This window comes from Rhizobium sp. BK619 (assembly GCF_014195245.1).
Lineage (GTDB): Bacteria > Pseudomonadota > Alphaproteobacteria > Rhizobiales > Rhizobiaceae > Rhizobium > Rhizobium acidisoli.
Genome location: NZ_JACIBH010000003.1, coordinates 397852 through 452283, shown reverse-complemented (window position 1 = coordinate 452283; position 54432 = coordinate 397852). Strand labels below are relative to the sequence as shown.

Below are 54432 nucleotides of genomic sequence, written 5' to 3'. Positions count from 1 at the left end.
CCAGAACGTACTCTTCAAGGAGGTAGACCATGCTGAAAGGACTTGATCCGCTGTTGAGCCCGGAGCTGCTTTTTACGCTTCGGGCCATGGGCCACGGCGACGAGATCGCCATCGTCGACGGCAATTATCCGGGCGTCGAACATGCGCGCCGGCTGATCCGGCTCGACGGCCACCACCTCGTGCCGGTGCTCAACGCCGTGCTCAGCGTGATGCCGATCGACGATTTCGTGCCCGAGGCGATCTTCCGCTCGACCGTCAAGGCCGAGCGCGACAAACTCGACCCGGTGCATGAGGAGATGATCGACTGCTGCGCCCGCCACGAGCCGCACCGGCAGGTGGTGCCGCTGCTCGGCCCGGATTTCTACGGTCGGGTGAAGGCCGCCCATGCGGTGATCCAGACCGCAGAGCCGAGGCTCTACGCCAATATCATCCTACGCAAGGGGGTGATCTATCCGAAAGAACCAGGCGCGCAGTCGGCGGCCGGGGTAGATCCGTTCGTTTACTAGCGATCGTCTGGTCGTCATCTCGTCTGTGTGGCGATCAGGTCAACCATTTTTCGGGCCGAGCCCAATGCCAGGGTCCAGCCGAGCATTCCGTGGCCGGTGTTGATGTAAACACCTTTCAGATGCTCGGAGGGGCCGATGATCGGGCGGGATGACGGGGTCATCGGCCGCTCGCCCGACCAACGCATCAGAGCGACGCTGCTATCGAAGAGATGCGGCAGGACACCGGCGGCTGCGCTGCGCAGCGCTTCGAATCGTGCTGGGTCGAAGCCCGCGCCCGGGCGGTCGATATCGGCAAGACCGGCGACGCGGAAACGATCCCCGATCGATGCAAAAGCCAGCTTGCGTTTGACGTCGGTGAGACTGATGGCGGGTGCGGCAGCGGTCCGCGGCACGGTCAGCGAATAGCCTCTCACCGGACGCACCGGGCGAACCTCCGGCAGCTCCGCAGCAAGCAGACGGACCTGTGCGCCCGCAGCGACGACGGCAGCATCGACCGCGAGTTCCTCCCGGTCGTTGAACCTCACGGCTGCAAGCCTGTCCGCCTCTCGCGAGAAGCCCGCCACTTTCCGGCCGAAGAGCAGCGACACCCGGTAGTGCTGTGCAATATGGTGTGTCAACTGACGGCAAAAACCGGCTGCATCGCCGAGCGCATCACCCGGCGTGTAGACCGCACCGGCGATTTCGCCTTGGTAACCGGCAAGAGCAGGCTCGATTTCCTGGGCTTCTGCGCGCGACAGCATGTGCTGCTCGAATCCGAGTGCATTTTTCCGCGAGACGGCCGACTGGGCCGCGGCAAAGCTGCGCTGATCCGGGTAGAGATGCAGCTTTCCCGCAAGCCGGTAGTCGAAGGAAAGACCGGTTTCCGCCAGCAGCAATGCGAGTTCGCGGCGCGACTCTCCGGCGAGTTCCAGAATGGCCCGGGTATTGCTCCACCATCGCGAAAATGGTGCGTTGGCGAGGAAGCGCAGCCCCCAGAGAAAAAAATCCGGGTCGAGCTGCCAGCGAATCCGGAACGCCGGATCGCGGCCCAGCGCAATGGCCGGCAAATGCCGGAGCAGTCCGGGAGATGCCATCGCATCGCCATAGGCCCAGGAGAGCTGTGCGGCGTTGCCGGCGCTGGCGCCGCTGCCGGGTTCGGCTGCTGCATCGATAAGCGTCACATCGTGCCCTGCCTTGGCCAGAAGATAGGCCGAGGAAACGCCGATCACGCCGGCGCCGATGACCGCGATGCGCGCCATGTCACACCTCGTTTCCCACAAGCGCGGTCAGCTCGATTTCGACCGGAACGCCCCGCGGAAGGGATGACACGCCGATCGCAATGCGGGCATGCTCCCACCGATCCGGAAAGAGATCGCGCAGCAGTTCGGACGCGCCGTCGGCGACCGCCCCGTGGCGGGTAAAATCATCCGTTGCGGCAACATAGCCGGCAAGCCGCACGAAGCCGTGCACCTTGTCGAACCCACCGCTGGCGCGCTCGAGCTGAGCAAGCACGTTGAGAAGGCAGATCCGCGCGCATTCGCGGCCCTCCTCGATCGAGATATCCGCCCCGAGCCGACCGGTGCGCCAAACGGCTCCACCGGCCACCGGCACCTGACCGGACACGGTGACGATATTGCCGGTTCGCACAGCGCCGGCGAAAGCCCCAGGCGGCATTGCGGCTTCCGGCAAAGTGAGGCCGAGGGCGGCAAGGCGCCGGTGCACGGCATCGCTTCCGCTCATGCCGGGCTCAGCCCTTCTGCTTTCCCCGGCTTCGGCGCTGCGCGCGACAAAAGCCTTGAGAATTTCGAGATCGAGGGCCGTCAGACGGTATTCCGGATGCCACTGGACGCCCAGGCAAAATGCCTCGGTCTCGCCCTCGAATGCCTCGATGATCCCATCGGGTGCCCGCGCGATGACACGAAAGCGCCCGTGACCGGACAGCGCATGGCGGTGCAGGCTGTTGACCCGGGTCGGCCCTGTCCCGACCCAGCCGGCAAGCAGGCTGCCCGGCTCGACGATGATCTCGTGCGCCAGTTCATCGGGCAGGTCCTGCGGGATGTGCGAAATGCCGGTCGCCGGAAGCTCGCTGAGGAACTCGCCGCCAAGGCACTCGCCGATCAGCTGCATGCCATGGCAGATACCGAGGAGCGGCTTGCCTCTCGTCAGCGCCTTGGCCACCAGCTGACGCTCGAAGTCGCGGCGCCGATCGGCCACTTCGGCACCCGGCCGGGAGCCGGTCAGAACGATACCATCGGCAAACGCCAGCGCCGCCTCGATGTTTTCGGCGTCATAGGGCAGGATCAGCGGGACCCCGCCGGCGCTGGTGATTGCTTCGGCATAGTTCGAGCGCACCACATATTCGCACTCGGTCGGCTGTTGCGGCGTCTCGCCGAGATCGGGCGTTATGAGAATGAGGGGGCGGGCCTTGCGTGCGGATGCGGCGGGAAACGCAGTGACCGCGGCAACGGTCATATCGGTGGTCATGATCTGAACCTTGTGATGAATTAGCGGGCGGGCATGGCAAGCCGGCGGGAGACGACCGAAAACGGCCAGGCGATCGCGAAGTAGCAGAGGCCGACCGCCACATAGATCTGCAGCGGCAGGAAATACTCTGTCGCCATCGCCCGGCCGGTTAGAACCAGTTCGTTGACGGTGATCAGCGATGCGAGCGAGGAATCTTTGAGAAGCGCGACAAAGGTGACGATCATCGGGGCCAGGATGACGCGGACGACCTGCGGAAAGATGATCAGCCGGAAGCTCTGAACCGGCGTGAGACCGACGGCCAGGGCCGCCTCGCCCTGCCCCGCCGGGATCGCCTTCAGTCCGGCCCGGAAGAGTTCGGCGATCTGAGCCGCAAAACACAGCGCCAAACCTGCGATCGCCGCGCCGAAAGCATCGAAGACGATCCCAATGCCCGGCAGGCCGAAGTAAAGCAGAAACAGCACCGCGAGCAGCGGCACGCCGCGCACGACCGTTACATAAAGGGCCGCGAAATGGCGTAGCGCCGCTAAGCCTGATCTCTGGCAGAGCGAAAGCAACAGACCGAGCACGAGCGCCAGAGCAAAGGCGCACACGGAAAGCACTGCCGTATTTACCATTGCTCGCAACAACAAGGGCAGCCATTCGCCACCATAGTCGCGGTAGGGTGCGAAAAACCCGCTCATCCTTTCAGTCTCCCGTAACGCCTTTCGAGGAATTTCGTCGCCTGCATCAATGGCAGGCTCAGCAGCAGATAGAGTGCCGCCGCCGTCGCGTAGATCATCGTAGTCTGGAAGGACGAGGTGACCATGGAGCGGGCGAAGAACATGATTTCAGGCGCTGCGATGGCCGAGACGACGGAGGTGTCCTTGAGGAGCTGCACCGCGTAATTCCCGAGCGCCGGTAGCGCGATCCGCATGGCCTGCGGCGTCAAGATTTCGAAAATCGTCTGGAGCGGCGTCAGACCTGCAGCAAGCGACGCCTCCGCCTGGCCTTTTGGCAAAGAGGCGAAACCGGCGCGGAAGATCGATGAGGTAATGGCTGCGCCGATCAACCCGAGACCCAAAATGGCGGCGGTGATTGACGTCAGCCTGACGCCAATGCTGGCAAGCCCGAAATAGAGGATGAACAGATGCGTCAGGGCCGGCACGTTGCAGAGGATTTCGCAATAGGCATCGATCGCCAGATTGACGACCCTGATCGCTGTGAATTGCCTGACGAGAGCAAGAAGAAAGCCGATGCCGGTTGCAAAAGCCAGCGAGGCCAGCGTCACCAGGACGGTTACCCCAAGCCCGGCGGCAAGCCCCTGGACGACAGAGAAGAATAGCGAAAATCCGCTCATGGCGCCTAGTGCCGGATCTTGTTGAGAAAGGCTTGCGTGCGTGCCTCGCGCGGCGCGGTAATAACCTGGCGCGCCGGTCCGGCCTCGACGATCTTTCCGCCGTCGAGGAACAGCACCCGATCCGCGATGTCGCGGGCAAAGGCAATCTCGTGCGTGACGATCAGCATCGTGCGTCCTTCGGCGGCGAGCTCTTCCATCACTTTCAGAACTTCGTGGACCAATTCGGGATCAAGAGCGGAGGTCGGTTCGTCGAAAAGCATGAGTTTCGGCTTCTGGGCGAGCGCCCGGGCGATCGCCACACGCTGCTGCTGGCCGCCGGACAGCTCCAGCGGTGAGGCATCGGCGCGATGCGTCATGTGCACTTTCGCCAGCATCTCCAGGGCCAATTCGCGTGCCTCGGCGGCAGACAGGCCGCGGACCTTGCGTGCGGCGATCGCAACGTTTTCCGTCACCGAGAGATGCGGCCAGAGATTGAAGAGCTGGAAGACCATGCCCATCTCGGCGCGCTGTGGCGCAAGCTGCCGGTCTCTCATCACCTGGCCGTTGCGAACGCCGATCCGCTCGCCATCGAGGCTAATCTCACCGGCACTCGGTTTCTCCAAAAAATTCATGCAGCGCAGACAGGTAGATTTCCCGGAGCCCGAGGGGCCGATCAGGGCAATCTTCTCGCCGGGTGCGACGGTAAAATCGATCCCCTTCAGGACTTCGACCGGGCCATAACTCTTGCGCAGGCCCGCCACGCTCAAAAGCGCATTCATCGCCGTTTCCTTGTGCTGTTGTGTCTTGGCGAAGAGGTCGGATGAAAGCCGCTTGCCGCAGCCTTCATCCGTCAGCCCGGTCAGCCGCCGGCTGCGCAGGAGGGAAGCTTGTAATCGCCGGGGCGGTCGACGCCGGCACGGAAGTTTGCACCCACCGGCTTGAACCAGACATCGGCGGACAATCCGTAGCGGGCGCCGATCTCTTTCATCTCACAGCTCTTCCACATATCGGCGATGATCGCGTCCATCTTCTGGCGCAGATCGTCGTTCTTCTGGTTGAGACCGTAGACGACCTGACCGAGCCCGGTGAGCAGCGGGAAATCCGGGCTGTTATCCGTGAAGGCCAGGAAGTGCATGTTCCAATCCGAGTTCTGCTTGATGGCGTAGGAAACCACCGGCGGGTCGCCGATGACGGCATCGATACGCCCGGCGATGAGATCGCGCACGGCAGCGTCGGAGGTGTCGTAGAGCGAGAGGTCAATGCCCTTGATCGTCTTCAGTTCCGGGACGAAGGAGAAGCCGGTGATCGTGCCGACCTTCTTGCCTTCCAGGTCGGAAAGCTTGTCCCAGTTGGTCTTGTTCGACTGCATGATGCCGTTCTTGAAATAATGGATCGGCTCGGACAACGTCATGATCTTCGTACGTTTCTCGGTCCAGCCCATCGTGCCCAGCATCACGTCGACGCGACCGGATTGCACGGAGGCGATCGTGCCCGACCATTCCATCAGCGCCGGTTGTATCTTGAGGCCGAGCTTGTCGGCGATGCGCTGCATGATCTCGCCATCGTAACCGATCAGCTTGCCGTCCTGCCAGCCGGAGCCCGGCATGTCTCCCGTAAAGGCGACCGTCAGCTTGCCCTGCTCGGCAAGTTCGAATGCGTTTGCGAGCGGTGCCGATGCCATGAAGCTGCCTGCCAGCAGCGCGCACATCACCACCCTTCTCGAAAGAGAAAGTGCCATTGTTCTGATCCTTGATTTGTTTTTGGTTCCCCGGTCCGGTGGGTCTTGTCGCCGGATGTCGAGTTCGACGAGGGAGAGCTTGCCACCGAAAGGCGGCGCTGAATTTTAGAAATCGGACATTTTCTTTGAAATAGCGACATGGCTGACGTAAGGTCGGCCGCCATGAACGCAGACGCCAACCTTTCAGATGCACCTGCCATCGAGCCGGACTATGTCCGCTGGCTCGATGGTTTGTGGGCCGAACGGCTTTTGGCCGCCCGAGACCGCAAAGCCGATCTCTCCATCGGCATTCTGCTCTGGCCGAGCTTCCCGATGATGTCGCTGACCGGGATCGTCGAGCCCTTGCGGCATGCGGCCGATTTCGCCGACAACTCCCGGCCTCTGCATTGCCGCTGGTCGATCATGGGAGCGCCGGGCCACGCCGCGGTGGCGAGCTGCGGCATCCGCGTGCAGGCAGATGCGCCCTATATCAACCCGACGGACTTCGACTATATCGCCGTCATCGGCGGCCTCCTGCCGCATCTGCGCGCGGCACCCAGCAAGCATCGCGACTACCTGCGGGTCGCCGCATCCGCTGGAGTCCCGGTGATCGGTGTCTGCACCGGCGTCTTCGTACTCGCCCAAGAAGGTCTGCTGACCGGGCGCAAAGCCTCCGTTCATCCCTTCCATGCCGAGGATTTCAAGATCGCCTTTCCGCGCCAGGCATTCTCGACGCGCGACGACTTCCTGATCGAGAACGGCCGCATCACCGTTCCCGGCGGCGTCTCGATCCTGTCGCTGATGACTGAACTCATCGGCACCCATTGCGGTCCCGACCGGGCGGCCAAGGCAGTTCACCAGCTGTCTCTGACCGAGCACAAGGGCCTGAGCGCTTTCGACCAAGGCCGGGTTTCCAGCTTTCGACATGTCGAGGATTCCCGCATTCAGCGCGCGGTCGTTTTGATCGAGAGCCGCAAGGGCCGTGACGTATCACCCGAGCAGGCGGCCAGCATGATCGGGCTGTCGCCGCGTCAGTTCGGGCGCCTGTTCCAGCAAGGCATCGGCATGACTCCGAAGCGGTTCATCATCGAGACCCGCCTGCGTTACGCCCGCTTTCTGGTAGAAAACAGCACGCTCTCGATGACGCAGATCGCCTTCGAGACCGGCTTTTCGGATGCGGCACATTTCGCAACCGCTTTCCGCCAAAAATTCAACCAGTCGCCGCGACAATTGAGATAAGGGATTTCGGTTTCGCCTCAAAGAACACGGCGCGCCCTCCCCGAAGCAATCTTCCGCTCGACCGTCAAGGCCGAGTGCGACAAGCTCGACCCGGTGCATGGGGAAATGATCGACTGCTGTGCCCCACCGGCAGGTGGTGCCGGTGCTCGGCCCGGATTTCTACGGCCGGGTGAAGGCCGCCCATGCGGTGATCAGACCGCAGAGCCCAGGCTCTACGCCAACATAATCCAGCTGCTGCGGCCCTGAGCGCCCGACTGCGCGTCGGGGGAGTCATCCATGAGCAAAAAGATGACGACTGAAAAACGCAGCCAGGTGTTTTGAAACCTCGACCGGCGCGGAGTCTGGGAAAAAATGCCCGCCTGGCACAGCTCGGGCATTGATGGTCGTGCAGCGATCCGCCCAAGTGGCTGGGAGATCATAGAGTTTGGCCATTGCGCCAGAGGCGCCGTACAGAATCAAAGCGGGCGTAGATATGCGTCTCCCCTGCTCCGCCAGATCGTCGGCGAGATCGACGGCCAGCGCCGCTCGGTAATCGTTGCAGCCACCGGCAATCGCTTCGGCATCATGCCATGAGGCCCGATAAGCAGCGAGCTGTTCAGCATCGAAATCCTGCGGACCCGCCGCGCCCCATCCGAAGAGGCAGGCTTCATAAAAGAAATCGGGATTCGCTTCGATCATTCGCTCCGGGAATGGTGCAGGTTGCGCGAGGAAGAACCAATGCCAGTAGCTTTGAGCGACGTCTCTGCGCAGGTCGGTTAACATGATGGCAGTCGGCACGATATCCATCAGAGTGACGCTGGCCACAGCCGCAGGATGATCAAGGGCCAGCCTATACGCGACCCGAGCTCCACGGTCGTGACCGACGAGATGAAATCGCGCGTGTCCAAGCGCTTTCATCAAACCAAGCTGATCGGCTGCCATTGCGCGGAAACTGTAGTTGGCCAGATCAGCTCGAGCCAGTGGCTTGCTGGAGGCGCCATAGCCGCGCAGATCAGCACAGATCACCCGATATCCGAGCGCGACCAGCTCCGGTGCGATCCGTGCCCAAAGTGCCCTGGTCTGCGGAAAGCCATGCAGCATCAGCACCGGCTCTCCCTCACCCGCAGCGACATAAGCGATCTCGGTCTCGCCGACGGTGACGCGTCCGCTTTCAAAGCCGTCAAACATCAATCCCTCCCTTTTACCCCGAATACAATACCTCAAAAGCCAGGGCGCCTGCCTGCGAGAGGGCTACCCTCAATCTCGACGAGAGGCTCGGCGCGATGAGATCGAGCGCCTGCGACAAGACGCGAGCCTATGACGGTCGCAATTATTAATGATATACATCATCAATAAGTCAAGCTATAATGATAGCTGACATCATAGTTGGGGCATGGCGGTCGAAAGGGCTGTAAAGTGCGGATCACCAAGGAAAAGAAACAGGAAAACTACGATCGGATTATCTCCACGGCGTCGGAGCTGTTTCGCGAGCGCGGGTTCGATGGCGTCGGGGTAGCGGAGTTGATGGAGCGCGCGGGGCTCACCCATGGCGGCTTCTACAATCACTTCCGCTCCAAGGAGGATTTGATCGCGGAGTCGACCGAGAATGGCTTGAACGAGACCTTGCAGCGCTATGCCGGTTATGACGTGCTCGCCGTCATGGAACTTTATCTCGCGCGCGGACACCGGGATGGACGCGGCCAGGGGTGCACCGCTGCAGCGCTGAGCTGCGACGCAGCTCGGCAGCCTGAGGAAACCAAGGCCGTTTTTGCTGCGGGAATAGATAGACTGGTGCGCGCAATCGAGGACGGCATTGCACGACACCACGTTTCCGACACCGGAGACCGCGCGCAGGCCATCACCATCCTTGCTCAGGCTGTCGGAGCGATCGTGCTGTCGAGGGCCTGCCCGGATGATTCCCCGCTGGCGGACGAACTGCTCGACGCCTGCCGGGCGGATTGCCGCGACGCCATCGAAAATCGGGCCCGAGATAATAGGGCCGCCGTATAGGCGGCCCTATGCCGTCAAGCGCTAACCGGTTCGGCCATTTCGGGATAGTCCGTATAGCCCGCCGCGCCGCCGCCATAGAGCGTCGCCATATCGAGATTGGCCAGTGATGCACCGATTTTCAGACGCTCGACAAAATCTGGGTTGGCGATGAACGGCCTGCCGAAGGCAAACAGGTCCGCCAGCCCCTGCTCCAGCCTGGCCGTCGCGAGTTCCCGATCGTAGCCGTTATTGGCGATGTAAGTGTTCCTGAACCTGCGGCGAAGCGCCTCGTAATCGAAGGGCGCAACATCGCGCGGCCCGCCCGTCGCACCTTCGACGACATGGAGGTAGGCAATGCCCATCTCGTCGAGCTTCTCGACGATGTAGTTGAACTGCGCCTGCGGATCGGTTGCTGATATTCCGTTGGCCGGCGACACCGGTGAAATCCGAACTCCGGTACGCTTCGCCCCCACTTCCTTAATGACTGCCGCCGTCACCTCGAGCATCAGCCGGGCCCGGTTTTCGATCGAGCCGCCATAGGCGTCGGTGCGGGTGTTGGCTCCGTCCCTGGCGAACTGGTCGAGCAGGTAGCCGTTGGCGCCGTGAATTTCGACACCATCGAACCCGGCGGCAATGGCATTGGCGGCGGCCCGGCGGAAATCCTCGACGATGCCGGAGATCTCATGCAATTCGAGCGCCCGAGGTGCCGACACGTCGACGAAGCTGTTGTTAACAAAGGTCTTGGTTTCGGCCTTGATCGCGGAAGGCGCCACCGGGGGCTGCCCATTCGGCTGTAGGTCGACATGCGATACCCGACCGACATGCCAGAGCTGCAGAAAGATGTGGCCGCCCTTGGCATGCACCGCATCGGTCACCTTGCGCCAGCCGTCGATCTGCGCCTGCGTGTATATGCCGGGCGTGTCCTGGTAGCCTTGACCCTGCTGCGAAATCTGGGTCGCCTCCGAGATGATCAGGCCTGCCGAGGCCCGTTGAGCATAATATTCGGCAATCAGATCGCCCGGCACAAACCCGGCACCCGCTCTGTTGCGCGTCAATGGCGCCATGACGATGCGGTTGGAGAGTGTGAGAGAGCCGAGTACGAAGGGTTCAAAGAGTGTCTTGCTGGTCATTTTTCGCTTTCAGAGTTGGAATTATTTCTCGCGTTCGTCTCGCAACGCACGCCGCGTCGGTCAGGTCGACCTCAGTCTGCGACCGTGATGACCACCTTGCCCTTTGCACGCCCAGTCTCGACATAAGCCAGCGCATCGCCGGTTTTTTCAAACGGGAAGACCTTGTCGACGACCGGCCGGATCACACCTTGTTCGATCAGGCGCGTGATCTCATTCAACTGCCGCCCCTCGGCGCGCATGAACAGGAATGAATAGCCTATGCCGAGACGCTTGGCCTTTTTCCGAACCCCTCGGCTCAGCAAGCGCAGCACCAGTTTCAGAAACAGGTTCAGGCCGAGTTCCCTGGCGAAAGCAGGATCGGGCGGACCGGAAATGGAGATGAGCCGGCCACCCGGCTTCAGCACAGCCAGCGATTTTTCAAGCGTCTTCGGATCCTGACTGTTCAGCACCAGATCATAGCCCGACAAGACCTTCTCAAAATCCTGGCTCTTGTAGTCGACAATCACATCCGCCCCGAGACTTTTGGCGAGCTCGGCATTTCCAGCGCTGGTCGTCGTCGCCACCATCGCGCCAAGATGTTTGGCGAGCTGAATGGCGAAAGTCCCGACACCGCCGGAACCGGCCTGAATGAAGACCTTCTGGCCGGGCTTCACCTTGCCCACCTCGACCAGCGCCTGCCACGCGGTTAGCCCCACCAGGGGGATGGACGCCGCTTCGGCCATGCTGAGGTTGTTTGGTTTCAGCGCCACATCGGCTTCATCGATGGCGATGAATTCGGCGAATGTGCCGACCCGATGATCGCGCGGCCGTGCATAGACCTCGTCACCCACCTTGAGCCGCCTGACCCTCGGTCCCGCCCTAACAACTGTTCCGGCAACGTCGTGGCCGAGGACGAAGGGCGGACGATAGGGAAGAATGAGCTTGAACTCTCCGTCCCGCAGCTTGGAGTCCAGCAGATTTACGGCCGTAGCCTGAACCCGGACAAGGACATCATTGTCCTGCAATTCCGGTTCCGGCAGGCTGGCCAGGCGCAAAGCGCCCTTCTTTTTGTACTTATCAACGACGAATGCCTTCATGAGGCTTTCTCCAATTCGAAGTCTGGTGGGATGTCAGGCTGCAAGGAAGGACAAAGCCTTCGGCACGAAATCGGCGTGGTTCTGGAAGATCCCGCCATGTCCGGCGTCGTTATAGGTAACCAGTTGCGCGCCCGGAATGCGCCTGGCCATATCGGCGCTGTTGACCGTGGGGACCATGATATCACTGTCGCCATTGGCGATCAGGACCGGGATAGTGATACGGCCGAGATTCTGAGGCGCCTGCCGCCCCCAGGCCTTGATCGCCTTGAGTTGCCGCAGAAACGCCCTTGGCGTCGGGCTCTTGTCCCTTCCCGCCTTGCGCTCTTTCAGGCGATCGAGAAAGGCTTTCGCGGCTCGGCGACCATTGGCGGTGGAGGTGAAAAACAAATAGGTTTTCGGGTCGCGCAGCGTCAGCAGACCCTTGATCATCAGCGGCCAGGACACGGCTCCGACCTTCTCTATCCCTTTTCCGCCGGCCGGGCCCGTTCCAGTCAAAATGAGTTTCCGCACAAGGTCCGGCGCCTTCAGCACGATGTCCTGCGCGACAAATCCCCCAAGGGAAAAACCGAGCAGATCGACTTGTTTGAACCCAAGCGCTCGGATCAACGCGATCGCGTCGCGCGCCATCTCGTCGATGGTCACAGGGGCCGTGCCGCCTGAGGCGCCGATCCCCCGGTAATCGATCGCGATTACGTGATGCTTGCTGGCCAGACCGTCGACAATCCGAGGATCGAAATTGTCCAACACCGCGCCCCAATGGTTGAGAAGAATGACCGGCACGCCGCCTTGGGGACCGAGGTCGCGATAGACGAAAGGCGTCTCCCCAACATTGACCCAGAGATTTGGCGCCTCGGCGTAGCAGGTGGCAGACCGAAGGTATCTTATCGTCGCGTTCATGGTTTACTCCACACCCCGGCTCGTACCGGCACGCTCATCATCGCCATTATCCTTGCCCTTCCGCATCGACCACCGACTTTCGCGCAAAAGGAAACCAACTGCGGTCACGCAAATTTTTAATGACAACCGTCATCATAGATCTTTAATGATACTCATCATCAAAATTGTCAAGTGGAATTTTTCCGCAGATTGTCACGGAAGAGTCTTGCATCTGCATTCTTGATCAGTCATTCTAGAACAAGCGATAAAGAATCGGAGCGAGTGTGGGCAGAACGCGGGAATTTGATGAGGAGGCGGTGCTGAAGGGGGCGATGCAGGCCTTTCGCAAGCACGGCTATCAAGGTGCGTCGATCCGAGACCTGGAAGAGGCGACGGGCCTCAAGGGCGGGAGCATCTATCACGCCTTCGGCGACAAGGCCGGCCTCTTCGACGCGGCGTTCCGGCATTATAATCGGACGGTTCTGGAGGGGCGGATCGAGCGATTTGCGCCGCCGGGGGGCGGAGTTAAAGGCTTGCGCGAACTGTTCCTTTCACTGCTGCATGAGCCCAACAATGGCTCCCTGGGCTGCCTGATCACCAACACGGCCGTGGAGTTCGGAGGTGACGTCAACACGCATCCCCGTGTCGAGGCAGCCCTCGGTCTTCTTCGCAGCACGTTCCGCTCGAGGCTCTGCGAGTCGTCGACCTTGGCTCGAGATACCGACGAAGCCAAGGCGGACAGGACAGCTGTCCGTCTCCTTGCCCTCTATCAAGGCTTGCTCGTGCTCATTCGCGGCGGCGAAGACAAAGCCAGCCTACGGCAGGCGATCGAAGATGAATTCAATCAACTGGAGACACTGTTATGACGCCTGAGGCGCTATGGAATCGATATGCGGCCATCTGGTCGCTGGACGCTGACGCGCGCGAGCCGGAAATGTCGGCTTGCCTCGCCGACGATGTGACCTATTGCGATCCGAATGGAGCGATCGCTGGGCGAGCCGGTCTCGCGGCTTACATGGCCGGCTTCAAGGAGAGCGTACCGGCAGGCCGGTTCATAATTTTGGGCGTCCTCCATCACAATGAACGGTCGCTGGCACGCTGGGAACTGCGCCACGAGGACGAGACCGTCCTGCAAACGGGGACGAGTTTCGCTGCCATGTCCGATGGCCGGCTCAGCGCTATCACCGGCTTCTTCGATCCTCTGGCGGGGCGGCACCATGGGTAACGAGGCGGCACGCAGCCTGGCGCTCGAATTTGCGAGCCAGATCGCCCCACCGGGCGCCATCGATATAAGGCGGTTCTTCGGTGGATCCGCCCTCGTTCGAAACGGCGCGCAGTTCGGGTTCGTCATGAAGGGCACGTTATATCTGCGCGTCGACGCCACAATGCGCGCGGAGTTCGAGGCAGATGGCTCCGAACCGTTCAGCTACCGCGCTGCCGGCAGGGAGGTGACGGTTCGCCGCTATTACGCGGTGCCGGCGCATGTGATCGAAGATCCCTCGCTGCTGCGCAGGTGCTCGGAGCGCGCATTTGACGCGACCACGCGGCCCGCCCGCAAACGCTCAAAAGCCACCCTCGCCGTCAGCCTGCCTGGCTGATGCCGATGTCCACCCGGCCCACCACAGCCTAACGCTCAGATCTCCCCAGCCGACGGTCCCCAGACATCCGTGAGCGCAAAGCCGCCGGGATGCGGATCGAAGGGGTCGAGGGCCACCTGGGTCAGGCCGAAGGTGAAGCCGCGGCCGGTGATGGTGGGAATGACGGCCGGGCGGCCGGCGACCTCGGTCACCGCCTGCAGCCCGACCTCGAATTCGGAGCCGATGATCGATTTCGAGGTGAAGACGTCGCCGATTTTCGCCTTGCCGCGGGCATGAAGCGCGGCCAGGTTGGCGGAATTGCCGGTGCCGCAGGGCGAGCGGTCGGCCCGGCCCGGCCACATGGTGGTGCAGGTGCGCACCGTGCCATCGGCTTCGCTATCGCGGAACATCACATAGGCGACGCCTGATATCGCCGGGATCTCGGGGTGGACAACCTTGATATCGCGGTTGATCAGTTCTTTCAGGATCATGCCGGCCTGGACGAGGCCGGCGGCATTGGCCTTCTCGATCGTCAAACCGATCTGGCCGACATCGACCAGCGAATAGAAGATGCCGCCGTAGCAGAGATCGGCCTTGATCCTTCCCCAATGCGGCGTGTCGATCTCGACGTCGAGTTCGTGCACGAAGGAGGGCACCATGGTGAGCTTGACCTTTTCGCAGCGCCCGTCGCGGCAGGTTGCCGTCGCCTTGACGAGGCCAGCCGCGGTTTCGAGCGTCACGATCGTCTCCGGCTCCTGCATCTCGACGATGCCGGATTCGAGCAAAGCCGTCGTCACGCAGATCGAGTTCGAGCCGGAGCTCGCATGCGCCTGGTCGGGTTGCAGGATGATGAAGGCGGCGTCTGCTTCCGGATGCCTTGCCGGCAGCAGCAGGTTGACCGAGCCGATCGGGGCGCCGCGCGGCTCCAGGCAGAGGAAGCGGCGCAGCTCGTCACCCTTCGGATCGGTGTTCAGCCAATGCAGCTGGGCGGCGATGGTCTCGCCGGGGATCTTCGGCACGCCGCCGATCGCGACGCGGCCGATCTCGCCTTCGGCATGAACGTCCAGCAGCTGGATCGTGCGCTTCCACCTCATGTCGTAAACTCCAGTTCGGATGTGACGGCCGACGCCGCCATCGACAGTAAATCCTAATATCGGTCTATGCGGAACGGGGTGATGTCGAGAGGTGGTTTGAGCCCGGTCACCATATCGCCGATCAGCTGCGCTGTCGTTGCCGCATAGGTCAGGCCGAGATGGCCGTGGCCGGTCGCATAGAAAACCCCCGGCATTTTCGAGGACGGCGAAATGATCGGGATTGTATCGGGCAGCGCCGGGCGATGGCCCATCCAGTCCGTCGCCTCCTCGAGTTTGAGACCCGGCAGCGCGCGCTGGGCATGGCGCACCAGCACCCGCGGGCGGCGGAAATCCGGTGCGGCATCAAGCCCGGCGAGTTCGACATTGCCGCCGACGCGGATGCCGCCCGCCGTCGGCGTCACCATGAAGGCGCGCGCCGGCCAGATCATCGAATAGCGCATGGAGATGCCCGGTTTCATGATCTGCGTGTGATAGCCGCGCTCGGTTTCGAGCGGGATCGGCTCACCGAGCTTTTCGGCGAGGAAGCGGGTGTGGACGCCAGCGGCAAGCACGACGGAATCCGCCTCGATGCGGCTGCCGTCTTCAAGCAGGACGACGGCGGTGCCGTCGCCCCTGCGCTCGATATTCCGCACCGCACCGGAGACGAAGGCCGCGCCCGCAGCTTTGGCCGCCTCGGCGAGTTTCACCACCAGCTGATAGGGATCGCGGATCGACTTGTTGTCGGGCAGCAGCACGGCCTTGGCGATCGAAGGCGAAAGCGCCGGTTCGTAATATTGGATGGCGCCGTTGCTCAACACTTCGAATTCAAGGCCGTAGCGCTGCATCATGGCGAGATGGCCGCGATCGGCGGCAAATTCCGCCTCGGTCTCGTAGATCGCCAGACACCCCTCCTCGGTCATCAGCTCGGGCGCGCCGATCGCCTCGAGCATCTGCCTGAAGTCGCCGAGCGCTCGCTGCGACAGGCTCATGCCGGCATCTTCGATCGCGCGGAGGCGCGACGGGTGGCCGGCCGCAAGGAAACGCAGGAACCAGGGCAGCATCTTTGCCGCATAGGAGGGCCGCAGCCAGACCGGGCCTTCGGGATCGAGCAGCCAGCCCGGCATTTTCCTCCAGGTCGAGGGGCCGGAACCGGCGACGAAATCGAGCGCGATGCTCGCCATATTGCCGTAAGAGGTGCCCCGTCCGGGATCAGCCTTGTCGATCAGCGTCACCGCACGGCCACGCCGCTGCAATTCGAAGGCGATCGAGGCGCCGATCACGCCTGCGCCAACGACAACAACCCTCTTCTTCGTCTCTTCAGCCATGCCGTCAACCCACCCATACGGCAGTCAGAATTGCCGTTCGTCACTCTGATATATCAGATCGGCGATGATGCCTAGAGAATTTCCGTTTTCTCCGAAGCACGGAAATTCTCTATCTCTTTGTGTTCGCAATTCGCTGGGAAAGTCGCTTTGCGCTTTTCCCGGCAAAACCGCCATGCGCTTTTGCTGGAATTGCTTTGTGGAATTTTTACTGGCTTTCCGGCAGGCCGGCGCCGACACTGTCGCCGACCGAGCCGACGGTATTGTCGACCGACCGGCCGAGGCGCTTCAGCTGGGCGTCGTAGTTGCGGCGGGTGCGCGGATCGAAGATCGCGATCGGCGTGCTGACGGCGACGCTGACGGCACTTCCGGCCGTCTGGGCAGCGCCCATCGCCACCGCGCCGACGGCTTCGCCGAGGCCGACATTGGAATCGGTGATCGTCTGGCCGGCAATCAGCCGGTCGCCGATCAGCTTCACCACCTCGGGGCTTTCGGCGAATTTTCCGTGGTTCAGCCGGTCGCCGCCCTTGAGCTTGGTCAAATCGAGCACGGTGATGCCGGCCGCCTCCAGCTTGCTGCGATAGGGCTCGACCGAAGGATCGATCTGGCCGAGGCGGTCGACATTGCCGGAAATGCGCCGCGACAGCGCCAGAGCCCGGTCATCCCTGGAGACGAAGATGGTGAAGTGCGGGCGGTCCTTGCCGAGGCTTGCGAACTGGCGGCCGAAGACATCGACATCGAGATCCGGCGAGGCGAGGATGACGTTGTTGATCTTCGACGCGACATGACCATTGCGGATCGCCATCTGCCTGAGCGCTTCGACGGTCAGCCATGTGCCCATCGAATGGGCCATGATGGTGACGTCGCTGACGGCGGGATTGGCGGCGGTGCGGGTCAGCAGCTCCTCCAGCGCATCGCGGGAATAGTTGGTGCTTTCCTTGTCGTAATTGTAATCGAAGATGCTGGCACGCGATGGCCAGGTGAAGACGACGGGGGCGACGTCGGCATGCGAATCATGGACGATCTGGGCGAAGCGATAGACGGCGTCCTCATAACGATTGTTGAAGCCGTGCACGAAGACCAGCACCCGGCGACTCCTAGGCATATGACCCTTCAGCCAGGTCTCGCCCGCCCGCTCGCCTTCGAGCGGATCGACCGACACGGTGACGAAATCGCGTAAGGGATCGGCCGGCAGCCGCTTTGGCCATTGTACCTGGCCGACCTTGCGATTGGTCTCCGGCGGGATCGAGACATCGACGGCGTTGACGGTAAGGCCAGTGCCGCGTTCACCAGAGAAAAGCACGGCGGGATTGTCATCGGCAGCGCGCGTCGTCGCGACGAGAAGATCGACCTTCGACGTGCCGGGCGGCACGCTGCCGGCCGCCTGCATGACGCCGACCGGCCTACCGCCGCAGCCGGTAAGCGCGAACGCCGCCAGCAGAAGACCTGTCAGAGCCGCCCGCGGGCCGCGCCATCTGCCGATCATGATCAAACTCCAACCGGTTCGCGCACCGACAGGCGGCGCCCGTTCAAATAGGCTGACGGTGCTTGCCGAGTCAAATTTGCGCGTGGTGGAATGCCTGGGGGGACAAAAGAAAAGAGCCTGGCGCGGGAGGAGGTGCGCCAGGCTCTTGATCCTGACTGACAACTGGGAGGAGGAGTGTTGTCAGTCCGATGTAAGAGCGCTGGGAGGAGGAGTGCGCTGCTTACGGAGATATATGTACCGCTTTCATGCGAGCGGGAACAGCGAAAATACCGCAATGCAGCAATGCAGCAAGCGCATGGCCTGCCCTGAAATTAACAGGCCACCGCCTCATTTTGCAGCATGTTTAACCAGATGGTCAAAATTGTGCGGAAAATTTAAGCCTGACGGGAGGTGCCGCCTGCCCCTCATCCGCCTGCCGGCACCACCGGGGTCGAGCCACGGGTCTCGACCCGTCCCTCGGACCCCCGTTTTACGGGGAGAAGGGGATATGCCGCGACCTCTCCGTTCCCCACAAACCTCTCGTAAGGCACGTCCCCTCTCCCCGTAAAACGGGGAGAGGGTTAGGGTGAGGGGCAGCCACCTGCGCCGCCCGTCAGCTCCCTCACGCTGCCTTGAACGCCTTCCGGCCCTCAGCGTCGAGCGCCGAGAATTCCTCGTCCGACAGCGTGATACCGACGGCCGCGACGTTTTCTTCGAGATGCTTGACCTTGGAGGTGCCGGGGATCGGCAACATCACCGGGCTGCGCTTCAGCACCCAGGCGAGCGCGATCTGGCTTGGCGCGGCATTGTGTTTCCTAGCGATCGTATCGAGCAGCGAGCCGGATTTGGCGAGATCGCCGGCTGCCAGCGGGAACCAGGGGATGAAGCCGATATTGTGCTTGGCGCAGTAATCGAGCACGTCTTCGCTGGTGCGGTCGACGAGATTGTAGCGGTTCTGGACGGTGGCGACCTTGAAGTGTTTCGACGCCGCCTCGATGTCGGCGACGGAAACTTCGCTCAAGCCGGCATGGCGGATGAGACCGGCATCGAGCAGCGATTTGATCGCATCGAATTGCTCCTTCGCCGGTACCTTCGGATCGACGCGGTGCAACTGCCAGAGGTCGATCTGCTCGAGCCCCAGATTGCGCAGGCTCTTATGCGCCTGCTGGATCAGATATTCCGGGCGGCCGACCGGCAGCCAGATGTCGGGGCCGTGGCGGGTGAGGCCGCCCTTGGTGGCGACGACGGATTTGCCGCCATAGGGATGCAGCGCTTCCTTGATCAGCCATTCGGAAATATCGGGACCGTAAGAATCGGCGGTATCGATGAAGTTGACGCCGAGTTCCGGCAGGCGCCGCAGCGTGCGGATGGATTCGGCATGATCGTCGGGCTCGCCCCAGATGCCCTTGCCGGTGACGCGCATGGCGCCGAAACCGAGGCGGTTGACCGCGATCTCGCCGCCGATCTTGAAGGTGCCTGACTTGGCTGCGTTATGACTGGACATGATCTTTCCTCTCCTGGTCAGTGAAATCGTTAAAGTCGGTGGAGCGGCGCGGTGCCGCCGGGTTCACCGGTCATCGGCGCGTGGTGATGATCCGCCGATCACGGTGATATCGAGACTATGGCCGTTACGACGCTTGCACATATAGGAGGGCGCCGCGGGCGCGGACAGGGACGGAACCGAAAATGCCGCAGGCGCGCGGTATCAGCGACCGACATCAAAGCCTGGCCTTCGCCTCGTCACCGAATTCCGCCAGGATCCTCCAGAGCTCGACGAAGATTTCCTTGGCAAAATCCTGCGGCGCGGCACCCGGCGGGCGCTGCCAGAGTTCGGCCCCGACGCGCAGCGCGCCGATGACGATCGCCGCCAGAATGCGCATGCGCAACCGCTCTTGCGGATCATTTCCCTTACGCAGAAGCAGCGCCTCGGCGAGCTTCTGTTCGACCCTCGCATATTTCAGCTGGTCACGGGCCCTCAGCGCCGGTGTGCGATGGATGAGTTCAGCAAGCGCCAGGCCGCGCTCGTCGATAGAGGCGATGACGGTGGCGGTGATCGCCGCCTCGACCACAGTCACCAAGGGCTCTTCCGCCGGCCTTGCGGCGATCGCCGCCATCAGCCGATCGGCAAAACTATCCTGCCAGGCGAAAACCACCTCTTCCTTCGAGGGGAAATAATCGAAGAAGCTGCGTTTGGAGACGTCGGCCGCTTCGGTGATGTCCTCGACGGTCGTGGCCTCGAAACCGCGCTGGAGAAAGAGGCTCATCGCCGCCTGCTCGATGCGCTCGCGCGTCTGCCGCCGCTTGCGTTCCCGCCGGCCTTCCGTCGCCGCCCGCTTGCTGTCAGCCATGTCAGCCCGGCATCATCGCTCAGCCGCCGGTTTCGTTTGAGAAAGCGGCGATATCGTCGAGTTCGGCTTCGCTCTCACGATAGCTGAAGCGCTCGCGCGACAGCTCCAGCGGTTTGCGGCGGGAAATCCGGTAGACGGAGGCCGGCGGCAGGTTGCGCACCGTGCCGCCGATGCGCACCGCCTTCAGGCCGAGGCGGTCGAGGATCGGCCGCGGCACCGGGCAGCGCGGACCATAGGTAAACTGATAGACAGCCCCGCCCGGCCGCATATAGGCAAAGGCGCCGGCCAGGATCGAAGCGATCTTGCGCGGTGACATCGACAAAAGCGGCAGGCCGCTGACAACGGCGCCAACCGGTTCGCCCTCGAAAATATCGGCATGGGCGAGATGGGCCGCATCCATCTGCAACACGCGCGCCGTCGGGAAACGCGCCTGCAGCGCGGTGATGAACTCCGGACCGTACTCGATCAGGGTCAGATCCGCCTCACTGACGCCGCGCGCCAGCAGCGCTCGGGTGAAGACGCCGGTTCCGGGGCCGAGCTCGATGATCGGCCCGTCGAGTGCGGCAATTTCACTGGTCATGATCCGGGCAAGCGAATCGCCCGACGGCGCGATGGCGGCGACGCGAAGCGGGTTGCTGATCCAGGAGCGAAAAAAATGCAGGAAATCGGAGCATGCAGCCTTTGCGGTCATGACTATCCCACCTGTCTGAAATTCGATTGATTATGAAATGCGACCATCGCGGCGAGCATGGCAATTCCAAGGCAGACGCATCAAACACCTGTGCGAACAGGCGATTTGCGCGACTTTTCCTCTCGAGCTCTCCGTTAATTTTTTACTTATTGCATTTTTGCAGTTGATGCAAGATTTGATAAAGGACGGTTTCACCGGTCCCCTACCGCGGAAAGGCGGCCCAAAAAGGCCGCCTCCAGATCGCCGACAAAGTCTGCCAACTCAGCCGCGAACGGCCGAGCGCCTCATCAATAGTTGCAGCTGGAGCTGCTTGTCGGGTTGAAGCCGAGTTTGCAATCCATGTTGAGGGGCTTCTTCGGGTTCATCATATAATGTGTCGAACCCATGCTTTCCGCGCGCTCGCCGATCGAACCGGTCGTGCGCCTGTCATGGTCAACCTTGGTTTCCTGCGCAACCGGGCGCACTGTCGCACCTTGCTCCGTCGCGCTCGACTGGAGGGGAGCTGCCGTGGCCGAAAAGGCAGAGAGGCCGAGGATTGCACTGAGGGTGGCGGCGGCAAGGCCGGTCTTGAAGGTGGTGGTCATAATCGTCTCCTTGGGAGGATTCAGGGAATTTACGCCCCGGAGTTAGGAAGGCGATCTGTCACATACTACGGCGCCAAAATGGAGGTCACGGATATGTGAGCGGCCCCATGATCGAGAAAGAGGCGGCTCCTCGCCGCCTCTTTCATTTGCCGGCTCAATAGCCGTTATCGCAGGGCATGCTGCCGGGGCCGATCGATCCCGAAAACGTAGGGTTGCACATTTCCGGGGCCGCCGGTCTGTTTACCGGCTGGCGGATTATGGAGCCGGTGGTGCCCGGCTCGACGCCAAAGGCGGCAAGCGGATACCAGTAGCCGTCGGAATGCCGGCGGGTGCCGGGGCGCTCGGTGCGAAACCCTTGATAGCCATGCCAGGATCCGACATGTGGTTTATATTGCACCATTTTTACGGTTTGGATATCGGGCGGCCGAACCACCTGAACGGGTGCTGCCTGCGCCGGCGCGATCGACGCGAGGGCGAGAAAGGCACTGAGCGCTGTGGTGGAAGGGGTCAGTCTGAACATCTTCATGATAAACCCTCCTTCGTGGATTTACCTGATGAAAATGCCTTTTCCAGCCGCCGGGTTCCCCGCTCACATGCAACTTCCAAAACTCGTGATTGCAGGCGATCCGGCGTGACCAAATCGGCGAAAAACGTGAAAAGCCGCGATCGGCCAAAGGTTCAAACGGCGCTGGAGCGGAATTGCGAATTCTCTGTTCTCAATTCGCGTATAATGTCCGGTAGCCCTGGCCGGAGAGGCAGGCGACATATTGCCGGTGGGCCGCGGCGCGCGCGATCGTTTCCGCCTCCAGTTCGTCGGCCTGAGCATAGCCGGTCAGCTGGGCCCGTATCTGATACTGCTTCCTCGCCTCGTCATACATGGCGTTGCCGTCGGTCGTGCAAATGCCATGGGCCACGGCAGGCGGATTGACCGGCACGCCGACCGCCAGGAGCACCGGATCATTGGCATGGTCGATGCAGCCGGCAAGCGCCGTCATCATCGCAAGGACTGCCAGAGCCCGAAAAATTCCCACCATCATGCATTCCTCCGGCCGAAGCGCCTCTAAGACTCATCAGACCTGCGGGTACATCAGCAAGGTTGCGCGAAACTAGGCGAGCCGGCTTCGAGCGTTTAAATATTGCTTAAATTATATATTAATGCTTACTTATAGTCGCAGACGCTAATCTCTCCTGGGGAGGAAGATTATGGCTTCGCCGTGGGTAAACGACGCGCTGTCGCATGCGCGATCAGCTTTTTCCAACAAGATCAACACTGATATTCTTGAGGTTGGCGGCGGCTCTCGCACCCATATTCCCTTGGAGGGCGCCAGATATACGGTGCTGGACATCTCGAAGGAGCAGCTCGAAAGGAACCGCGACGCTTCCGAGCGGATCCTCGGCGATGCGCAAACGATCGACTACGGAGACCGCCACTTCGACGCCTGCGTCTTCTGGGACGTTCTCGAGCATTTGGAAAGCCCGCGCTCTGCTTTGCTCAGAGCCCATGACACCCTGTCTCCCGGGGGTCTCGTGTTCGTGAAGGGTCCGATCCTCAACTCGGCCAAAGGGATATTCACCGACCTCACGCCCTGGTGGACCCATGTCCTGTTCTATCGCTACGTCCTCAGGCAGAAAAACGCGGGAAAGCCGGGTTATGCCCCGTTTCGCGTCGAGCACGCCGCAGAGGCCTCACATTCGGAGATTGCCGGGACACTGAAGGAACTCGGCATGGATATCGTCTTCATCGGCGAATACGTGTCGACCCAGGTGCATGCGCTCAAGGACCGGATTCCCCCGCTTTATTGGCTCTATGAGGCTTTCGGCCTTTTGCTTCGCACAGCTTCGGCCGGAAAGATCGGCGGGCGGGAGACGGAGTTTCTGATCGTGGCAAAGTGCCTTCGTTAAAGCATGTCGCGCAAAAGTGTGCAGCGGTTTTGCGGCAACGACATGCGTAAAAACAAAGAGCTAAGCGCATCGCATGAATCAAATTTGACGCGACGCGCTTTAGATAACTCCCACCAAACTCTATATAGCACTTCGGAATCCCGAAATTGGTTGCGGCATTGAAATCCCTCGATATTTCCTGAAGGTCGCAGCTCACGAAGCGCGGCGAATTTCGGAATCCCGAAGCGGTGGGATTTCGGGATTCCGAAGTGGCGTTTTTTTCTTGCGGCCGACGCGCCCGCGTTTGTCGGCAGCAAGCTTGCGGTCGGTCTCGGACCATTTCCGGCAGTTTTCGACTGTACAGCGCTTCCAATCGTCGGTGGCCGGCGCGCCTTCATGATCACCGACAAATGTCAGGGTGAAGCGGTTGGGATGCGCGACCCCGCTGCCTGCCCGGCCGCGGTGAATTTTGATCAGCCCCTTATAGTCCAGCTCGTCGAGCGCATCGGCGACATATTCGCCGGTGACGCCGTAGGAGACGAACTGGGGATGGGTTACGACAAGCTTGCCGTTTTCCAAGGCGGCATGGGCGGTGTGCTCGATGACGATGCGGAAGAAGGCGCGGCAGGCATTGGCGCTCAATGTCGTGAATGAGGGGGATTCCAGCAGTTGGATCGTCAGCCACTGCCAGCGGAGGCTGCCATCATCGCTCCGGCCGGGCGGAGCGGTATGCTTGCGCACCATCGCCCGCGTCTTTCCGGCACTGGTGCGGCTCTTGTCGCGCGGGTTGAACTCCACCATCAGCCCCTCACCCTCGTTTCCGGCCGATGCTTCGGCATGACGCCAATCTTGCGAGGCCGGGAATTCTGCAGGCGACGGCCGAAGCTCCTCACCTCGCCGACGGGGAAAAATTTGCTCGACATCCGGCACTCCGTGGTTGCAATTGCGGGCAACCTAGCGCACGAACGATCCATGGACTAGGAAAATATTCTTAGTCTTGATCTTATGTCACCGAGGTCTTCCTGCTAAGGTGTGAGCAGGGATGTCAGAGGCCAAGCAGCATGAAATCATCGCACTGGAACAGAGTTGTCTGGTTTTGCGTCTGCGTCACGCTCTCCACTCCGGCATGGTCCGACGACGGCATCACCATCCCCGGCTATACGCCGGCGACCGGCGTCGAGCGCGGTTACAGCGTTCAAAAAGCCACCGAAACCGATATGTCGTTTTGGTTCGACAATTCAGGCGCCTCGGTGACGGCGCGGGGCGTATTTCACCCACGCATGACGGTTCTGTCGCGCGATGAAACCGGTATGCGGGTCCGTTGGTCACTCAACGCCGAGCTGCCGGAAGGCACCGCAGGCCCTGCCGACAGCTATCAGATGAACCTGCTCTATCGGAATTCCCTGGCAGCCTATGGCACCAGTACGCTCGAGGTCGAAACGGATTTGAACGGCTTTCCCAGCAATCCCGTCGGCGTCGATCGGATCCTGGCGCATATGCGAGAGATGGCCGCCAATGCGCCGGGTGGGGAGAACGGGGTCAACGGCATCATCGGCAAGATAGAGCAAAACCCGCTGCTGATTGTCACCGCCTTGGTGCCGGAAGCGCAGCTGCTGGCGTCAGGACAATTCTATCAGGACCAGGTGATGCAGATCGGGCAGGCCGCGGTGGAGTCGCGGATCGAGGATTATAATGGCGTCAATGTCTCCGTGACGTCGACCTGGACCCTTGAGTCCATCGACGCAGCCTCCCACACGGCAACTCTTTCCCTCTCGGAGGAATTCGATCCCGCAGCGTTGAGCCAGTCGCAGCAGCCGGCGGCGGCAAAGATGATGGCTGCCTTTCCGGAACGGGTTAAGAACCTTACCGCCGATCAGCTGGCGTCAATCAAACGCGCCGGCAAGACCCGAAGCGTCAAGTTCGTGGTGTCGCTGGACGATGGCTCGGCGGTCGAAGCCACCGAGATCGTCAGCGTGACCACCGGCGGGTTTACGCTGCGCACCTACACCCACATCCTGCGCGATGATATGCCGGCACGCTTGCCGCTCCCCGCCGTGCTGACGGCCAAGGTCTTGCAGACGCCCGATCTGCATGTCGAGCCGCTGCCGTCTGCCAAGGCCGAGCCGGGCATTCTGGACGAGCTTTCCACGCCGCCTTCGCCAGCAGAATCGCAGGAGACCGTGGCGGCGACGGAAAAAGACGGGGCTGAAGCGATCGCGCCCGTCTCGCTCGAGGCGAAGAGCGCGGAGGTCGCCCGGTCCGCCATCTCCTACGACCGGGTGCTGAATATTGAGCTGACGCCGGAAAGCGCCGCCAAATTCCGCGATTTCACGCAAGCGGCATTGGGACGGCAAACGCAGTTGCTGATCAACGACCAGGTCGTCATGGAACCCTGGATGAGGGAGCCGATCATGGATGGCCGTATTGTTCTGGCGGGCACGGATGGAAAGGATCTGGAGACGATGGCGGAACAGTTGAAGGTTCCGGGAGCGTCGATCGTCGTCCGGCTGCGCCCATGAGGGTGCGCTGATCCCATATCATGGCCCCCAGATTATGGATTGATCCATCGGCAGGCGGCAAGGGCACCCCTCTCGTCATAGGTCGACAGCGCCCTTCGATTGCCCTGTCTTCGCAACTGGAACCAGTCAAGTGTCCCGGCACGAAAGATCAACAGGCCGAAGTGCGGCTTTCCCTCCGCCTCATCCGCAGGCTTTGGAAGGGCCGTCTCGTCGATGACGTCAAAGGCGCACTCGTCCCCGGGCGGACCGCCGGTGTAGGTCGTCCGCGTCCAGGGGGAGAGCTTGTCCCAGGCGGCGTTTGCCTGATCGCTGCCGGGGGCATGCAGTTCGATCGTGCCCTGAAGGCGAAACTGCAGCCGCGTCTGCGGGCAGAATCCGAGGACAGTGGCATGGGGATTTGCCGAAAACTCGAGCCATTTCGGGCTGCGGGTATCGGTGTGAAATTCCAGAACCCGCAATGATCCGTCGGCGCGCCGCAGGACCACCATGCGCGCCTGCGGCTTCTGCTCCGCATCCACGGAGCAGAGGTTCAAGAACCGGAAACCCGACTGCGGGCTCGATGCCGCCGTTTCCAGCGCACGCCATGCCGAAGCGTCTATATCTGCGAGGGTCAACGGCACCGCTTCATGATCGGTCTCCATGGCGTCAAACGGAGCGGGTAATGCCGCCGTCGACGCGGATGTTCTGGCCGGTGATGTAGCCGGCGCCCTCGGATAGCAGGAAGGCAACCGTTGCGGCGATTTCCTCGGCCGTGCCATAGCGGCCCATCGGCACGCTGTCGCGCCGCTCGTCGGTGGCGGGCAGGCTGTCGATCCAGCCGGGCAGGACGTTGTTCATGCGGATGTTCTTCGCCGCATAGGTGTCGGCGAATATCTTGGTGAAGCTCGCCAGCCCGGCCCTGGCGAAGGCCGAGGTGGGGAACATCGCCGATGGCTCGAAAGCCCATGCCGTCGAGATGTTGACGATGGCGCCGCCGCCCTGGGCCTCCATGATCGGCGCGACCAGCCGGATCGGCCGTACGGCGCTGAGGAAATAGACTTCCATGCCCTTGTGCCAGTCCTCGTCGGTGATCTCGAGGATCGGGGCGCGCGGCCCGTGGCCGGCGGAATTGACCAGCGCGTCGATCCGCCCCCATCTCTCCATCGCCAGGTCGACGAGCCGCTTCACATCGTCATTCACCAGGTTCGAGCCGGTGACGCCGACCCCGCCCAATTCTTTGGCGAGCGCTTCGCCCTTGCCCGATGAGGAGAGCACAGCAATGCGATAGCCGTCCGCAGCCAGTTTCCGTGCCGCGGCAGCACCCATGCCGGAACCGCCTGCGGTGATGAGAGCGACTTTTTCTGTAGACATCGGAGCCTCCAACGATTGATTTGCGAAGCAGTATGACAGAGACAGCGCCGGCTTTCGCGTCAGAAAGAAACGTGTCAGACTGTAGAAATTCTACTGGAATATCCGGAAATCTCAATGGTCCAACCCCGCCGCAAGCTGCCGCCGCTGAATGCGCTTCGCGCCTTCGAAGTCTCGGGCCGCCGGTTGAATTTCCGCGCCGCCGCCGAGGAGCTGGGGGTGTCGCAGGGTGCGGTCGCCCAGCAGGTGCGCGCGCTAGAAGATCAACTCGGCCTGATGTTGTTTCAACGCCTGCCGCGCGGCCTGGCTCTGACCCCGCAGGGTGCTGCCTATCTGGCGGATGTGACCCGCGCCTTCGACACGCTCGGTGAGGCGACCGGGCGGCTTCTCGCGCGGCCGGACGCCGTGACGATCAGCGTCACCCCGACGGTCGCCGCCAAGCTGCTGATCCCGCGCCTCGCAGAGTTCAAAACCGCCCTCCCCGATGTGGAACTGCGGACGGTCGCCACCGAGGCGCTGTCCGACTTCGACCGCGATCAGGTGGACATTGCGGTGCGGCTGACCCGCGGGCCTTTTCCGGCCTCGCTGGAGGCAAGGCTGCTGTTCCGCCAGGAGCTCGTCGCCGTCGCCAGCCCATACCTGGTCAAGGGCCTGCCCCTTCCATTGACGGCCGACGCGCTTCGCAAGCTGCCGCTTCTGCATGACGCCGTCAGCCCCTGGCCGCTCGTGCTGCGATCGCGCGAGAAGCTGCCGGGTGCGGTGTTCAACCATACGACGCTGGCGCTCGACGCCGCCCTCGCCGGCCAGGGCGCCGCCTTGGCGTGCCGGGCGTTCGTGGCAGCGGATCTCGAGGCGGGGCGGCTGGTGCAGGTGATCGATGCGACGACGCTTATCGAACCCGACTACTTCCTTATCCGTAAACGCGCGTCATCGCCGCGAAAGGCGGTCGATGCGGTATGGCATTGGTGCGCGGCGCGGCTGTCGGTCGGTTAAACCGATAAACCGAAGTCGGATTTCAACTCTTGGGTTCAGGGATCAGGCGTATCAGCGTTCCGTTACGTGCCGCGCCGCTGATTGCCGTTGATATCTGCCGAAGCGGTCCACGGGCGATGAGCATCTCTGGCGCAGGGTGATTTCCGGGAGCCGGATCGGCAAAGGCTGAAAAGGTGTGATCCGACTCGAGCATCGCCATGAATGATGTCGCGACGATAGCTTCGCCGCAGGCGGCGCATCGAAGAATATACGAACCGAGGTGCACGATCGATTCTGTTTCGTCCAATCCGCAGGATGGGCAAGCCAACATATTGTTCATCGGTCCACTCCAGCCCTATGAGCCAGCGGCCGATACGATGGCGATGACGAGCAGCATCGGGCCCATCCACTTGAAGTGGCGAACCAGAGGCGGGTTGGCCGAGTAGCCGGGCAGTGGCAGATAGCCAAAGCCCACCGAGGTCATCCACAGGCCGGCGCAAAACATGATGATTTCGTCGATATAGGCTGCGATCATGGCTCTCCCGCCGTCGTAAGGGATTGTGATGCTCTGTCTCGGGCAGCGAGCTGCAATTAGACATCTCGCAGCACTTTCGAAAAGACCGAAAGCTAAACTTAAGGTGGCAATGCCGTTCCGAATCTCCTAAGCATCCGGACTTAATCGAACGCGGCCCGCTACTGCCACTCTTGGGAATATCATATGCATAACGCCAAATTCATTCGCACCGCTGCCTTCTCGCTATGCGTTGCTGTGCAGACATTTCAGGCCGAACAGGTCCTGGCCGCTTCGGCCAATGAAAAGTTCTTCGACGCGGCCCTCTGCAAACCGCCCTATTCGATAACATCGGCAACGGAGATTTACGATGCCGCGGAAGCTCTCGCCAAGCCGGACACCTCGTCGCTCGGTGCGGCGATCTACAAGATCCCGAGCCAGATCGGCCGCGACGGCTTCAAGTCGACAGAGGTTTTCTTTGCCAGCAATGCGGTCGGAATTCTGGTCGAGGGCCAACGCGCTGACGATCTGGCGAAAAAATACCGGTTGAAGCCGGAGAGTTCGGACCTGCTTGGAACATCCACCAAGGGCTATTCGCGCGAGCTTGCCGCCGATCAGCAGCCCGAACCGGGACTTGCCGGCCCCGGAAAAGTCCGGATTGTCGCCCGCCAAGGGGACGCCTTGCCAGGCAAAACATTGCTGGCGTGCGAATTCACCCAGGATTTCTGAGAGGCGCCGCATAGGCCTGCAATCGGCTTTGCTGGAAAAAGCATCTCGTGCAAGCCGTCGCCTCGCCATGCGGGATAAACCGCCTTATGTGAGGAGGCGGCAGAGAAGATGCAGCGGAGGTCCTCAGACAATGCAAACCATTTGGAAGAAGCCGGTGACGTTAGCCCTTGAAGGCCCGGATCAATGGGTGGTGATCCAGACGACCCAGGCCGCAACATGGGCGTTGGTCGAAGACTGGCCGACCGAGGAGGGTCCGGCGCTCGATCGGGCGTGCGCGGTTTGCGCCGATGTCATGTCGGGCAAACGAAACCGGGAAGAAGCGCGGCAGGCCTTTATCGAAGCTGCGATCGAAGCCGGAATCCCAATCAAGGCTTGAGGCCATTTGGACCCTGTTGGGCTTGATGCCTCCATAAAGGGGCGCGAGCCGGCGTTTCCGGCATGGGTGCAGCTTTTGTTGTTCTTTCACGCGTGCGGAGGGAAAGACCGGCCCAAGCGTCCACATCGCCAATCGCCACATATTCTTCGAAATTCAACATTCCATGGTTGCAATGGCAAGCAATCTAGAGTAAGAACATTCCATGAACTAGGAAAAAAATCTTAGGGCATTTTTAAGAGCGACTGATCCCGTCGGGACAGGGAGTTGCACGCGGTGGAGGCCAGGATGCGGAAGGTCGGCATGAGGAAGAAGGGCGCGACGATCTATGGCCAGCTGCTGCTGGCGTTGGTTTCGATCCTGCTGGGAAGCGCCGTCCAGGCCTTTCCCTGTGATCAGCCGGTCGTGATATCGAATTGGTCGCTCTGTGCGACCGGCAATGTGAGCGCTGAGGGAGGCGCCGCAGATTGGAAAGTCGTTCCTGCATGGACTCGCCAGAAAGCCATAAGCGCGTATTTCGGAAATGAGCCGCGGCTCCTGGCAAACCACGGCCTTTGCAACGCAAAATTTCAGCGCGTGGTAACCTGCCTGCCGGGATGGGAAATGGGCGACCCGGATGAGTGCTCATATCTGATTTGCAGTGGCTATTACTCATCCGCCTCTGGGAAGGAAGAAAGGGAAGCCTATGGAAGAGACTTCCCGGCCGAGCAATAGTTTTTCGCTTCGCTGCCTTGGGGGCACAGACTGTAGCGGCTATCGCGGCGAACTTTTCATCCGCTTGCATTCTTGAACACGAGGCACTGTGTGAATCGGTTGCCGTTGTCCACCGCTTCAGACCAATTCACCACAATTTCCCCTTCAAGCATCATGACCTCCGACAAAGCTCTTCCCAGATCCCAGACAAGGGGAGAGAATTGTTCGTTGGTCAGATTGTCGGCCTGAACGACAAGGTAAGCGTTCGTCTTCATGCGTTTGCAGATCCGGCCGTATATTTCCTGCATTCTTTTCAGATAGATGTCATAGCCGTCATAATCCGCATCGCCGTTGTAAAGCGGGTTCCATTTATGCCAATGAGGCATGTATGGCGGGGATGTGATGCAGAAATCCATCTCGGGAAAATCGAAGGCTGCCAGCTCTGCGCTATCACCGCAGACCAGATGATGCTTTGTCGTGATGCGTTGCTTGACCCATTCATATCTCTGCCGGTCGGCTTCTATCCCATAGGGGATTCTGCCCCTCTGCTCGCAGACAAAGAAAGTCGTCCCCAAGCCGACAAAGGGATCGAAGACGGCGTCTCCTGATTTTGTAAACCGATCAAGCAATGCCGACACCAAAGCGCCGGGAAACCTGATTTCATCCCCGTTCTGAAAATCCGGCAAGGGAAATTGATGTCGGTTGGAGACCGTCCATAATTCTGAAATTGCCACGGCAAACTTCCTCGCTTCGCATCAGCTTTTTCTTCCCGGACATAGCTCCTTCGAGGCACCAGGGAAGTACGATATCATTTGATGGCGGGGGTGAAGCGTCGAACGCTGATTTCGTCGGCGCATTGCCAGGACGATTAGACCTCGTCCGGCCACTCACGCGCGCCGTGCCGGACAAACAGAACTTCGATATGGTCGTCTCGAACGCGGTAAGCAACGATGTAAGGCGTTGCCGGAATGACAAGCTCGCGTGTTCCTCTGATTTCGCCGGCACGCCCTAAGAAGGGATTGGCGGATAAAAGCTTCTCCGTCTTTGAATGAATGCCATTGACGACGCGCGCTGCGGCGCGCGGGTTTCTCTCGCCGATGTAATCGTTGATGTCTGCAAGCTCTTTGAGACAGCGTTTCGTCCAGACAAGGCGCACGGGGCTGTTATGCCTGACTGTATTTGTTCAGTACGGCAGCAATTTCTTCATCCGTGGCGAAGTTGCCTCTGTCGGCGTCTTCGATCCCCGCCTGAACGCCCGCGATCCATTTTTCCTGCCACGCAAGAGAGCGACCATGGGAAAGCGCGTCTTCGATAATCTGGCTGCGTGTCAAGTTTGAACGCTCTGCCAGCATGTCGATGCGACGGCTAAGATCGTCGGAAATATCTACATTGTTCTTCATGTGTTCATTCTGCCATATCGCGGCGGTACCGCCAAGAAAATCTGAAGTCCTGTCTGGGCTTCGATGTTCAGGGAATTGCAGGAGATTGGAAAATCGCCGCGCGATGCTGAAACTAACCTTCGCCGATAGGCTAAGGTATAAGCGGAATGAAGGATTTAGAACGGCGGATTTGAGCTTCCCGTTCAAGGCCTTAACATAGTCTTGCAATGAAAAAGAGGAAGTGGCGCACCCGAAGAGATTCGAACTCCTGACCCCCAGATTCGTAGTCTGGTGCTCTATCCAGCTGAGCTACGGGTGCGTGCAATTGCGGCGGTGCCGCTTGCGTGGGCGATCCTCTAAAGCGTCCTTCGGGACAATGCAAGAGCATTTCGGAAAAAATCGCGCGTTTCATAATTTGCGGCCGCGGCTTTCGGAAGCCCGTCACTTTTCGCTGTGCGTCCGGCTACGGTAATCCTCCAGCGAAACCGGGCGATCGGGGATCTCGATGCGGAACTGGGTTCCCACCGTCGGCTTTTCCACAAGCGCGATCGTGCCGCCATGGGCGAGCACCAGCTCGCGGGCGATCGTCAGGCCAAGGCCGGTGCCGCCGGAGCGGGCGGAGCCGCGAAAGGCAGCAAACAGGTTCTGGCGCGCCTTCAGCGGCATACCGGGGCCGGTATCATCCACGGTGATGCTGACGACACTGCCGACGCGCTGGGCGGCGACGGTGATGCGCCTGACCGTACCCGGGGCACCCTCGCCCGGCGCCGTCAGCGCCTGCAGCGCGTTGCGGCAGAGATTGTGGATGACCCGGAACAGTTGCTCACCATCGGCATCGACCTTGAGATCGGCGCCAATCTGCTCGGTGAATTCGATGCCGCTTTGCGGATCGATCGCCAGCATGTCCTTGACGTCCTGGGTGAGTTCCAAAAGCAGGACATGGCGGCGGCGCGGGGCCGATTCGCTCGCCTTGCCGTAGGACAGCACCTCGGTGGTATAACCGACGGCGCGGTCGATGGTGCGCAGCAGCTTCGGGGCGAAGCTCTTGACCATCGGATCATCGACATCGACCAGCCGGTCCGACATCAGCTGCGCCGAGGCCAGGATATTGCGCATGTCGTGATTGATCTTGGAGACGGCGAGGCCGAGAGCGGCGAGGTTCTTCTGCTGCTTCAGCGTCTTCTGCAGCTCCATCTGCATCGAGGTGAGATTGCGGCCGGCGACCGCCAGTTCGTCGCGGCCGCCGTCGCCGATATAAATGTGGGCGGGGTTCTCCGGATCGGAGGAGAATTGCTGCATGCTGCCGGTCAGCCGGCGGATCGGGCCGATCAGGATGCGGTTGATCGCAAAGAAGATCAGCGTCGCGGTGAACAGCGCGATCAGCACCGACAGCAGGAGAACGTTGCGGGAATAGGCAAACATCGCCGTGCGCAGCTGCTTGTCCTTCATCACCACCTCAACGCCGGTATTGGTGTCGCCGACGGGGCCGTAGACACGGATCATCCGGCTGCCGCCGAAGATCAAGGTGTCGAGCGCATCGCGCATCGCCGTTGCCGGCGGCACGTCGGTCAGATCATAGGCTTCATCGACCGAGGTCGGCATATCCGTCGTCGCCAAGAGCCGCGACGTGCCGTCCTTGCGCAGCACGATCGCCTTGGTGCCGGTCGCCTCCAGCGTCTCCTTCTGCAGCGCACGCGGCAGCTCGACCGGCTGCAGCCCATCGATGACGATGGCGGCGGCGGCGGCCGTGTTCAGCCTTTCCTCCAGCCAGCGTATGCGCATGCTGGCGACCGAAGGGAAAAAGATCAGGATTTCGGCGAGCATGATAAAGAAGACGGTCAGCCAGAGCAGCTTGCCCGACAATCCGCCGAACATGCCAGCAGACGGGCACGGCGCCCTTGCGGTCTCGCCGGCGGCGGGAATATCCGCCGAAGGATTGTCGCCCTGATCTTGTACCGGCATTTTCGTCTCGCCCGATCGGCAGCACTTCAGCCGCCCTCGAGTTCTATATTAGACCAAAAGCCTCCGCTTTCAAATCTTTGCGAGCAGCGTCATGTCGCCACAAGAAAACGCCGCCCGGAGGCGGCGTCGGGCTCATTGAATCACTCGGCCGTCCAGCTCGCGATAAGGGCTGCCCCTCACCCTAACCCTCTCCCCGTAAACGGGGCGAGGGACGTGCCTAGCGCGACGTTGGCGAGGGACGGAGAGGTTGCGGCATATTCCCTTCTCCCCGCGCGCGGGGAGAAGGTGGCGGCAGCCGGATAGGGGCTGCCGCGTAGATTATCCGATCGGTCGGGATCAGAACTCTTCCCAGCTCTGTTCCGCAGCGGCCGCGTTGCCGCCGAAGGCGCGGGCGACCTTGGCGATCGCCCGGCGGGCGGGCGAGGCGACCGGTCTTTGCGGCTCGTTGCGCACAAGCGCCACCGGTGCCGACGCATCATCCGACAGCTTGAAGCGGGAGATGAGGCGGACCAGCCCGCCGGCTTCGGCCGAAAGCCTGTGCGTGGCGGCGGAGGTCTCTTCCACCATCGCGGCATTCTGCTGGGTCACCTGATCCATCTGGTTGACGGCGGTATTGACTTCCTTGAGGCCGGTCGACTGTTCGGTGGCAGCCGTGGCGATCGAATGGATATGATCGTTGATGGCGATGACGCGGGTGCCGATTTCCGCCAGCGCCTCGCCGGTCGCCTGGACGAGCTTGACGCCGACCTGCACCTCGTTGCCCGATTTGGTGATCAGCGCCTTGATGTCCTTGGCAGCCTTTGCCGAACGCTGGGCGAGCTCGCGCACTTCCTGTGCCACAACCGCAAAGCCCTTGCCGGCCTCGCCGGCGCGTGCCGCCTCGACGCCGGCGTTCAGCGCCAGCAGGTTGGTCTGGAAGGCGATCTCATCGATGACGTTGATGATCTGGCTGATTTCGCGCGATGCCTGCTCGATGCGGCCCATGGCCTCCACGGCATTGCCGACGACGACGCCAGACGCGCCTGACTTGTCCTTGGCTTCCGACACCATGATGGTGGCTTCATGCGCCCGCTCGGTGGAATTCTGAACGACGGCGGTGATCTGATCGAGTGCCGCCGAAGTCTGTTCGAGGGCGGCGGCCTGCTGCTCGGTGCGCTTCGACAGGTCGTCGCTGGCATTGCGCAGTTCGGCGGTGTTGCCGTTCATTGCTTCCGTCGTCTGGCGCACTTCGCGCATGGTCGCCTGCAGGGTGACGAAGGTGTTGTTGACGTTCTGCTGCAACTCGGCGAAGGCGCCCTGGAAACTGCCGTTCATCGTCTGGGTGAGGTCGCCATCGGCAAGGCTTGCAATGACGCGGCGGGTCTCGCCGATGCCGGCATCGACGCTCGACAACAGCGTGTTGATGTTGCCGGCGAAGCGGTTGAGGTTCTCGTCCTCGTAGTCCTTGCTGATGCGATGGCCAAAGTCGCCGGCCGCAGCCGCAGCCACGACGACGGACATGCTCGACTGCAGGTCGTCGCTCTTGGCGCGCATCGCCGTCTCCTGGGCATTCAGGCGCTGGACGGCAAGGCCGTTGGCCTTGAAGACCGCAACGGCTGCGGCCATCTCGCCGATTTCATCCTGGCGCCCGGCAAAGGGGACCTCGGCTTCGAAATTGCCGCTGGCGACCTCGTTGATCGCCCGGGTGACGCGCTTGATCGGGCGGCTCAGATGGCTGGTGCCGATATAGAAGCCCATGCCGATGCCGACCGCGATGCCGATGCCGGTGATGCTGAGGACGAGCATCAGTACCCAGGTCCGGAAGCTTTCGATCTCGGTGTTGACGGTTTCGAGCGCTGCCTTGTCGGTGGCGACGACCGCGTCGATTTCGGCCTGGAACGCCTTGCGGTTGGCGCGGTTGGCGTCATTGTTGCCCTGGGCGCTGGCGGCCTCGGGGCCGACTTCGGTGCCGAGACGGGCAGTCTCCATGCGGAAGGTGCGGAATTCCGCAGCGCGGGCGACGAGCTTGGCGAAATCGCCCTTCTCGTCTTCCGGCACCAGCGGCGCCCAGCCCGCGATGACCTTGTCGATCTCGTCGAGGCCGGCCAGCAGGCCTTTGGCGAAGTTCGGGGTGTCCTTGATCGTCTTGGCCGCATAGATGCCGCGCGCTTCCATGACCACGGCCGTGACGAAGCGGTTGAGGCGTTCGCCGGCATAGGCGCGGGCGGCAGCCTGCTCGTAAGCCGTCAGGTTGCGATTGTATTCGTGCATTGCCGAGAGTGCGGTCGCGCCGATCAGAAGCGCCACCGCGCCCATCACGCATACCAGCAGATTAATTTTGCCGCGGATCTTCAATGCACTGTCTCCTGAGCTACGCCACTGCCTGGAAAGCAAATTCCAGCCGATGATCGGAATATCGGCGAAATTTATTAAAGTTAGATTTCCAATATTTACGATTATGGCCGGGGAAATTATCCATGTGGACCAGAGTCCTGGACGCACAAAGCCCTGGAAACCGGGGCGATCGATCTGCCGCGCCGGCAAATCACAACCATTCGGCGCAGATCGAGTTTATTAATACCGGAGTGCGAAAATACTTACCAAGCCGGCGCTTGCTGTGAAATTATCCGGTATAATTGACTTTCACCGGCTTCATCCCTATAAGCCGCCGCACGTCCGGTCACTCAGCCTTTTACGGCCCGCCCGTTCGAAAAATAACGCTCCTTGCATTATGCAAATTCAAGAAGGGCCGCACTCCGCGGTGTTTAAATAAATGAAGCGTACCTACCAACCATCCAAGCTTGTTCGCAAGCGTCGCCACGGCTTCCGTGCGCGCATGTCTACCAAGGGTGGCCGCAAGGTCATCGCCGGCCGCCGCGCGCAGGGCCGCAAGCGTCTTTCGGCTTAAGGCCGGGTTGCCCGAAAAGAGATGGCGGGCGAATTGACGACCAAAAAAGAAAAACACGCTGTCGGGCGGCTGAAAAGCCGCCCGCAGTTTCTTGCTGTGCGCGAGGGCGAAAAACGCCGCGGCGGCCTCTTCCTTCTCGAAGTCCTCGACCGGAAGGAACCCGACAGCCAAGCCCGCGTCGGATTTACAGTCACCAAAAAACATGGCAACGCAGTCGAACGCAACCGCATGCGCCGCCGCCTGAAAGAGGCGGTACGGCTTCATGCGGGGTTTGCAATGCAGCCCGGACACGACTATGTGGTTGTCGCGCGCAGGGACGTGCTTGAGGCGTCCTTCAAAGAATTGGCCGCGGAACTGAAATTTCGCGTGGAAACCAGGCCGAAACCCCGGCGCTCCGGAGACGGACGCCCCAGGAACGTATGATGGAAAAAAACCGCAATTACTTCATTGCGATCGCTCTCTCGGTGCTGATCGTCCTCGGCTGGCAGTTTCTCTATATGAATCCGCGCATCGAGGCCCAGCGCAAGGCGCAGGAAGCCCAGAAGGCACAGCAGAAGACCGAACAGGTGCAGCAGCCCGCAGCAAACGGCGCGGCGCCGGCCCCGACGAGTGGGACCGCCCCCTCCGGTCAGGCCGTCGCCACGGCGACGCTCGAACAGGCGCTGGCAAAGAACCCGCGCGTCGTCATCGATACGCCTGCGCTTTCCGGCTCGATCAACCTTGCCGGCGCCCGGCTCGACGACCTGAAACTCAAGGGCTATCACGAGACCGTCGACGACTCGAGCCCAACCATCACCCTGTTCAGCCCGGCGGAAACCAAGGATGGTTACTTCACCGAGCTCGGCTATATCGGCAGCGACGCCACGGGCAACGTTCCCGGCGCCTCGACGCTCTGGACGGCGCCCGAGGGCGCCAAGCTCACCGACAAGACGCCGGTGACGCTCTCATATACCAATGACAAGGGCCTGACCTTTACCCGGACGATTTCCGTCGACGAACGCTACATGTTCACCGTCGCCGACAAGGTCGAAAATACCGGCCAGGCTCCCGTATCACTGTCTTCCTACGGCCGCGTGACGCGTTACAACAAGCCGACGACGCCCTCCGTCTACGTGCTGCATGAAGGCTTCATCGGCGTCATCGGCGATGACGGGCTCGTCGAAACAAAATATACCGCCGCCGAGAAGGAAGCCGTCATGCCGCCGAAATCCACCGGCGGCTGGCTTGGCATTACCGACAAATACTGGGCCGCGACGATCATTCCGCCGCAGACGTCGGCCTATGAAGCACGCTTCTCGCATTTTGCCGATGGTCAGCCGCGCTATCAGGCCGACTACAAGGACGATGCCTTCACCGTTGCGCCGGGCCAATCGATCGAGCTCAAGAACCTCGTCTTCGCCGGCGCCAAGGAAGTGCCCGTCATCGACGGCTACGAGACCAGCTATTCGATCCCGAAGTTCGACCGGCTGATCGACTGGGGCTGGTTCTATTTCATCACCAAGCCGATGTTCAAGCTGATGGACTTCTTCTATCGCTTCTTCGGCAATTTCGGCGTGGCGATCCTGTGCACCACCATCGTCGTCAAGGCCCTGTTCTTCCCGCTCGCCAGCAAGCAATATGCTTCGATGGCGAACATGAAGCGCATGCAGCCGAAGATGGAGGAGCTGAAGGCGAAATTCGCCGACGACCGCATGGGGCTGCAGCAGGCGACGATGCAGCTCTACAAGGAAGAGAAGATCAACCCGATCGCCGGCTGCTGGCCGGTGGCGCTGCAGATCCCGATCTTCTTCTCGCTCTACAAGGTGATCTACATCACCATCGAGATGCGGCACGCGCCGTTCTTCGGCTGGATCAAGGACCTTTCGGCCCCCGATCCGACGACGATCGTCAATCTGTTCGGCCTGCTGCCCTTCGAAGCGCCAACCATCCTGCATCTTGGCGTCTGGCCGCTGATCATGGGCGTCACCATGTTCCTGCAGATGCGCATGAACCCGACGCCGCCCGATCCGACGCAGGCGATGATCTTCACTTGGATGCCGCTGGTGTTCATGTTCATGCTGGCAAGCTTCCCGGCCGGCCTGGTCATCTACTGGGCCTGGAACAACACGCTCTCGGTGATCCAGCAGTCGGTGATCATGAAGCGCCAGGGCGTCAAGGTCGAACTCTTCGACAATCTGAAGGGCCTGTTCCGGCGAAAAACGGCGCCGTCGAAATGACGCTCTCAAGCCCCGCTCCGGCGGGGCTTTTCATTTCCGGGCGGACCGAGGCGCGAAACGCAGACCACCTCAAAGCTTGACATCCGTCCGCAAAACCACGAAGCCGACAGAAGACCGAACCCTAGGATTGCCGAGCCCGCATGCCCGAAACCGAAAAGCCGCTCTTCGGCCACCCATGGATCTTCATCCGCGGCGTACCGTCGCTCAACTTCCTGCCGCCGGAAGGGCCGCTGGAGGTGGCCTTTGCCGGCCGTTCCAATGTCGGCAAGTCGTCGCTGATCAATGCGCTGGTCGGCCAGAAGGGGCTGGCGCGCACCTCGAATACGCCGGGGCGCACCCAGGAGCTCAATTATTTCGTTCCGGACGGTTATTCCGGCGAAAGCGGCGACATGCCGCCGATGGCGATCGTCGACATGCCCGGCTATGGTTATGCGCAGGCGCCGAAGGAGCAGGTCGACAAGTGGACCAAGCTGGTTTTCGACTATCTGCGCGGCCGCGCGACGCTGAAGCGCGTCTATGTGCTGATCGACAGCCGCCACGGCATCAAGAAGAACGACGACGACGTGCTCGACCTGCTCGACAAGGCGGCCGTCTCCTATCAGATCGTGCTGACCAAGACCGACAAGATCAAGGCGCCCGCCGTGCCGAAGCTGCTTGCCGAGACCGCCGAAAAGATCCGCAAGCGCCCGGCCGCCTATCCCGGCGTGCTGTCCACCTCCTCGGAAAAGGGCGACGGGCTGGACGATCTGCGCCAGGCGATCGGCGAAACCGTCGGCGTCGCCCGCTGGAAATAAAGGGGCGCCGGCCGGCTTGCTCGCCGACGGCTGCCGGAATGGCCTGAAGCAAGGGTTCGGATCTTCATCATCGCCGCATAATGAAACTGCTTGCGTAAGCTGATCGGCGGCGATTGCACTTGCGTCCCCGCAGTATTTAAAGCAACCCTCCATCGAGGCGGTGCAACAGCAGTCCGCGTGCGCGAGTAATGAGATGACCGATAGCAAAGACCAGCCGCTGTCGCCGGAAGGCGTCGGCAACCTGCCCCACCTGGCCGAAGCCCTTGATGACCATCGGTTTCGACACTTTCTCGATCACGTCCCCTTTGCCGTGGCTGTCTCCGAGCTCGGCGACAACGAAGCGCTGATCTACGTCAATCTCGAATTCGAACGGCTGACGGCGCTGAGCGCAAAGCAGGTCGAGGGAAAGACCTGGTCCGAGCTCGAATTGAATTCCACCGCTATTTCGGGAGGCGCGACGCTCACCGCCGCCGTGACCTCTGCCGAGGAGTATATTGGCGCATTCTCGCTGGTGGCCGAACCCGAAAGCACTGCCATAATCGATGTCTGGTCGAATACCATCGTCAACGATGATGACACCCCGCTGTTCCGATTGGTGGCCTTTGCGGCGCGCAATGAGGCGGCGGCTGACCAAAGCTTCGGCGAACTGCTGACGGAGAAGGATGTCCTTCTGCGCGAACTTCAGCATCGCGTGAAAAACAATCTCCAGATGATCACGGCGCTGATCCGGATGGAGGCGCGCAATGCGCAACAGAGCGAGGAAAGCGAAAGGTTTGCACGGCTTGCCGGGCGAATTGAGGCCCTGGCGCTGTTGTATCGCTCGCTATCGGACGAAGAGAAGGGCGCCACAGTCGATCTGGGAACCTATGTGAGCCAGATTGCCGCCTCGGTCATGGCGGCTCACGCCGTGGAAGGGATCCGGCTGGACATGAAGGTCGACACCTGGCCGGTTTCGGTCGATGTGGCCATGCCCGCCGGCTTGGTCATCAACGAACTGCTGACCAATACGCTCAAACATGCCTTCGTGGGGCGTGATGGCGGAGAGATCACGCTGCGCTGTGTCGTCAGCGATGCCGGGTGCAGGATCACCGTCGCCGATAACGGGGTCGGCCTTCCACAAGATGTGACTTGGCCGCACCCGGGCAAACTCAGCGCGATGATCGTACAGTCGCTGAAACAGAACGCTCGCGCCAAGGTCGAAGTCACCTCGTCCCCCGACGCCGGCGTGAGTGTCTCGCTCGTTTTCCCAATAGCCGAAGCGGCCCGATAGCCTGATCGCGGGAAAACTGGTCGGAAGTCGCAAGAAGTCATCCTCGTCTGTATCTGGGGCGCCCCGAAGAGCGCCCCAGGCCCTGCCAAGATGGGCGGGCTTACATCTTCGGCAGCAGCACCTTGTCGACGACGTGAATGACGCCGTTCGACTGTTTGACGTCGGCGATCGTCACATGCGAGACGCCGCCGTTTTCGTCGGTCAGGGTGATCTTGCCCATGCTTTCCTTGGCTTTCAGTACGCAGCCGCCGACGGTCTTGATGTCGTGCTCGCCGCCGTCATCCTTGATCATCTTGGCAACCGTCTTGGCCATCGCATCGGCGGCAACGACATGGCAGGTCAGCACCTTGGTGAGCGTCGCCTTGTTTTCCGGCTTCAGCAGCGTCTCGACGGTGCCCTTCGGCAGGGCGGCGAAGGCTTCGTTGGTCGGCGCAAAGACGGTGAAGGGGCCCTTGCCCTCGAGCGTGCCGACCAGGCCGGCCGCCTTGACGGCTGCGACCAGCGTCGTGTGATCCTTGGAATTCACGGCGTTTTCGATGATGTTCTTGGTGGCGAACATCGGCGCACCGCCGACCTCCGGGTTCTTGGCGGCGGCAAAGGCGACAGCGGACAGGGCGGTGGCGAGCGCAAAACCGCGCAATACGGACTTGATCATGATTTTCTCCTCACCGGACACCATCCGCGGGCTTTATGCCTGAGCGTCGTCCGGACATTTCGAACTACGGCGGCTTACGCCAAAGAGTTTCAGCGAGGTGAAAATGATTTTATGGCCGGCGCGATTTGCGACCGGCGCCCGATCACGGCCGGCGCAGCGCGCCGCTTGCGATCACCGGACCGGTCGCCTGGCCGGTCGGCGAGCCGCCGAAGGGTTCGAGGCTGACGGCAAGCGTCGCACCATCGGCGAGATTGCTGCGCAGATCGGCGGGAATGACGAGTTCGCCGCTCTCACCCGGCTGGAAGACGCCGAGCGATTTCGGCAGGCCGCTGCCGGGCACCAGCCAGAGTTCCAGCGACTTCTCCTCCGGCTTGCCGGCGGCGACCGGCACGATCTTCAGCCGGCCGCTCTGCAGCTCGTAGGAGGCAAGAAGATTGATGGCGCTGTTCTGGCCGGCAAGCGAGGCCACCAGCGGTGTCGGTCCCTGCGGCTCAGGCACCACGCCCGAGGCGAAGATGACCGCGCTGACGGCGACAACGACGCAGGCAAAGCTCAGCGAGCGCCAGAAAACCGCCGAATTCCAGAGGCCTTGCGAAAAGGATGCAGGTTTTTCAGCATCGCCGAAAAGCCGCGCCTCGATCTGCTTGAAGGTTTCCCGGTTCGGCGAGGCGGTCTCATATTCGTCATTGAAGGCGGAAAGGTTGGTTTCCCAGCGGCTGACGATGGCGGCAAAGGGCCGATCGTGGCGCATGCGCTCTTCCACCACCCGCCGGTCCTGCAGCGACAGGACACCAAGCACATATTCGCCGGCGAGAACCTCGTCGCGGGAGCGGTCTCCCTTGCTTTTGTCGGGCGATGTCATCGTTCCATGCACTCTCTCAGTTTCAACAGGCTGCGCCTGAGCCAGGTCCGCATCGTGTTCAGCGGGACACCAAACTGATCGGCCAGTTCCTGATAGCTCAGCCCTTCGACATAAGCCCGTTTCACCGCGACCGCACGATCAGCTTCCAACTCTTCCATGCAGGTGTCAATCCGCCTTCCTTCATCCTTCGTCACCGTCTGCATTTCCGGGTCGGGCGCGGCGTCGGCAAGATCGTAGGCACTGTCGATTTCGTCGGCGACCGGCTTGCGCGACCGCAACGCGTCGATCGACCGGTTACGGGCGATCGCCGACAACCAGGCCGAGGACGAACCCGTGGCTGACTGGTAGCTTCCGGCCCTTTGCCAGATGCTGATATAGACTTCCTGCAGGGCTTCTTCGGCTTCCGTGCGATCCTTCAAGATACGCAGGCAGATGGCAAAAAGTTTCGGCCCGGTCTGATTGTAAAGGGCCACAAAGGCCCTGCGGTCGCCGAGCGCGACGCGGCCGATCAGGTCTGCAATCTCATCGCCTTGCATGCCGTTCCTCATCTCATGCTTGGGTGCGCCGGACGCTAAAGGCCACCGGCTCCGCGCCAGATACGAAAAACTATTGCCCTCTGGATTATTCCCTCTGTCGGAAACTTGCGATAAAAGGCCGCGAACAATTCCGCGGGGTCCCCATGAACGAGTCCGAAAGCGAACTGCAGGCACGGCTTCTGGCCAAGGCGCTGCCCTTCATGCAGCGTTATGAAAACAAGACGATCGTCGTGAAATATGGCGGCCACGCCATGGGCAATCCCGAGCTCGGCAAGGCCTTTGCCAGCGACATCGCCCTCCTGAAGCAATCGGGCGTCAACCCGATCGTCGTCCACGGCGGCGGCCCGCAGATCGGCGCCATGCTGAACAAGATGGGCATCGAATCGAAATTCGAGGGTGGGCTGCGCGTCACCGACCAGAAGACGGTCGAGATCGTCGAGATGGTGCTGGCCGGCTCGATCAACAAAGAAATCGTCGCGCTGATCAACCAGACCGGCGAATGGGCGATCGGCCTTTGCGGCAAGGACGGCAACATGGTCTTCGCCGAGAAGGCGCGCAAGACCGTCAAGGATCCGGATTCCAACATCGAGCGCGTGCTCGATCTCGGCTTCGTCGGCGAAGTGGTCGAGGTCGACCGCACGCTGCTCGATCTGCTCGCCCGCTCGGAGATGATCCCGGTGATCGCCCCGGTCGCACCCGGCCGCGACGGCGCCACCTACAATATCAACGCCGACACGTTCGCCGGCGCCATTGCCGGCGCGCTGAACGCCACTCGGCTGCTGTTCCTGACCGATGTGGCCGGCGTGCTCGACAAGAACGGCCAGCTGATCAAGGAGCTCTCCGTTGCCGAAGCCCATGCGCTGATCGCCGACGGCACGATCTCGGGCGGTATGATCCCGAAGGTCGAGACCTGCATCGATGCGATCAAGGCCGGCGTCCAGGGCGTCGTTATCCTGAACGGCAAGACCGCCCACTCCGTCCTGCTCGAAATCTTCACCGAGCACGGCATCGGAACGCTGATCGTTCCCTGATCGAGGCTGCGCCCTTCATCAAAATGAAGGGCGCGTCTCCCTCCTCCTGCTCTTGACGTCCTGTTTCAGCTTTTCCATCGGGAAGAGCAGCCAGTAGCGCCCGTGCGTCAGAGGCGCCTGCCCGACCTCTTCCATGTTCCTCGCGATCACGCCAGCACGGGATCGGCCCCGATGCTCAAGGCAATTCTTTGGCGCGGATGCGCGCCTGGCTTTCCTTCTTGATCGGCCGGCCGACCGGGCAGACCTCCTGGACGAAGCCGTTGAGCGTATTGACGAGATTGTTCTCGATGAGGGAATAGTGGACGAACTGGCCCTGTTTCTCCCGTTTAATCAGTCCGGCCGTTTCGAGGATGGAAAGATGCTGGGAAACCGCCGGTTTGGACATGCTGAAGCGGTCAGCAATCTCGCCGGCGGTCAGGCCGGATGCCGAGAGATAGGCAAGGATCTTCCGCCGCGGCGCACTGGAAAGCGCGTGGAACACCCGCTGGGCGGCGCCGACAGAGCTGCCTTCTGAAATATCGTCGAAAGTCTCATCTTCCAAAGCCGGTCTCCGTGCCTGCGGCAATCATCGCGTCGATTCCGCCGATCAATTAAGCAATTAATGTATTGCTTAATCGTTTTCATTGGCGCAAAGTAATTAGGTAATTGCTTAATTAAGGAATTGGCGGGCGATGTTCAAGTGGGAATGCGCCCGATGGAGAAGGAGTTTGCCATGAGCAGTATTTCCACCGGACGCATGATCGACGATAGCAGCGATCCCGTGAAGGCAGAGTGGTCTGGATGCCGGCAAAGTCGGTCTGGATCTCTGCAATGACCATGACCGCCATTATCGGCGGGCCACTAACCTTCACCTGGAGCGCCTTTGCCGTCTTCATCCTCCTGACCGCCATGACCATCTGCCTTGGTCATTCGGTCGGCATGCACCGGCTGTTGATCCACCGTTCCTTCAGCACCCCTCTCTGGATCGAGCACTTTCTCGTCTATCTCGGCACGCTGGTCGGCATGGCCGGCCCCTTCGGCATGATCTACGCGCACGATATTCGCGACTGGGCGCAACGGCAGAGAGACTGCCATGACCTCTATGCCCATCGGCGGTCTTTCTTCACCGACGCCTTCTGGCAGATGCATTGCGCAGTGGCGCTTAATCATCCGCCACGCTTCGTCCTCGATGAGCGCGAGCGGCGCGACCGCTTTTATCGCTTCCTGGAGGCGACATGGATGGCGCAGCAGATCCCCTTGGCACTCGCGCTCCTGGCGCTTGGCGGACTGCCGTGGGTGGTCTGGGGTATTGCCGTGCGGGTATCGGTATCGCTGACCGGACACTGGCTGGTCGGTCATTTCGCGCACCGGGCCGGCCATCAGGGCTGGAGCGTCGATGATGTCGCGGTGCAGGGTTATAACCTGCCGCATTTCGGGCTGGTCACCTTCGGGGAGAGCTTCCACGGCAACCATCACGCCTTTCCGGAATCGGCGCGGCTCGGCATCGAGCCGGGGCAGTTGGACCTCGGCTGGCATTTCATCCGAGTGCTGTCGGGGCTCGGCCTGGCTTCGGCGATCAAGCTCCCGCATATGATCGTGCCGCGGCAAGGGCTGAAGCGCGTCAACGCCGCTGAAGCTTCTGGTGGCAGTCATCCGCCATATCAGGCGGCCGGCCAGGCGGAATCGCGCCCGTGAATGCGATATCTCCTCACAAGGGGCCGGAAATCGCCCGATCTAGACTTGGCAAGATTTCGAATCGTGCTTTAGGTTGCGGCCCGAAACCAAACGGGTCGAGCAAAAAGATGCGCCTTACAGACTGCTATAATTTTCATGATTTCCGGCGCATGGCCAAACAGCGGCTTCCCGGGCCGATCTTCGATTATATCGACGGCGCGGCCGATGACGAGGTGACCTATCGGCGCAATACGGCCGCCTTCGAGGCCTGCGATCTGGTGCCCGACGTTCTGAGGGGTGTGGCCGAGGTCGACATGTCGGTGACTGTCATGGGGCAGAAGCTGGCGATGCCGGTCTATTGCTCGCCGACGGCGCTGCAGCGGCTTTTCCACCACCAGGGCGAGCGGGCGGTCGCGGCGGCGGCGGGAAAATACGGCACGATGTTCGGCGTCTCCTCGCTCGGCACGATCAGCCTGGAGGAAGCCCGCCAGATCAGCGCCGGGCCGCAGGTCTATCAGTTCTATTTCCACAAGGACCGCGGCCTCAACCACGAGATGATGGCGCGGGCGAAGAATGCCGGCGTGCAGGCGATGATGCTGACGGTCGACAGCATTACCGGCGGCAACCGCGAGCGCGACAAGCGCACCGGTTTTGCCATTCCCTTCAAGCTCAACCTCGCCGGCATGATGCAGTTTGCGATCAAGCCGTCCTGGGCGATCGACTGGATGACGCATGAGGCGTTCCGGCTGCCGCAGCTCGAAAACCACGTGAAGATGGACGGCGGCGCCCTGTCGATCAGCCGCTACTTCACCGAAATGCTCGACCCTTCGATGTCGTGGAACGACGTGGCTGACATGGTGCAGGCCTGGGGCGGGCAATTCTGCCTGAAGGGCATCATGTCGGTCGAAGACGCCAAGCGCGCTGTCGAGATCGGCTGCACCGGCATCGTGCTTTCCAACCATGGCGGCCGCCAGCTCGACGGTTCGCGCAGCGCCTTCGACCAGCTTGCCGAAATCGTCGATGCGGTCGGCGACCGGATCGACGTGATGATGGATGGCGGCGTGCAGCGAGGCACCCATGTTCTGAAAGCGCTGTCGCTGGGGGCGAAGGCGGTCGGGCTCGGCCGCTACTATCTCTTCCCGCTTGCCGCCGCCGGACGGCCGGGCGTCGAACGGGCGCTGGAGACGATCCGCACCGAGATCGAACGCGGGATGAAGCTGATGGGCTGCACCTCGGTCGATCAGCTGACACGGCGCAATCTGCGCTTCCGTTCCTGAGCGGAACAGGATGTCATTTAAGGGCCGCAGCCTTGCATCCGGCTGCTGCCCTCTGACATAGCGGCGTCAGAGCAGGCTATAAATCGCCGCCGCCTCCTGCTTCAGCTTTTCCATCATCGACCGGTAAGGTCCCGGGCCATAGCTGATGCGGCCGACGCCGAGCTTCGCCAGGGTTTTCACATCAGGGGCGCCCGCCCGCATCATGATATTGACCGGCAGCGACGATGCCGCGCAGATCTTTTCGATCAAGGCGGGATCGATCAGGCCGGGAACGAAGAAGCCGTTGCCGCCGGCCGCCGCATAGGCCCTGCCCCGCTCGATCGCCTCGTCGACCAGACCGGCATGTTTGGCAAGATCGCTCTCGGCCAGAAAAAGGTCGGTGCGGGCGTTGATGAAGAAGGGGATGTCCTTGCCGTCGGCCATGGCGCGAATGGCGCGGATGCGGGCCGCCTGGCTTTCGACCGGATAGAGCCCCTCGCCGGCAACGACCCGATCTTCGAAGTTGATGCCGATGGCGCCGATTTCCACGAGCCTCGCGACATTGGCGGCCGCTCCCTGAGGCTCAGCCGAATAGGCGCCCTCGAAATCGACTGACAGCGGCAGGTCGACAGCATCGGTGATGGATTTCGCCGTCTCCACCAGCACCGCCATCGGCAGTTTCTCGCCATCGGCAAACCCGTGGGCGGCGGCGACCGACCAGCTTCCGGTCGCAAGCGCCCTGGCGCCGGCATCGGCAACGGCCTTCGCCGTGCCGGCATCCCAGATATTGTAGAGGACAATCGGATCGCCCTTCTTATGCAGCGCGGCGAATGCCTTGGCCTTTTCAGTTTGGTTCATGTTGTCTCCTCCATCCTTGCTTGCGTACTGACCTTTTCTTCATGCCGCAGCAGCCATTGTTTGCGCCAGAGCCCGCCGCCGTAACCTGTGAGAGAACCATCCGCACCGAGAATGCGATGGCAGGGCACGATGATGGCCAGCTGGTTGGCGCCATTGGCGCGGCCGACGGCCCGCACCACCTCCGGCCTTTCCATCTCCCGTGCCAGATCGCCATAGGCGCGTGTCTCGCCGGCAGGGATTTCCATCAGCTTTGCCCAGACATGTTTTTCGAAGGGCGTGCCGCCAAGCGCCAACGGCGTCGTGAAAACGGTCAGCCGCCCCTCGAAATAATCCCGGATCTCCGCCTCGATCTGATCGATGGCAGGGCTGCGGCCGATCGCGACCGAGGAGCGGACGCGCTTCTGCAGCGCGTCGAGCTCGGTCGGCAGCGCCTTACGATCATGAAATTCGAGAAGATGCAGATGCGTCTTGTCGGCAACCGCGATCATCGGCCCGAGCGGGGTGTCGAACCAATCGGCAAAGAGCAGTTCGCGGTTTTGCGAAAGCGCCGGTGCCTGGCCGACGAGCCGCTGAAATGCCGTGCGGAAGCCGCTCGGAGACTCGTATCCGGCGTCGATCTGCGCATCGATGACGCGCGCCCCGTCGGCGAGTTGCCGGGCCGCTTCGCCGAGCCTGATATAGCGGACGATGTCATGGAAAGTCATGCCGAGCGCCCGCTTGAAGGCGCGGCGCACCGTCGAGGGATCATGGCCGCGGCGGACAATCTCCTCCTCGGTCCAGCGAACCTCCGGCTGAGCGTCGAGTGCCGCAAGCAGCTCGTCGACGATCGGCTCCCTGCCCGGCTGTTCCAGCGGCCTGCAGCGCCGGCAGGGGCGAAAGCCGGAATGCATGCAGGCGGCAATAGTCTCGAAGAACAGGGTATTTTCCCGCTTCGGTTTCCGCGCCGGACAGGTCAGCCGGCAGAAGATGCCCGTCGTCTTGACGCAGACATAGGCCTGGCCCTCATAATCGGCGCTGCGCGCGATCAAGGCGTCATAGAGCGTATCATCGTTGGGGCGTTCGAAAAGCATATCGGCTTTCTAGCATCCCGCGCATGCGACGTCCGCCGAAAATCGGGCGTCTATTTTATTCTTGTCGATTTCCTTGCGGCCGTACCCATGCCATAAGTCCGCCATGACAAAGATCGACCGCACGCCTGATAAAGCCGATTTCGCGCACGTCACAGACTGGGTCTTCGACCTCGACAACACGCTCTATCCGCATCATGTCAATCTCTTCGCGCAGATCGACAAGAACATGACCGCCTATGTCGCGGCCCTGTTGCAGATGGAGCGGGAAGAGGCGCGCAAGCTGCAGAAGCAATATTACCTCGAGCACGGCACGACGCTGCAGGGGCTGATGATCCATCACGGTATCGACCCGAACGACTTCCTGGAAAAGGCGCATGCGATCGACTACACGGCGCTGACGCCGCAGCCGGAACTCGGCCAAGCGATCAAGGCGCTGCCCGGGCGTAAGTTCATCTTTACCAATGGCAGCGTCAAACATGCGGAAATGACGGCCGGTGCGCTCGGCATTCTCGAGCATTTCGACGACATCTTCGATATCGTTGCCGCCGATTATGTGCCGAAGCCGGCGCAGGCGACCTACGACAAGTTCACGGCGTTAAAACGCGTCGAAACCAGCAAGGCGGCGATGTTTGAGGATCTGCCGCGCAATCTGACGGTGCCGAAGGCGCTCGGCATGCAGACCGTGCTGTTGGTGCCGCGCAATCTGGAAGAGACGCTCGTCGAATGGTGGGAGAAGACCAGCGGCGAAGAAGATCATATCGATTTCGTCACCGACGACCTCGCCGCCTTTCTCGGCAAAATTACCGCTCCGGGCTAAGTTTTAGCCGGCTGGCGGCATTACCAAAGTTTCATTCAGCTTACCGATGTTTAACTGGGTCTTTCCGGCCTGCTGCCGTAGCTTTCTTCGTGAGGGGACACCTCACGAAAGGCAAATACGATGTACCGCAACAAGCTGATACTGGCAGCGCTTTCCTCCACCTTGATCTTCGGCGCAGCCGCCGGGGCAGGCTATGCCGCGCCCGGTGACGGGCCGCGTCAGCACGCCGGCATGCACGGTCCACACGGTCCAGGATCTGCCGCCTTCCGCGAAATCACCTATGTCAGAATGCTCAAGCAGTTCGACGCCAACAAGGATGGCAAGGTCTCCAAGGAAGAAGCGACCGCCGGCCTCGACAAGGTCTTCGCTGCAATCGACACCAATAATGACGGCTCGCTGACGCCCGGCGAAATCAGCGCATACCAGAAGACTGAGATGCAGGCGATGAGAGATCAGCGCAAGCAGGAGGCCGGCGACAACAAGGGGGATACCGCAGACGCGACGCCGGACAATGACGACCAGGGACGGCCGCCACGCGACGGTCACGGCGGCCATGATGGCCGTGATGGGCATCGCTGGATGCGCCATGGCGGCACCTTCATGCGCGCCTCGATGATGATGCACCGGGTCGATACCGACCAGAACGGCCAGATTTCCAAGCAGGAAGCCGTTGCCGCCTTCGACAAGCTGTTTGCGCGGATGGACAGCAACAAGGACGGTGTCATCTCGATCGACGACATGCCGGACCGGCCGCTGCTGTAAGGTTGAGCGAACCATTGCCTCTGCTCTTTCCCCGCCCGGCGGGGAAAGAGCCACGTCTCACGAACGGGACGCCGAGCCGCTATTCGCGGTGCTCATAGAAATCCTGGATGATCTTCCACGCGGCTTCGGCCGTATCGACGAAGCTGATCAACTTGACGTCGTCGGGCGCGATCGTGCCGAATTCGGCCAAAGCGTCGAAATTGATGATGCTGCGCCAGAAGGCTTCGCCGAAGAGGATCAGCGGCAGCCGCTCCATGCGGCCGGTCTGGATCAGCGTCAGGCATTCGAAGAATTCGTCGAGCGTTCCAAAGCCGCCGGGAAAGACGGCGATCGCCTTGGCGCGCACCATGAAATGCATCTTGCGAATAGCAAAATAGTGGAAGTTGAAGCTGAGCTCCGGCGTCACATAGGCGTTCGGCGCCTGCTCGTGCGGCAGCACGATGTTGAGGCCGATCGACGGGGCGCCTTCGTCGGCCGCGCCGCGATTGCCCGCCTCCATCACGCCGGGGCCGCCGCCGGTGACGATGACATATTCGTGGAAATCCAGGCTTGCCGAATATTTCGAACAGAGCCGGGCGAATTTGCGCGCCTCGTCATAATAGACGGAGGCCGCCTCCAGATTGACGCGCTGGATATCGTTGCGGGCAGCCCAGGCACTCTGGCCTGGGGCGGGAATACGGGCGCCGCCGAACATGACGACGGTCGACTTGATGCCGCGCTCGGTCAGCATCATTTCCGGCTTCATCAGTTCCAACTGCAGGCGGATCGGCCGCAGCTCCTCGCGGCAGAGGAAATCCTCGTCGACATAGGCAAGGCGGTAGGCGGGCGACATCGTCTGCGGCGTCTTCGGCACGGCCTCGGCGCGCTGCCTGTCGGTCGAGCTGCTCTTCAGCGGGTCCCATACGCCATCCTTGCGCCGCGACCCGCCGTTTCGTCCCTTCGCCATGTCGAAATGCCTTTCAGTCTTGCCGGCTTCAAAGCCGGATATGTCGCTATAACGCCTTGAATCCAAGTATGATCTTGTTGGAAAAATCATTCCGTTCTACGGCTGCATGCTGTAGAGCAGGATAAATCCCTGCCAACCGCATTCCGGAGACTCCGCCGTCTCCACGATAAAGATCGAAGTTTAAGGAATTCTCATGAGCGCCACCGACCTCGCATCCCTCGAAAAGACCATCGAAGCCGCCTTCGACAATCGCGACAATGTGAACACGTCGACCAAGGGCGAGGTTCGCGATGCGGTCGAAGCAGCGCTCGACCTGCTCGATGCCGGCAAGGTTCGTGTCGCTACGCGCGGCGCCGACGGCGCCTGGACGGTCAATCAGTGGCTGAAGAAGGCCGTGCTCCTGTCCTTCCGTCTCAACGACATGGACGTGGTCAAGGGCGGCTCGGGCAATTCCACCTGGTGGGACAAGGTGCCTTCGAAATTCGAGGGCTGGGGCGAGAACCATTTCCGCGCCGCCGGCTTCCGCGCCGTGCCGAACTGCGTCGTGCGCCGCTCGGCCTATATCGCCCCGAACGCCATCCTGATGCCCTCCTTCGTCAATCTCGGCGCCTATGTCGGCGAAGGCACGATGGTCGATACCTGGGCGACGGTCGGCTCCTGCGCGCAGATTGGCAAACATGTGCATCTCTCCGGCGGTGTCGGCATCGGCGGCGTGCTGGAGCCGATGCAGGCCGGCCCGACGATCATCGAAGACAATTGCTTCATCGGCGCCCGCTCCGAGGTGGTCGAAGGCTGCATCGTCCGCGAGGGCTCGGTGCTCGGCATGGGCGTCTTTATCGGCAAGTCGACCAAGATCGTCGACCGCGCCACCGGCGAAGTGAGCTACGGCGAAGTGCCGCCCTATTCCGTCGTCGTCGCCGGCTCGATGCCGTCGGGCAATGCGACCATGGGCAACGGCAAGCCGGCGCCGCATCTCTACTGCGCCGTCATCGTCAAGCGCGTCGATGAACAGACCCGATCCAAGACCGGCATCAACGAGCTGCTCAGAGATTGATGACACCAGGACATTGATCCGGTAAACAGGCGGCGTCTTTTGCGCGAGGCGCCGCCGCCTTGCCATGTCTTTGCCATTCCCGCCGGATAGTTCGACGCCATGACCGCTACCGATCCCGTCGCCAATCTTCAGACGCTGATTCGCTGCCCCTCGGTAACTCCAGCCGAAGGTGGCGCCCTGTCGGCGCTCAACGCCATGCTTGCGCCGCTCGGCTTCACCGTCGACAAGGTGAAAGCGAGCGAAGCGGGAACCGCCGATATTGAAAACCTCTATGCCCGTCTCGGCAAGGACGGCCCGCATCTGATGTTTGCCGGCCATACCGATGTCGTGCCGGTCGGCGACGAAGCCGCCTGGACGCATCCGCCCTTCGCCGCCGAGATATCGAAGGGCGAGCTCTTCGGCCGCGGTGCCGTCGACATGAAGGGCGGCATTGCCTGCTTCGTCGCCGCCGTCGCCCGCCATATCGAGAAAAACGGGCCGTCCAAGGGGTCGATTTCCTTCCTGATCACCGGCGATGAAGAAGGCCCGGCGATCAACGGCACAATCAAGCTTTTGCAGTGGGCGGCCGAACGCGGCGAGCGCTGGGACGCCTGCCTGGTCGGCGAGCCCACCAATCCGGACAGGCTGGGCGACATGATCAAGATCGGCCGGCGCGGCTCGCTGTCGGGCAAGATCACCGTGCATGGCGTCCAAGGGCATGCCGCCTATCCGCATCTTGCCGACAATCCGGTGCGCGGCATGCTGCAGCTGACGCAGGCGCTGATGGATCCGCCCTTCGACGGCGGCACCGACGATTTCCAGCCCTCGAACCTCGAGGTGACCACGGTCGATGTCGGCAATCCGGCGACCAACGTCATTCCGGCCAAGGCATCGGCCAGTTTCAACATCCGCTTCAACGACAGCTGGACGGCCGAGACGCTGCGCGCCGAAATCCTGCGGCGCCTCGACGCCGCCGCCGGCGACGGCCGGCTGCGGCCGGGCCGCGAACCGGTGAAATACGATATCGTCTGGGCCGACCGGCCGAGCCATGTCTTCCTGACGCGCAACAATGGTTTGATCGCCTCGCTGTCCTCAGCCGTCGAAGGTGTCACCGGCCGCTCGCCGGCGCTTTCGACCACCGGCGGCACGTCGGATGCACGCTTCATTAAGGATTATTGCCCGGTCGTCGAGTTCGGCCTCGTCGGCCAGACGATGCACATGGTCGACGAGCGCGTCGCCGTTTCCGATCTGGAGACGCTGACGGCGATCTACGAGACCTTCATTGCCCACTGGTTCGCCAATGCCGGGGCTTAGGGAAGTCCAATACTATCTGGCCGGCCTCTGGCTGCTGATCCGGCTGGATCCGCGCGGCTTCCGCTACCTCGATTTGTCCGAGCGCGGCGTCAACCGCTCGTTCTGGGCGATCGCCTGGTGCCTGCCGCCGATGGGCATTTCCTGGCTCTGGTGGCGACAGGTCTTTCTGCGGTCGATGCCGCCGGAAGCCGATGTCGGCTTTGCCTTCTATGTCAGGCTCGGCTTCGTCGAGCTCGCCAACTGGTTCGTGCCGCTGGTTTTTGCCGGGCTGCTGCTGCTTGCCTTCCGCATGGGCGAGCGTTTCGCCCCTGTCGTCGTCAGCGTCAACTGGCTCGGCGTGCCGCTCTCCTATATCAACGGGCTGCTGCTGGCGATGGTGGTCTTCCTTCCCGGCTCCGTCGGCCTCGTCTCGCTGCTGCTGCTTGCCTTCATGCTGGCGCAGGTCTTCGTGCTGGCGCGCATTCTGCGGATGATCTGCCACGGCCATCCGCTGATGGTCGGGGCAATGACGCTGGTGCTGCTGGTGCCGTCGATGATCCTTTCGGAATATCTGCAGCACTTCCTCGGCATCTATCCGGTGTGATCGCGCTTACGATTGATCGTCATCGGTCTCGCTGACCGGCCTGCGCCGGTCGACGATCACCTCAGGATAATCCACCTGCAGGAAATAGAGCCCGTCGGGCGGCGCCACCGGGCCGCAGGCCTTGCGGTCGCGCGCCTCAAGGGCGGCCTCGACATCGTCAGGCGTCCATTTGC

The 54432-nt window shown here is 61.6% G+C and carries 62 protein-coding genes, 1 tRNA gene and 2 pseudogenes (2 of these 65 cut by a window edge); 27 read left to right on the top strand and 38 right to left on the bottom strand.

Translation table 11 applies throughout. From position 1 onward, the window contains the following. Both FHX14_RS07985 and FHX14_RS07980 read left to right on the top strand, forming a co-directional pair. Positions 1-46: the final stretch of an ROK family transcriptional regulator gene (locus FHX14_RS07985; RefSeq protein ID WP_179612613.1), read on the top strand. The gene continues 1202 nt to the left of window position 1, outside the view; 46 of the gene's 1248 nt are visible here — the last part of the coding sequence; its start codon lies off the left edge, out of view; the stop codon is at positions 44-46. Then, positions 30-506, top strand: coding sequence for an RbsD/FucU domain-containing protein (locus FHX14_RS07980; protein WP_054182250.1), 477 nt, complete (start codon positions 30-32; stop codon positions 504-506). Before FHX14_RS07985 ends, FHX14_RS07980 begins: the two co-directional genes overlap by 17 nt. Before the next feature lie 14 nt (positions 507-520). On the opposite strand, the gene FHX14_RS07975 is transcribed toward FHX14_RS07980, so the two are convergent. The 6 genes from FHX14_RS07975 to FHX14_RS07950 all read right to left on the bottom strand — a co-directional run bounded on the left by FHX14_RS07975 (position 521) and on the right by FHX14_RS07950 (position 6022). Further along, the gene (locus FHX14_RS07975) at positions 521-1744 is read right to left on the bottom strand and encodes an FAD-dependent oxidoreductase (protein WP_184376785.1); all 1224 of its coding nucleotides are present in this window, start codon (positions 1742-1744) and stop codon (positions 521-523) included. A 1-nt stretch (position 1745) separates the two neighbouring features. Continuing rightward, positions 1746-2969, bottom strand: coding sequence for an Atu1372/SO_1960 family protein (locus FHX14_RS07970; RefSeq protein ID WP_184376784.1), 1224 nt, complete (start codon positions 2967-2969; stop codon positions 1746-1748). Positions 2970-2989: 20 nt separating this feature from the next. Further along, the gene (locus FHX14_RS07965) at positions 2990-3649 is read right to left on the bottom strand and encodes an amino acid ABC transporter permease (RefSeq protein WP_184376783.1); all 660 of its coding nucleotides are present in this window, start codon (positions 3647-3649) and stop codon (positions 2990-2992) included. Further along, the gene (locus tag FHX14_RS07960) at positions 3646-4305 is read right to left on the bottom strand and encodes an amino acid ABC transporter permease (RefSeq protein WP_184376782.1); all 660 of its coding nucleotides are present in this window, start codon (positions 4303-4305) and stop codon (positions 3646-3648) included. Before FHX14_RS07960 ends, FHX14_RS07965 begins: the two co-directional genes overlap by 4 nt. A gap of 5 nt (positions 4306-4310) precedes the next feature. Next, positions 4311-5063, bottom strand: a complete 753-nt coding sequence (locus FHX14_RS07955) for an amino acid ABC transporter ATP-binding protein (protein WP_179612616.1) — start codon at positions 5061-5063, stop codon at positions 4311-4313. A gap of 80 nt (positions 5064-5143) precedes the next feature. Next, a complete protein-coding gene (locus FHX14_RS07950) occupies positions 5144-6022 on the bottom strand; it encodes an ABC transporter substrate-binding protein (RefSeq protein WP_012556454.1) in 879 nt (292 codons plus the stop codon). A gap of 162 nt (positions 6023-6184) precedes the next feature. Here FHX14_RS07950 and FHX14_RS07945 point away from each other — a divergent pair, with 162 nt between their 5' ends. Both FHX14_RS07945 and FHX14_RS07940 read left to right on the top strand, forming a co-directional pair. Then, positions 6185-7240, top strand: a complete 1056-nt coding sequence (locus tag FHX14_RS07945) for a helix-turn-helix domain-containing protein (RefSeq protein WP_054182251.1) — start codon at positions 6185-6187, stop codon at positions 7238-7240. A gap of 36 nt (positions 7241-7276) precedes the next feature. Further along, a pseudogene (locus tag FHX14_RS07940) lies at positions 7277-7486 on the top strand (transporter); the annotation flags it as partial. A gap of 24 nt (positions 7487-7510) precedes the next feature. On the opposite strand, the gene FHX14_RS07935 reads toward FHX14_RS07940, so the two are convergent. Continuing rightward, positions 7511-8407: an alpha/beta hydrolase gene (locus tag FHX14_RS07935; protein ID WP_184376781.1), complete on the bottom strand. Its 897-nt coding sequence runs from the start codon at positions 8405-8407 to the stop codon at positions 7511-7513. A 228-nt stretch (positions 8408-8635) separates the two neighbouring features. Here FHX14_RS07935 and FHX14_RS07930 point away from each other — a divergent pair, with 228 nt between their 5' ends. Beyond that, the gene (locus FHX14_RS07930; protein WP_184376780.1) at positions 8636-9229 is read left to right on the top strand and encodes a TetR/AcrR family transcriptional regulator; all 594 of its coding nucleotides are present in this window, start codon (positions 8636-8638) and stop codon (positions 9227-9229) included. A 14-nt stretch (positions 9230-9243) separates the two neighbouring features. Here FHX14_RS07930 and FHX14_RS07925 read toward each other — a convergent pair whose 3' ends face one another. From FHX14_RS07925 to FHX14_RS07915, 3 genes are all read right to left on the bottom strand, one after another. Then, complete coding sequence (locus tag FHX14_RS07925) at positions 9244-10338, bottom strand: alkene reductase (protein WP_184376779.1); 1095 nt, start codon at positions 10336-10338, stop codon at positions 9244-9246. A 71-nt stretch (positions 10339-10409) separates the two neighbouring features. Next, positions 10410-11414, bottom strand: coding sequence for an NADP-dependent oxidoreductase (locus FHX14_RS07920; RefSeq protein ID WP_003588859.1), 1005 nt, complete (start codon positions 11412-11414; stop codon positions 10410-10412). Positions 11415-11447: 33 nt separating this feature from the next. Continuing rightward, positions 11448-12311, bottom strand: coding sequence for an alpha/beta hydrolase (locus tag FHX14_RS07915; protein ID WP_183693978.1), 864 nt, complete (start codon positions 12309-12311; stop codon positions 11448-11450). Between the two features lie 263 nt (positions 12312-12574). On the opposite strand from FHX14_RS07915, the gene FHX14_RS07910 reads away from it, so the two are divergent. From FHX14_RS07910 to FHX14_RS07900, 3 genes are read left to right on the top strand one after another with little or no spacing between them, the layout of a single operon-like run. Further along, complete coding sequence (locus FHX14_RS07910; RefSeq protein WP_184376778.1) at positions 12575-13156, top strand: TetR/AcrR family transcriptional regulator; 582 nt, start codon at positions 12575-12577, stop codon at positions 13154-13156. Further along, the gene (locus FHX14_RS07905; protein ID WP_012556446.1) at positions 13153-13515 is read left to right on the top strand and encodes a nuclear transport factor 2 family protein; all 363 of its coding nucleotides are present in this window, start codon (positions 13153-13155) and stop codon (positions 13513-13515) included. The genes FHX14_RS07910 and FHX14_RS07905 overlap by 4 nt, the downstream gene beginning before the upstream one ends. Then, positions 13508-13888, top strand: coding sequence for a TfoX/Sxy family protein (locus FHX14_RS07900; RefSeq protein WP_184376777.1), 381 nt, complete (start codon positions 13508-13510; stop codon positions 13886-13888). Before FHX14_RS07905 ends, FHX14_RS07900 begins: the two co-directional genes overlap by 8 nt. Before the next feature lie 35 nt (positions 13889-13923). Here FHX14_RS07900 and FHX14_RS07895 read toward each other — a convergent pair whose 3' ends face one another. The 9 genes from FHX14_RS07895 to FHX14_RS07855 all read right to left on the bottom strand — a co-directional run bounded on the left by FHX14_RS07895 (position 13924) and on the right by FHX14_RS07855 (position 22387). Then, positions 13924-14961, bottom strand: a complete 1038-nt coding sequence (locus FHX14_RS07895; RefSeq protein ID WP_184376776.1) for a 4-hydroxyproline epimerase — start codon at positions 14959-14961, stop codon at positions 13924-13926. A 53-nt stretch (positions 14962-15014) separates the two neighbouring features. Continuing rightward, positions 15015-16265, bottom strand: a complete 1251-nt coding sequence (locus FHX14_RS07890) for an FAD-dependent oxidoreductase (protein ID WP_184376775.1) — start codon at positions 16263-16265, stop codon at positions 15015-15017. Between the two features lie 205 nt (positions 16266-16470). Continuing rightward, complete coding sequence (locus FHX14_RS07885) at positions 16471-17748, bottom strand: alpha/beta hydrolase (protein WP_184376774.1); 1278 nt, start codon at positions 17746-17748, stop codon at positions 16471-16473. A gap of 601 nt (positions 17749-18349) precedes the next feature. Then, positions 18350-19231 carry an aldo/keto reductase gene (locus FHX14_RS07880; RefSeq protein WP_184376773.1) on the bottom strand — a complete coding sequence of 294 codons (882 nt, stop codon included), beginning with the start codon at positions 19229-19231 and terminating at the stop codon, positions 18350-18352. A gap of 214 nt (positions 19232-19445) precedes the next feature. Beyond that, on the bottom strand, positions 19446-20075 hold the full coding sequence (locus FHX14_RS07875; RefSeq protein ID WP_184376772.1) for a TetR family transcriptional regulator: 630 nt from the start codon (positions 20073-20075) through the stop codon (positions 19446-19448). A gap of 19 nt (positions 20076-20094) precedes the next feature. After that, entirely contained in the window at positions 20095-20766 is a 672-nt protein-coding gene (locus tag FHX14_RS07870; protein ID WP_054181997.1) for a methyltransferase domain-containing protein, read from the bottom strand. Positions 20767-21053: 287 nt separating this feature from the next. Continuing rightward, entirely contained in the window at positions 21054-21350 is a 297-nt protein-coding gene (locus FHX14_RS07865) for a hypothetical protein (RefSeq protein WP_184376771.1), read from the bottom strand. 154 nt (positions 21351-21504) lie between these two features. Then, positions 21505-21876 (bottom strand): cell surface protein, encoded by a 372-nt coding sequence (locus FHX14_RS07860; protein ID WP_184376770.1) that lies wholly within the window; start codon positions 21874-21876, stop codon positions 21505-21507. A gap of 190 nt (positions 21877-22066) precedes the next feature. Then, on the bottom strand, positions 22067-22387 hold the full coding sequence (locus tag FHX14_RS07855) for a hypothetical protein (RefSeq protein ID WP_184376769.1): 321 nt from the start codon (positions 22385-22387) through the stop codon (positions 22067-22069). Between the two features lie 166 nt (positions 22388-22553). Here FHX14_RS07855 and FHX14_RS07850 point away from each other — a divergent pair, with 166 nt between their 5' ends. Then, positions 22554-23252 (top strand): class I SAM-dependent methyltransferase, encoded by a 699-nt coding sequence (locus FHX14_RS07850; RefSeq protein WP_184376768.1) that lies wholly within the window; start codon positions 22554-22556, stop codon positions 23250-23252. A gap of 192 nt (positions 23253-23444) precedes the next feature. Here FHX14_RS07850 and FHX14_RS07845 read toward each other — a convergent pair whose 3' ends face one another. Continuing rightward, entirely contained in the window at positions 23445-24032 is a 588-nt protein-coding gene (locus FHX14_RS07845) for a hypothetical protein (RefSeq protein ID WP_012556435.1), read from the bottom strand. A gap of 260 nt (positions 24033-24292) precedes the next feature. Between FHX14_RS07845 and FHX14_RS07840 the strand changes: the two genes are divergently transcribed. Continuing rightward, positions 24293-25750, top strand: coding sequence for a hypothetical protein (locus FHX14_RS07840; protein WP_184376767.1), 1458 nt, complete (start codon positions 24293-24295; stop codon positions 25748-25750). Between the two features lie 32 nt (positions 25751-25782). On the opposite strand, the gene FHX14_RS07835 is transcribed toward FHX14_RS07840, so the two are convergent. Then, positions 25783-26364: a pyridoxamine 5'-phosphate oxidase family protein gene (locus FHX14_RS07835; protein ID WP_246713361.1), complete on the bottom strand. Its 582-nt coding sequence runs from the start codon at positions 26362-26364 to the stop codon at positions 25783-25785. A gap of 31 nt (positions 26365-26395) precedes the next feature. Next, positions 26396-27100, bottom strand: coding sequence for an SDR family oxidoreductase (locus FHX14_RS07830; protein WP_184376765.1), 705 nt, complete (start codon positions 27098-27100; stop codon positions 26396-26398). Positions 27101-27214: 114 nt separating this feature from the next. On the opposite strand from FHX14_RS07830, the gene FHX14_RS07825 reads away from it, so the two are divergent. After that, positions 27215-28090, top strand: a complete 876-nt coding sequence (locus FHX14_RS07825) for a LysR substrate-binding domain-containing protein (protein WP_184376764.1) — start codon at positions 27215-27217, stop codon at positions 28088-28090. A 22-nt stretch (positions 28091-28112) separates the two neighbouring features. Here FHX14_RS07825 and FHX14_RS07820 read toward each other — a convergent pair whose 3' ends face one another. Continuing rightward, positions 28113-28409 carry a hypothetical protein gene (locus tag FHX14_RS07820; RefSeq protein WP_184376763.1) on the bottom strand — a complete coding sequence of 99 codons (297 nt, stop codon included), beginning with the start codon at positions 28407-28409 and terminating at the stop codon, positions 28113-28115. A gap of 15 nt (positions 28410-28424) precedes the next feature. Then, the gene (locus tag FHX14_RS07815) at positions 28425-28604 is read right to left on the bottom strand and encodes a hypothetical protein (RefSeq protein WP_184376762.1); all 180 of its coding nucleotides are present in this window, start codon (positions 28602-28604) and stop codon (positions 28425-28427) included. A gap of 183 nt (positions 28605-28787) precedes the next feature. Here FHX14_RS07815 and FHX14_RS07810 point away from each other — a divergent pair, with 183 nt between their 5' ends. From FHX14_RS07810 to FHX14_RS07800, 3 genes are all read left to right on the top strand, one after another. Then, positions 28788-29309: a hypothetical protein gene (locus FHX14_RS07810; protein WP_184376761.1), complete on the top strand. Its 522-nt coding sequence runs from the start codon at positions 28788-28790 to the stop codon at positions 29307-29309. A 130-nt stretch (positions 29310-29439) separates the two neighbouring features. Then, on the top strand, positions 29440-29685 hold the full coding sequence (locus tag FHX14_RS07805; protein ID WP_184376760.1) for a DUF982 domain-containing protein: 246 nt from the start codon (positions 29440-29442) through the stop codon (positions 29683-29685). A 285-nt stretch (positions 29686-29970) separates the two neighbouring features. After that, complete coding sequence (locus tag FHX14_RS07800; protein ID WP_184376759.1) at positions 29971-30396, top strand: hypothetical protein; 426 nt, start codon at positions 29971-29973, stop codon at positions 30394-30396. Between the two features lie 56 nt (positions 30397-30452). On the opposite strand, the gene FHX14_RS07795 is transcribed toward FHX14_RS07800, so the two are convergent. From FHX14_RS07795 to FHX14_RS07770, 6 genes are all read right to left on the bottom strand, one after another. Beyond that, entirely contained in the window at positions 30453-31109 is a 657-nt protein-coding gene (locus FHX14_RS07795; RefSeq protein ID WP_054182005.1) for a DNA methyltransferase, read from the bottom strand. A gap of 134 nt (positions 31110-31243) precedes the next feature. Continuing rightward, entirely contained in the window at positions 31244-31531 is a 288-nt protein-coding gene (locus FHX14_RS07790; RefSeq protein WP_184376758.1) for a type II toxin-antitoxin system RelE/ParE family toxin, read from the bottom strand. 7 nt (positions 31532-31538) lie between these two features. Then, a complete protein-coding gene (locus FHX14_RS07785) occupies positions 31539-31775 on the bottom strand; it encodes a CopG family ribbon-helix-helix protein (protein WP_003588902.1) in 237 nt (78 codons plus the stop codon). 221 nt (positions 31776-31996) lie between these two features. After that, positions 31997-32073 (bottom strand) — tRNA-Arg (locus FHX14_RS07780). A 122-nt stretch (positions 32074-32195) separates the two neighbouring features. Next, entirely contained in the window at positions 32196-33716 is a 1521-nt protein-coding gene (locus tag FHX14_RS07775) for a HAMP domain-containing sensor histidine kinase (protein WP_184376757.1), read from the bottom strand. A 336-nt stretch (positions 33717-34052) separates the two neighbouring features. After that, positions 34053-36050, bottom strand: a complete 1998-nt coding sequence (locus FHX14_RS07770; RefSeq protein ID WP_184376756.1) for a methyl-accepting chemotaxis protein — start codon at positions 36048-36050, stop codon at positions 34053-34055. Between the two features lie 418 nt (positions 36051-36468). Here FHX14_RS07770 and rpmH point away from each other — a divergent pair, with 418 nt between their 5' ends. The 5 genes from rpmH to FHX14_RS07745 all read left to right on the top strand — a co-directional run bounded on the left by rpmH (position 36469) and on the right by FHX14_RS07745 (position 40883). After that, entirely contained in the window at positions 36469-36603 is a 135-nt protein-coding gene (gene rpmH / locus FHX14_RS07765; RefSeq protein ID WP_003570740.1) for a 50S ribosomal protein L34, read from the top strand. Between the two features lie 21 nt (positions 36604-36624). Then, positions 36625-37026, top strand: coding sequence for a ribonuclease P protein component (gene rnpA / locus FHX14_RS07760; protein ID WP_003588909.1), 402 nt, complete (start codon positions 36625-36627; stop codon positions 37024-37026). Next, positions 37026-38819 carry a membrane protein insertase YidC gene (gene yidC / locus FHX14_RS07755; protein ID WP_012556422.1) on the top strand — a complete coding sequence of 598 codons (1794 nt, stop codon included), beginning with the start codon at positions 37026-37028 and terminating at the stop codon, positions 38817-38819. The genes rnpA and yidC overlap by 1 nt, the downstream gene beginning before the upstream one ends. 140 nt (positions 38820-38959) lie before the next feature. Continuing rightward, positions 38960-39613, top strand: a complete 654-nt coding sequence (gene yihA / locus FHX14_RS07750; RefSeq protein WP_003588913.1) for a ribosome biogenesis GTP-binding protein YihA/YsxC — start codon at positions 38960-38962, stop codon at positions 39611-39613. A 193-nt stretch (positions 39614-39806) separates the two neighbouring features. Next, positions 39807-40883: a histidine kinase dimerization/phosphoacceptor domain -containing protein gene (locus FHX14_RS07745; RefSeq protein ID WP_054182011.1), complete on the top strand. Its 1077-nt coding sequence runs from the start codon at positions 39807-39809 to the stop codon at positions 40881-40883. A 100-nt stretch (positions 40884-40983) separates the two neighbouring features. Here FHX14_RS07745 and FHX14_RS07740 read toward each other — a convergent pair whose 3' ends face one another. From FHX14_RS07740 to FHX14_RS07730, 3 genes are all read right to left on the bottom strand, one after another. Beyond that, positions 40984-41538: a fasciclin domain-containing protein gene (locus FHX14_RS07740; RefSeq protein ID WP_179612633.1), complete on the bottom strand. Its 555-nt coding sequence runs from the start codon at positions 41536-41538 to the stop codon at positions 40984-40986. A 142-nt stretch (positions 41539-41680) separates the two neighbouring features. Next, on the bottom strand, positions 41681-42400 hold the full coding sequence (locus tag FHX14_RS07735) for an anti-sigma factor (RefSeq protein ID WP_012556418.1): 720 nt from the start codon (positions 42398-42400) through the stop codon (positions 41681-41683). Next, the gene (locus FHX14_RS07730) at positions 42397-42936 is read right to left on the bottom strand and encodes a sigma-70 family RNA polymerase sigma factor (RefSeq protein ID WP_003588928.1); all 540 of its coding nucleotides are present in this window, start codon (positions 42934-42936) and stop codon (positions 42397-42399) included. The genes FHX14_RS07735 and FHX14_RS07730 overlap by 4 nt, the downstream gene beginning before the upstream one ends. Before the next feature lie 143 nt (positions 42937-43079). Here FHX14_RS07730 and argB point away from each other — a divergent pair, with 143 nt between their 5' ends. Further along, on the top strand, positions 43080-43967 hold the full coding sequence (gene argB / locus FHX14_RS07725; RefSeq protein ID WP_003570750.1) for an acetylglutamate kinase: 888 nt from the start codon (positions 43080-43082) through the stop codon (positions 43965-43967). A 175-nt stretch (positions 43968-44142) separates the two neighbouring features. Here the strand turns inward: argB and FHX14_RS07720 are convergent, their stop codons facing one another. Further along, a complete protein-coding gene (locus FHX14_RS07720; protein WP_012556416.1) occupies positions 44143-44508 on the bottom strand; it encodes a metalloregulator ArsR/SmtB family transcription factor in 366 nt (121 codons plus the stop codon). A gap of 171 nt (positions 44509-44679) precedes the next feature. On the opposite strand from FHX14_RS07720, the pseudogene FHX14_RS07715 reads away from it, so the two are divergent. After that, a pseudogene (locus tag FHX14_RS07715) lies at positions 44680-45641 on the top strand (acyl-CoA desaturase). Between the two features lie 107 nt (positions 45642-45748). Continuing rightward, positions 45749-46897 carry an alpha-hydroxy acid oxidase gene (locus FHX14_RS07710; protein WP_184376755.1) on the top strand — a complete coding sequence of 383 codons (1149 nt, stop codon included), beginning with the start codon at positions 45749-45751 and terminating at the stop codon, positions 46895-46897. Between the two features lie 66 nt (positions 46898-46963). Here the strand turns inward: FHX14_RS07710 and FHX14_RS07705 are convergent, their stop codons facing one another. Beyond that, positions 46964-47734: an isocitrate lyase/phosphoenolpyruvate mutase family protein gene (locus FHX14_RS07705; protein WP_184376754.1), complete on the bottom strand. Its 771-nt coding sequence runs from the start codon at positions 47732-47734 to the stop codon at positions 46964-46966. Next, positions 47731-48804 carry a trifunctional transcriptional activator/DNA repair protein Ada/methylated-DNA--[protein]-cysteine S-methyltransferase gene (locus tag FHX14_RS07700; protein ID WP_184376753.1) on the bottom strand — a complete coding sequence of 358 codons (1074 nt, stop codon included), beginning with the start codon at positions 48802-48804 and terminating at the stop codon, positions 47731-47733. Before FHX14_RS07700 ends, FHX14_RS07705 begins: the two co-directional genes overlap by 4 nt. Before the next feature lie 103 nt (positions 48805-48907). Between FHX14_RS07700 and FHX14_RS07695 the strand changes: the two genes are divergently transcribed. Together FHX14_RS07695 and FHX14_RS07690 are read left to right on the top strand one after the other, a co-directional pair. Beyond that, on the top strand, positions 48908-49621 hold the full coding sequence (locus tag FHX14_RS07695) for a pyrimidine 5'-nucleotidase (RefSeq protein ID WP_184376752.1): 714 nt from the start codon (positions 48908-48910) through the stop codon (positions 49619-49621). Between the two features lie 120 nt (positions 49622-49741). Next, a complete protein-coding gene (locus FHX14_RS07690) occupies positions 49742-50383 on the top strand; it encodes an EF-hand domain-containing protein (protein ID WP_184376751.1) in 642 nt (213 codons plus the stop codon). Between the two features lie 79 nt (positions 50384-50462). Here the strand turns inward: FHX14_RS07690 and FHX14_RS07685 are convergent, their stop codons facing one another. Beyond that, a complete protein-coding gene (locus FHX14_RS07685; RefSeq protein ID WP_183694058.1) occupies positions 50463-51329 on the bottom strand; it encodes an LOG family protein in 867 nt (288 codons plus the stop codon). Positions 51330-51522: 193 nt separating this feature from the next. Here FHX14_RS07685 and dapD point away from each other — a divergent pair, with 193 nt between their 5' ends. The 3 genes from dapD (at position 51523) to FHX14_RS07670 (ending at position 54259) form a co-directional block, all read left to right on the top strand. Next, entirely contained in the window at positions 51523-52383 is an 861-nt protein-coding gene (dapD, locus tag FHX14_RS07680) for a 2,3,4,5-tetrahydropyridine-2,6-dicarboxylate N-succinyltransferase (RefSeq protein ID WP_012556408.1), read from the top strand. Positions 52384-52482: 99 nt separating this feature from the next. Beyond that, on the top strand, positions 52483-53676 hold the full coding sequence (gene dapE, locus FHX14_RS07675; protein ID WP_184376750.1) for a succinyl-diaminopimelate desuccinylase: 1194 nt from the start codon (positions 52483-52485) through the stop codon (positions 53674-53676). After that, positions 53663-54259, top strand: coding sequence for a hypothetical protein (locus FHX14_RS07670; RefSeq protein ID WP_184376812.1), 597 nt, complete (start codon positions 53663-53665; stop codon positions 54257-54259). Before dapE ends, FHX14_RS07670 begins: the two co-directional genes overlap by 14 nt. A gap of 6 nt (positions 54260-54265) precedes the next feature. Here the strand turns inward: FHX14_RS07670 and truA are convergent, their stop codons facing one another. After that, on the bottom strand, positions 54266-54432 hold the final stretch of the coding sequence (truA, locus tag FHX14_RS07665) for a tRNA pseudouridine(38-40) synthase TruA (protein WP_184376749.1). The gene runs 634 nt beyond the window's last position; 167 of the gene's 801 nt are visible here — the last part of the coding sequence; its start codon lies beyond the right edge, outside the window; the stop codon is at positions 54266-54268.

Coding starts and splice junctions, on each gene's coding strand:
- FHX14_RS07980 (WP_054182250.1), top strand. CDS start 30: ATGCTGAAAGGACTTGATCCGCTGTTGAGCCCGGAGCTGCTTTTTACG.
- FHX14_RS07975 (WP_184376785.1), bottom strand. CDS start 1,744: ATGGCGCGCATCGCGGTCATCGGCGCCGGCGTGATCGGCGTTTCCTCG.
- FHX14_RS07970 (WP_184376784.1), bottom strand. CDS start 2,969: ATGACCACCGATATGACCGTTGCCGCGGTCACTGCGTTTCCCGCCGCA.
- FHX14_RS07965 (WP_184376783.1), bottom strand. CDS start 3,649: ATGAGCGGGTTTTTCGCACCCTACCGCGACTATGGTGGCGAATGGCTG.
- FHX14_RS07960 (WP_184376782.1), bottom strand. CDS start 4,305: ATGAGCGGATTTTCGCTATTCTTCTCTGTCGTCCAGGGGCTTGCCGCC.
- FHX14_RS07955 (WP_179612616.1), bottom strand. CDS start 5,063: ATGAATGCGCTTTTGAGCGTGGCGGGCCTGCGCAAGAGTTATGGCCCG.
- FHX14_RS07950 (WP_012556454.1), bottom strand. CDS start 6,022: ATGGCACTTTCTCTTTCGAGAAGGGTGGTGATGTGCGCGCTGCTGGCA.
- FHX14_RS07945 (WP_054182251.1), top strand. CDS start 6,185: ATGAACGCAGACGCCAACCTTTCAGATGCACCTGCCATCGAGCCGGAC.
- FHX14_RS07935 (WP_184376781.1), bottom strand. CDS start 8,407: ATGTTTGACGGCTTTGAAAGCGGACGCGTCACCGTCGGCGAGACCGAG.
- FHX14_RS07925 (WP_184376779.1), bottom strand. CDS start 10,338: ATGACCAGCAAGACACTCTTTGAACCCTTCGTACTCGGCTCTCTCACA.
- FHX14_RS07920 (WP_003588859.1), bottom strand. CDS start 11,414: ATGAAGGCATTCGTCGTTGATAAGTACAAAAAGAAGGGCGCTTTGCGC.
- FHX14_RS07915 (WP_183693978.1), bottom strand. CDS start 12,311: ATGAACGCGACGATAAGATACCTTCGGTCTGCCACCTGCTACGCCGAG.
- FHX14_RS07905 (WP_012556446.1), top strand. CDS start 13,153: ATGACGCCTGAGGCGCTATGGAATCGATATGCGGCCATCTGGTCGCTG.
- FHX14_RS07900 (WP_184376777.1), top strand. CDS start 13,508: ATGGGTAACGAGGCGGCACGCAGCCTGGCGCTCGAATTTGCGAGCCAG.
- FHX14_RS07895 (WP_184376776.1), bottom strand. CDS start 14,961: ATGAGGTGGAAGCGCACGATCCAGCTGCTGGACGTTCATGCCGAAGGC.
- FHX14_RS07890 (WP_184376775.1), bottom strand. CDS start 16,265: ATGGCTGAAGAGACGAAGAAGAGGGTTGTTGTCGTTGGCGCAGGCGTG.
- FHX14_RS07885 (WP_184376774.1), bottom strand. CDS start 17,748: ATGATCGGCAGATGGCGCGGCCCGCGGGCGGCTCTGACAGGTCTTCTG.
- FHX14_RS07880 (WP_184376773.1), bottom strand. CDS start 19,231: ATGTCCAGTCATAACGCAGCCAAGTCAGGCACCTTCAAGATCGGCGGC.
- FHX14_RS07875 (WP_184376772.1), bottom strand. CDS start 20,075: ATGGCTGACAGCAAGCGGGCGGCGACGGAAGGCCGGCGGGAACGCAAG.
- FHX14_RS07870 (WP_054181997.1), bottom strand. CDS start 20,766: ATGACCGCAAAGGCTGCATGCTCCGATTTCCTGCATTTTTTTCGCTCC.
- FHX14_RS07865 (WP_184376771.1), bottom strand. CDS start 21,350: ATGACCACCACCTTCAAGACCGGCCTTGCCGCCGCCACCCTCAGTGCA.
- FHX14_RS07860 (WP_184376770.1), bottom strand. CDS start 21,876: ATGAAGATGTTCAGACTGACCCCTTCCACCACAGCGCTCAGTGCCTTT.
- FHX14_RS07855 (WP_184376769.1), bottom strand. CDS start 22,387: ATGATGGTGGGAATTTTTCGGGCTCTGGCAGTCCTTGCGATGATGACG.
- FHX14_RS07850 (WP_184376768.1), top strand. CDS start 22,554: ATGGCTTCGCCGTGGGTAAACGACGCGCTGTCGCATGCGCGATCAGCT.
- FHX14_RS07845 (WP_012556435.1), bottom strand. CDS start 24,032: ATGGTGGAGTTCAACCCGCGCGACAAGAGCCGCACCAGTGCCGGAAAG.
- FHX14_RS07840 (WP_184376767.1), top strand. CDS start 24,293: ATGAAATCATCGCACTGGAACAGAGTTGTCTGGTTTTGCGTCTGCGTC.
- FHX14_RS07830 (WP_184376765.1), bottom strand. CDS start 27,100: ATGTCTACAGAAAAAGTCGCTCTCATCACCGCAGGCGGTTCCGGCATG.
- FHX14_RS07825 (WP_184376764.1), top strand. CDS start 27,215: ATGGTCCAACCCCGCCGCAAGCTGCCGCCGCTGAATGCGCTTCGCGCC.
- FHX14_RS07820 (WP_184376763.1), bottom strand. CDS start 28,409: ATGAACAATATGTTGGCTTGCCCATCCTGCGGATTGGACGAAACAGAA.
- FHX14_RS07815 (WP_184376762.1), bottom strand. CDS start 28,604: ATGATCGCAGCCTATATCGACGAAATCATCATGTTTTGCGCCGGCCTG.
- FHX14_RS07810 (WP_184376761.1), top strand. CDS start 28,788: ATGCATAACGCCAAATTCATTCGCACCGCTGCCTTCTCGCTATGCGTT.
- FHX14_RS07805 (WP_184376760.1), top strand. CDS start 29,440: ATGCAAACCATTTGGAAGAAGCCGGTGACGTTAGCCCTTGAAGGCCCG.
- FHX14_RS07800 (WP_184376759.1), top strand. CDS start 29,971: ATGCGGAAGGTCGGCATGAGGAAGAAGGGCGCGACGATCTATGGCCAG.
- FHX14_RS07785 (WP_003588902.1), bottom strand. CDS start 31,775: ATGAAGAACAATGTAGATATTTCCGACGATCTTAGCCGTCGCATCGAC.
- FHX14_RS07775 (WP_184376757.1), bottom strand. CDS start 33,716: ATGCCGGTACAAGATCAGGGCGACAATCCTTCGGCGGATATTCCCGCC.
- rpmH (WP_003570740.1), top strand. CDS start 36,469: ATGAAGCGTACCTACCAACCATCCAAGCTTGTTCGCAAGCGTCGCCAC.
- rnpA (WP_003588909.1), top strand. CDS start 36,625: ATGGCGGGCGAATTGACGACCAAAAAAGAAAAACACGCTGTCGGGCGG.
- yidC (WP_012556422.1), top strand. CDS start 37,026: ATGGAAAAAAACCGCAATTACTTCATTGCGATCGCTCTCTCGGTGCTG.
- yihA (WP_003588913.1), top strand. CDS start 38,960: ATGCCCGAAACCGAAAAGCCGCTCTTCGGCCACCCATGGATCTTCATC.
- FHX14_RS07745 (WP_054182011.1), top strand. CDS start 39,807: ATGACCGATAGCAAAGACCAGCCGCTGTCGCCGGAAGGCGTCGGCAAC.
- FHX14_RS07740 (WP_179612633.1), bottom strand. CDS start 41,538: ATGATCAAGTCCGTATTGCGCGGTTTTGCGCTCGCCACCGCCCTGTCC.
- FHX14_RS07735 (WP_012556418.1), bottom strand. CDS start 42,400: ATGACATCGCCCGACAAAAGCAAGGGAGACCGCTCCCGCGACGAGGTT.
- FHX14_RS07730 (WP_003588928.1), bottom strand. CDS start 42,936: ATGCAAGGCGATGAGATTGCAGACCTGATCGGCCGCGTCGCGCTCGGC.
- argB (WP_003570750.1), top strand. CDS start 43,080: ATGAACGAGTCCGAAAGCGAACTGCAGGCACGGCTTCTGGCCAAGGCG.
- FHX14_RS07710 (WP_184376755.1), top strand. CDS start 45,749: ATGCGCCTTACAGACTGCTATAATTTTCATGATTTCCGGCGCATGGCC.
- FHX14_RS07705 (WP_184376754.1), bottom strand. CDS start 47,734: ATGAACCAAACTGAAAAGGCCAAGGCATTCGCCGCGCTGCATAAGAAG.
- FHX14_RS07700 (WP_184376753.1), bottom strand. CDS start 48,804: ATGCTTTTCGAACGCCCCAACGATGATACGCTCTATGACGCCTTGATC.
- FHX14_RS07695 (WP_184376752.1), top strand. CDS start 48,908: ATGACAAAGATCGACCGCACGCCTGATAAAGCCGATTTCGCGCACGTC.
- FHX14_RS07690 (WP_184376751.1), top strand. CDS start 49,742: ATGTACCGCAACAAGCTGATACTGGCAGCGCTTTCCTCCACCTTGATC.
- FHX14_RS07685 (WP_183694058.1), bottom strand. CDS start 51,329: ATGGCGAAGGGACGAAACGGCGGGTCGCGGCGCAAGGATGGCGTATGG.
- dapD (WP_012556408.1), top strand. CDS start 51,523: ATGAGCGCCACCGACCTCGCATCCCTCGAAAAGACCATCGAAGCCGCC.
- dapE (WP_184376750.1), top strand. CDS start 52,483: ATGACCGCTACCGATCCCGTCGCCAATCTTCAGACGCTGATTCGCTGC.
- FHX14_RS07670 (WP_184376812.1), top strand. CDS start 53,663: ATGCCGGGGCTTAGGGAAGTCCAATACTATCTGGCCGGCCTCTGGCTG.